40 protein-coding genes (1 of these 40 running past the window's edge) are annotated in these 57,671 nt (G+C 37.5%); 19 read left to right on the top strand and 21 right to left on the bottom strand.

The window, feature by feature from the left end:
- Positions 1-149, bottom strand: the 5' end (the start) of a protein-coding gene (locus ACZOVS_RS06770; RefSeq protein WP_483996477.1) for a thymidine kinase. Its footprint begins 436 nt before the window's first position; only the first 149 of its 585 coding nucleotides appear in the window; it begins with the start codon at positions 147-149; its stop codon lies beyond the left edge, outside the window.
- Positions 150-209: 60 nt separating this feature from the next.
- Between ACZOVS_RS06770 and ACZOVS_RS06765 the strand changes: the two genes are divergently transcribed.
- The 3 genes from ACZOVS_RS06765 to ACZOVS_RS06755 all read left to right on the top strand — a co-directional run bounded on the left by ACZOVS_RS06765 (position 210) and on the right by ACZOVS_RS06755 (position 7,937).
- On the top strand, positions 210-1,130 hold the full coding sequence (locus ACZOVS_RS06765; RefSeq protein ID WP_483996476.1) for a hypothetical protein: 921 nt from the start codon (positions 210-212) through the stop codon (positions 1,128-1,130).
- An 11-nt stretch (positions 1,131-1,141) separates the two neighbouring features.
- Entirely contained in the window at positions 1,142-1,816 is a 675-nt protein-coding gene (gene rsmI / locus ACZOVS_RS06760) for a 16S rRNA (cytidine(1402)-2'-O)-methyltransferase (RefSeq protein WP_483996475.1), read from the top strand.
- A 322-nt stretch (positions 1,817-2,138) separates the two neighbouring features.
- On the top strand, positions 2,139-7,937 hold the full coding sequence (locus tag ACZOVS_RS06755; protein WP_483996474.1) for an alpha-2-macroglobulin family protein: 5,799 nt from the start codon (positions 2,139-2,141) through the stop codon (positions 7,935-7,937).
- A 70-nt stretch (positions 7,938-8,007) separates the two neighbouring features.
- Here ACZOVS_RS06755 and ACZOVS_RS06750 read toward each other — a convergent pair whose 3' ends face one another.
- From ACZOVS_RS06750 to ACZOVS_RS06735, 4 genes are all read right to left on the bottom strand, one after another.
- Positions 8,008-8,574: a sugar O-acetyltransferase gene (locus ACZOVS_RS06750; protein ID WP_483996473.1), complete on the bottom strand. Its 567-nt coding sequence runs from the start codon at positions 8,572-8,574 to the stop codon at positions 8,008-8,010.
- A gap of 315 nt (positions 8,575-8,889) precedes the next feature.
- On the bottom strand, positions 8,890-11,361 hold the full coding sequence (locus ACZOVS_RS06745; protein WP_483996472.1) for a polysaccharide biosynthesis tyrosine autokinase: 2,472 nt from the start codon (positions 11,359-11,361) through the stop codon (positions 8,890-8,892).
- 17 nt (positions 11,362-11,378) lie between these two features.
- On the bottom strand, positions 11,379-12,200 hold the full coding sequence (locus tag ACZOVS_RS06740; RefSeq protein ID WP_483996471.1) for a polysaccharide biosynthesis/export family protein: 822 nt from the start codon (positions 12,198-12,200) through the stop codon (positions 11,379-11,381).
- A 21-nt stretch (positions 12,201-12,221) separates the two neighbouring features.
- Positions 12,222-12,737, bottom strand: coding sequence for a gliding motility lipoprotein GldH family protein (locus ACZOVS_RS06735; RefSeq protein ID WP_483996470.1), 516 nt, complete (start codon positions 12,735-12,737; stop codon positions 12,222-12,224).
- Between the two features lie 119 nt (positions 12,738-12,856).
- Between ACZOVS_RS06735 and mrdA the strand changes: the two genes are divergently transcribed.
- Entirely contained in the window at positions 12,857-14,662 is a 1,806-nt protein-coding gene (gene mrdA, locus ACZOVS_RS06730; RefSeq protein WP_483996469.1) for a penicillin-binding protein 2, read from the top strand.
- The gene (rodA, locus tag ACZOVS_RS06725; RefSeq protein WP_483996468.1) at positions 14,662-15,918 is read left to right on the top strand and encodes a rod shape-determining protein RodA; all 1,257 of its coding nucleotides are present in this window, start codon (positions 14,662-14,664) and stop codon (positions 15,916-15,918) included. Before mrdA ends, rodA begins: the two co-directional genes overlap by 1 nt.
- Before the next feature lie 94 nt (positions 15,919-16,012).
- On the opposite strand, the gene ACZOVS_RS06720 is transcribed toward rodA, so the two are convergent.
- The 3 genes from ACZOVS_RS06720 to ACZOVS_RS06710 form a co-directional block, all read right to left on the bottom strand.
- A complete protein-coding gene (locus ACZOVS_RS06720; RefSeq protein WP_483996467.1) occupies positions 16,013-17,119 on the bottom strand; it encodes a 6-phosphofructokinase in 1,107 nt (368 codons plus the stop codon).
- 34 nt (positions 17,120-17,153) lie between these two features.
- Positions 17,154-18,914, bottom strand: coding sequence for an aspartate--tRNA ligase (gene aspS / locus ACZOVS_RS06715; protein WP_483996466.1), 1,761 nt, complete (start codon positions 18,912-18,914; stop codon positions 17,154-17,156).
- A 119-nt stretch (positions 18,915-19,033) separates the two neighbouring features.
- Entirely contained in the window at positions 19,034-20,866 is a 1,833-nt protein-coding gene (locus ACZOVS_RS06710; protein ID WP_483996465.1) for a peptidase U32 family protein, read from the bottom strand.
- A gap of 316 nt (positions 20,867-21,182) precedes the next feature.
- Between ACZOVS_RS06710 and ACZOVS_RS06705 the strand changes: the two genes are divergently transcribed.
- Both ACZOVS_RS06705 and ACZOVS_RS06700 read left to right on the top strand, forming a co-directional pair.
- Complete coding sequence (locus ACZOVS_RS06705; protein WP_483996464.1) at positions 21,183-22,235, top strand: alpha/beta hydrolase; 1,053 nt, start codon at positions 21,183-21,185, stop codon at positions 22,233-22,235.
- Between the two features lie 154 nt (positions 22,236-22,389).
- Positions 22,390-24,108 (top strand): T9SS type A sorting domain-containing protein, encoded by a 1,719-nt coding sequence (locus ACZOVS_RS06700; protein WP_483996463.1) that lies wholly within the window; start codon positions 22,390-22,392, stop codon positions 24,106-24,108.
- 180 nt (positions 24,109-24,288) lie between these two features.
- Here the strand turns inward: ACZOVS_RS06700 and trkA are convergent, their stop codons facing one another.
- A complete protein-coding gene (gene trkA, locus ACZOVS_RS06695) occupies positions 24,289-25,629 on the bottom strand; it encodes a Trk system potassium transporter TrkA (RefSeq protein WP_483996462.1) in 1,341 nt (446 codons plus the stop codon).
- Between the two features lie 19 nt (positions 25,630-25,648).
- A complete protein-coding gene (locus tag ACZOVS_RS06690) occupies positions 25,649-26,434 on the bottom strand; it encodes a nitrilase-related carbon-nitrogen hydrolase (protein ID WP_483996461.1) in 786 nt (261 codons plus the stop codon).
- 306 nt (positions 26,435-26,740) lie between these two features.
- On the opposite strand from ACZOVS_RS06690, the gene ACZOVS_RS06685 reads away from it, so the two are divergent.
- A complete protein-coding gene (locus ACZOVS_RS06685) occupies positions 26,741-27,427 on the top strand; it encodes an outer membrane beta-barrel protein (RefSeq protein ID WP_483996460.1) in 687 nt (228 codons plus the stop codon).
- 152 nt (positions 27,428-27,579) lie between these two features.
- Here the strand turns inward: ACZOVS_RS06685 and ACZOVS_RS06680 are convergent, their stop codons facing one another.
- The 3 genes from ACZOVS_RS06680 to ACZOVS_RS06670 are packed head-to-tail and all read right to left on the bottom strand — an operon-like array spanning position 27,580 to position 31,044.
- Positions 27,580-28,680 (bottom strand): ROK family protein, encoded by a 1,101-nt coding sequence (locus tag ACZOVS_RS06680; RefSeq protein ID WP_483996459.1) that lies wholly within the window; start codon positions 28,678-28,680, stop codon positions 27,580-27,582.
- A 5-nt stretch (positions 28,681-28,685) separates the two neighbouring features.
- Positions 28,686-29,288 carry an exosortase/archaeosortase family protein gene (locus ACZOVS_RS06675; protein ID WP_483996458.1) on the bottom strand — a complete coding sequence of 201 codons (603 nt, stop codon included), beginning with the start codon at positions 29,286-29,288 and terminating at the stop codon, positions 28,686-28,688.
- Entirely contained in the window at positions 29,281-31,044 is a 1,764-nt protein-coding gene (locus tag ACZOVS_RS06670; RefSeq protein WP_483996457.1) for a chloride channel protein, read from the bottom strand. The genes ACZOVS_RS06675 and ACZOVS_RS06670 overlap by 8 nt, the downstream gene beginning before the upstream one ends.
- Before the next feature lie 315 nt (positions 31,045-31,359).
- Between ACZOVS_RS06670 and ACZOVS_RS06665 the strand changes: the two genes are divergently transcribed.
- The 4 genes from ACZOVS_RS06665 to ACZOVS_RS06650 all read left to right on the top strand — a co-directional run bounded on the left by ACZOVS_RS06665 (position 31,360) and on the right by ACZOVS_RS06650 (position 34,803).
- Positions 31,360-32,121, top strand: a complete 762-nt coding sequence (locus ACZOVS_RS06665) for an exodeoxyribonuclease III (protein ID WP_483996456.1) — start codon at positions 31,360-31,362, stop codon at positions 32,119-32,121.
- Positions 32,122-32,129: 8 nt separating this feature from the next.
- Positions 32,130-33,017, top strand: a complete 888-nt coding sequence (locus tag ACZOVS_RS06660) for a M15 family metallopeptidase (RefSeq protein ID WP_483996455.1) — start codon at positions 32,130-32,132, stop codon at positions 33,015-33,017.
- A 12-nt stretch (positions 33,018-33,029) separates the two neighbouring features.
- A complete protein-coding gene (gene mnmA / locus ACZOVS_RS06655; RefSeq protein WP_483996454.1) occupies positions 33,030-34,091 on the top strand; it encodes a tRNA 2-thiouridine(34) synthase MnmA in 1,062 nt (353 codons plus the stop codon).
- A gap of 118 nt (positions 34,092-34,209) precedes the next feature.
- On the top strand, positions 34,210-34,803 hold the full coding sequence (locus tag ACZOVS_RS06650; RefSeq protein WP_483996453.1) for a MarC family protein: 594 nt from the start codon (positions 34,210-34,212) through the stop codon (positions 34,801-34,803).
- Between the two features lie 204 nt (positions 34,804-35,007).
- Here the strand turns inward: ACZOVS_RS06650 and ACZOVS_RS06645 are convergent, their stop codons facing one another.
- From ACZOVS_RS06645 to panB, 6 genes are all read right to left on the bottom strand, one after another.
- Positions 35,008-37,446, bottom strand: a complete 2,439-nt coding sequence (locus ACZOVS_RS06645) for a TonB-dependent receptor (RefSeq protein ID WP_483996452.1) — start codon at positions 37,444-37,446, stop codon at positions 35,008-35,010.
- A gap of 1,026 nt (positions 37,447-38,472) precedes the next feature.
- Complete coding sequence (locus ACZOVS_RS06640; RefSeq protein ID WP_483996451.1) at positions 38,473-39,597, bottom strand: DUF4340 domain-containing protein; 1,125 nt, start codon at positions 39,595-39,597, stop codon at positions 38,473-38,475.
- 14 nt (positions 39,598-39,611) lie between these two features.
- Entirely contained in the window at positions 39,612-41,351 is a 1,740-nt protein-coding gene (gene gldG / locus ACZOVS_RS06635; protein WP_483996450.1) for a gliding motility-associated ABC transporter substrate-binding protein GldG, read from the bottom strand.
- 9 nt (positions 41,352-41,360) lie between these two features.
- Positions 41,361-42,092: a gliding motility-associated ABC transporter permease subunit GldF gene (gldF, locus tag ACZOVS_RS06630; RefSeq protein WP_483996449.1), complete on the bottom strand. Its 732-nt coding sequence runs from the start codon at positions 42,090-42,092 to the stop codon at positions 41,361-41,363.
- Positions 42,093-42,173: 81 nt separating this feature from the next.
- Positions 42,174-42,857, bottom strand: coding sequence for an RluA family pseudouridine synthase (locus ACZOVS_RS06625; protein ID WP_483996448.1), 684 nt, complete (start codon positions 42,855-42,857; stop codon positions 42,174-42,176).
- A gap of 14 nt (positions 42,858-42,871) precedes the next feature.
- Entirely contained in the window at positions 42,872-43,687 is an 816-nt protein-coding gene (gene panB, locus ACZOVS_RS06620) for a 3-methyl-2-oxobutanoate hydroxymethyltransferase (protein ID WP_483996447.1), read from the bottom strand.
- 123 nt (positions 43,688-43,810) lie between these two features.
- Between panB and ACZOVS_RS06615 the strand changes: the two genes are divergently transcribed.
- The 7 genes from ACZOVS_RS06615 (at position 43,811) to ACZOVS_RS06585 (ending at position 55,775) form a co-directional block, all read left to right on the top strand.
- Complete coding sequence (locus ACZOVS_RS06615) at positions 43,811-44,815, top strand: DUF4249 family protein (protein ID WP_483996446.1); 1,005 nt, start codon at positions 43,811-43,813, stop codon at positions 44,813-44,815.
- A 236-nt stretch (positions 44,816-45,051) separates the two neighbouring features.
- Entirely contained in the window at positions 45,052-46,971 is a 1,920-nt protein-coding gene (gene dnaK / locus ACZOVS_RS06610) for a molecular chaperone DnaK (RefSeq protein ID WP_483996445.1), read from the top strand.
- 760 nt (positions 46,972-47,731) lie between these two features.
- Positions 47,732-48,403, top strand: coding sequence for a GIY-YIG nuclease family protein (locus ACZOVS_RS06605; protein WP_483996444.1), 672 nt, complete (start codon positions 47,732-47,734; stop codon positions 48,401-48,403).
- Between the two features lie 8 nt (positions 48,404-48,411).
- Positions 48,412-50,334, top strand: coding sequence for a class I SAM-dependent DNA methyltransferase (locus ACZOVS_RS06600; protein ID WP_483996443.1), 1,923 nt, complete (start codon positions 48,412-48,414; stop codon positions 50,332-50,334).
- Positions 50,316-51,386: a Fic family protein gene (locus ACZOVS_RS06595; protein WP_483996442.1), complete on the top strand. Its 1,071-nt coding sequence runs from the start codon at positions 50,316-50,318 to the stop codon at positions 51,384-51,386. The genes ACZOVS_RS06600 and ACZOVS_RS06595 overlap by 19 nt, the downstream gene beginning before the upstream one ends.
- A complete protein-coding gene (locus tag ACZOVS_RS06590) occupies positions 51,383-52,606 on the top strand; it encodes a restriction endonuclease subunit S (protein ID WP_483996441.1) in 1,224 nt (407 codons plus the stop codon). Before ACZOVS_RS06595 ends, ACZOVS_RS06590 begins: the two co-directional genes overlap by 4 nt.
- Positions 52,607-52,622: 16 nt before the next feature.
- Positions 52,623-55,775: a type I restriction endonuclease subunit R gene (locus ACZOVS_RS06585; RefSeq protein ID WP_483996440.1), complete on the top strand. Its 3,153-nt coding sequence runs from the start codon at positions 52,623-52,625 to the stop codon at positions 55,773-55,775.
- 531 nt (positions 55,776-56,306) lie between these two features.
- On the opposite strand, the gene ACZOVS_RS06580 is transcribed toward ACZOVS_RS06585, so the two are convergent.
- Together ACZOVS_RS06580 and ACZOVS_RS06575 are read right to left on the bottom strand one after the other, a co-directional pair.
- On the bottom strand, positions 56,307-56,816 hold the full coding sequence (locus tag ACZOVS_RS06580; protein ID WP_483996439.1) for a hypothetical protein: 510 nt from the start codon (positions 56,814-56,816) through the stop codon (positions 56,307-56,309).
- 464 nt (positions 56,817-57,280) lie between these two features.
- Entirely contained in the window at positions 57,281-57,559 is a 279-nt protein-coding gene (locus ACZOVS_RS06575) for a hypothetical protein (RefSeq protein ID WP_483996438.1), read from the bottom strand.
- Between the last annotated feature and the right edge of the window lie 112 nt (positions 57,560-57,671).

Raw genomic sequence — 57,671 nt, 5'->3', positions numbered from 1 at the left:
CTCGGCTTAAAAGTCTCAACTTTCAATTTGGCAATACGGGCACGATTCAGCCTGCGAATCAACTCTTCGGTCTTGCCTGAAAACATCGATCCACACACCACTTCTATCCAACCTTGTGTCCTGTTACGATAATCTTTTTCAAGAAACATGATTACGTATCCGTTTTTTTTATAATTTTGTTCAGTCCACAAAATTAAAAAAATATTTCAATGAACAACACAAGCATGCAGGAAAATAATGGTTTGCCACAACTGAAATCTCTGCTCAGCCGCATGATGGCACAAGTTGACTTTATGATACGTAACGACAGACCTATCAGTCAGTTAGACATAGACGTCATGATGGAAAAGACTAGAGAGTTTTATGATGTCTTATGTTGTATAAACGGCAATAAATGGAATACCCCCGGAGCTGTTTGGTCGGTAAAAAAAGACAATGATGCTTCCACTAATAATGAACATGACAATGATGAAATCTCGCAAAACGAGAAAGGGGAAAGCCATTATTATTCTCTTGACGACATTGACGAAGATGAGTCGGTTGAAGACGAAAAAGAACCGGATGAGAAAGATAATGATATCATCTTCGAATGGAATGAAGAGAAGGAAGAACCAGAGGAAAACAACAACGTATCGTTGAAAACTGAAGAAGAAGCAGGGAATAATGATACGGAAAAGACGACTAATACGATGGTGGATGAGCTTGGGATGAAGGAAGAGAGCAAGAATACGACAGAGGCGTGGGGCGAGGAAAACCAAAATCCCATCATCGAAGAGCATGAGATAAAAATAGAGATATCAACAGAAAATCCCACTGTCGAGGCAACACAACATGTAACAATTGGCGATATATTAGAAAAACAACCGGACAACAGCATTGCATCACAACTACAACGCAAGACCATCAATGACTTACGTACTGCAATAGGCATTAACGAGAGATTCCTGTTCCTCAACGACCTGTTCAAAGGAAGTATGGAGAAATACAACAAATCTCTAAGTGTCTTGAATGAGATCAACAATCTCGATGGAGCTATAATTTACATGCATGAGTTACAGGTTGAGCTGCAATGGGATGAAAACTCATTGGCATACAAGAAGTTAATGAATTTAGTAGAAAGAAGGTTTTAAAAGACTGACAGATGAAACTGTATCTTGTACCTACTCCTATCGGAAATCTTGAAGATATCACATTAAGAGCATTGCGCATCTTGCGTGACGAGGTAGATACTATATTAGCCGAAGACACGAGGACAAGTGGAAATTTGTTGAAGCACTATAACATAAGCAAAAGGATGCAGGCATTTCATCTCAACAACGAGCATCAACAGGTAGGAGCACTTGCCGAACGCATAGCTGCAGGCGAGAGAATGGCACTTGTCACCGATGCCGGCACTCCAGCCATCTCAGATCCAGGCTTTCTCCTTGTACGCGAATGTCTGCGTCTCGGTGTCGAAGTAGAGTGCCTGCCCGGTGCTACGGCATTCGTGCCGGCTCTTGTCAACTCCGGTCTTGCAGCAGACCATTTTATTTTTGAAGGCTTCCTCCCACATAAAAAAGGAAGACAGACTAAAATAAACGAAATAGTAAAATACCATTATACCACTATATTGTACGAATCACCTTTCAGACTGTTGAAAACTTTGCAGCAGCTTGCAGAAACGGCAGGACCGGACCGCCATGTCGCCGTGGCACGAGAACTTACCAAGATACATGAAGAAAATGTCAGAGGCACATTGTCAGAAGTCATAGAGTATTTTTCCAAAAAAGAAATAAAAGGTGAAATCGTCATCGTTCTTGAAGGAGCCAATCAATAAATAACGACTTTATTAAAACCGAAAATACCAAGTATTGATTCTCAAAGTTTTTAGCTGTCATCTATTTCACTTTGTACGGTTATTTTCAATAATTTCATCGCTTTCACAGCGACAAAAGCAGAGTTTAAAAATTCATGTTTTAAACATTGAAAAGTCATAAACTACATTGTAAAAACAACAATTGATAACTGTCTGTCAACATAATTTGAGAAACAAAACTTTTTTTAGTCAAATACAAACTATAATTTAACCTGTTATTATTATCTCTACTCAATTTCATTAAACATTTTACGTTAATTTTGCAGTAAAAAACACATTAGTCATGAAATTTAAAATATTGTCATTATTTATTTTTATGTGCATAATAAGTACTTCCAATGCTCAATCTTATAATGATTTATGGAAGGAGATAGACAGTTGTCTTAATAACAATCTTCCAAAATCCGCTGAAAAATATTTAGATGAGATACAAAACAGTGCATCAAAAGAAAACGACTATCATCAACTGTTGAAATGTATGCTGAAACGTTTTAAGGTTTTCGAACTGAATGATGAACAACCCATCATAACGTCCATCAACTATGCAAAAAACTACTCGAAATCATTAAATGCAATCTCCAAAGCGCTGTCAGATATCACCATTGCCGAGATGTACAACAGTTATCTCATGCGTAATCAATATATTATCGATGGCAACAAGACAACCGGCAATTCAGACGACATCAGATTTTGGGACAAAAAAACTTTTCATAAAGAGATATTGAAAGAATATGAAAATGCTTTGAAAGAATCCGATGTTTTGAAAACTACGAACATAGACTTTCTCGACGGCATTTTAGATACCGTCATCAACAACACATTAGAGCCGACTCTGTACGACTATGTAATGCACAAATATATAAATTATTTAAAAAATAATATAAACAATATTGACAATCAATATATTATCGACATATTAAAATCAAATGACATAACAACAGCACTTCTGGATAATAATGACAATGAAATAAATACCATAATACACAATTATCAGGAATTAATAACACTTAACCGCAGTAATGACCATTACGATGCTGCCATATTCAATGAAACAGAATGTTTGAATTTTCTTTATAACCTTCTCGATGAAAGTCATTCAGATGAACATCTTGCAGCATTACAATCTTTAACAGACCGTTATTCCAAAAACAATATTGCCCCAATAATCAAAGAACAAATCAATATACTTATAAAACAAATCAACAGCAACTCTGAAAAAAACGGTAATAATTACATTAAAATAATGTCATTATGTAAAGAATTAAAAGAAAAATATCCTGACAGTGAAGAAACAAAAGGTATCGATGATTTAATTGAAAACATAACAAGACCTGAACTTGGCATCGACATAGACAACATTTTGCTTCCCGGTAAAGATATAGCATTAGGATTGAACTACAGAAATATCGACAATATTCAATACAAGATTTATAAAATTAACGTAGAAGAATACTTCGAGATACCCAATCCTTCATTACTTGTCGAAAAATATAATTACTTCAATGAAAGGAAACCATATAAAGAAGGTACTATAAATCTTGTTAAAGAAGATGATTTCCGCGAACATTCGACATTAGAAGCTCTTCCTCCACTTGAAACAGGATTTTACTATATTGTCTTCCTCCCCAATGGCAACTTCGACAAAAACAACATAAACAGTACTGTTCTGCAAGTCAGCAGATTAAGTTCCTATTATTACAATGAAAACAATGGCACAGTTTTCCGTGTCGTTGACAGATTGACAGGCAAGGCAATACAAGACACTGATATACAATTATATACACAAGAATACGACTATAAGAAAAAGTCTTATGAAAAAAAATATATCGGTAATACGAAAACCGACAAAGAGGGTATTTTCAGAACTGACAAGAATTGTTATGTCATCATGTCATTAAAGGGAGACACTCTTATTTCAGAAAATTTGATTTACAATCGTCCCGTATATAAAAACAATCCTACGGAAAAGACATATTTTTTCAGTGACAGGAGAGCGTTCAGACCTGGACAGACCATTAAATTCAAAGGAGTGATGATTGAAAATAATGGTTCTGAAAAAGAACTCATAACCGGACGAGAAACAACAGTTGCAATGATTGGAGCTAATGGCGAAGTGATAACACGACAATCATATATAACAGACAGTTACGGAGCTTTCAACGGCAGTTTTGTCATTCCGGACAACATCATGAACGGTATGTTTATCATCAACAATGAGAGCGGAAACCTCTCATTTACCGTAGCAGAATACAAAAGACCTACTTTTGAGGTGACTTTCAACGACTTAACAAGTCAATATTCATTAAACGATGAAGTCAGTATTGAAGGAAAAGTCATGACATATTCCGGGAGAGCCTGTGACGGCGCCAAAATATCATACACTGTTATCAGAGAAGTTATTTTACCATACAAATTTGGAAGAATAATGTCTTTACCGGAAGAAGAACAGATAGCATTCGGTGAGACAACGACTGACAAAAATGGAACTTTCAAAATAGACTTCAAACTCATTCCACAAACGACAGCCATGCCTCAAATGATGCCACAATTCATATACAAGATTAATGTCAACGCCACCGACAAAGCCGGCGAGACACAATCGGCAATAACCCAAATATCAGCATCATACAGCAAAATAAGAATATTGTGTGACGTAAAAGAAAACATAGAAAAACACAATCTGAAAAATTATGAGATTGAGATTCTTAATAACGACGGAAAGAAAACAAATGCCACTCTTTATCGTAAGATTTACCATATAAAAGACGGAAACAAGATACGTATTGACAATAAATATGACAGAAAGACATTAAGCGAAGAACAGCTTGAAAAGATGTTTCCTTTATATGATTATTATCCTGACAAGGAAGAAGAAACCCTTGTATATGAAGATGTCATACAAGTCGATGGAAGTATGGAAGCTTTGCCGGAAGCACTCGAAAACATGCAAGACGGACGTTATGTCATGAAATTGACTTCTGTAGAAGACAGTATAGCCTCCATAAATGTTGACTTCATCCTTTACGACGAAGACAGCAGAAAGATGCCTTGTCATACTATTTTATGGGCTGAAAATGATGTAGTTACTGCGAAACCGGGACAGAAATTACAGTTTCTAATAGGTAGCTCATTTGAAAACAGCACCGTTTATATAATGATACATCATGGTGAAGAATCGAGAATTAACAAAAGTGTCAAAGTCAGCAATTCAGTAGCGGCAATAGATTATGAAGTGACAGAAAAAGACCGTGGCAGTTTAAGATTCGATGCCATCATAATACGTCACAACGAATATCGCTGTTATACACACATCATTGCCGTGCCTTACGACAACCTTGATTTAGACATTCAAATAGATGTCAACAGAGAAGTTTTGCTGCCGGGTACTTTAGAAACTTGGAACATCAGTGTCAAAGACTTTCAAGGCAAAGGCGTAAGTGCATCAATATTAGCTGATATGTATGATGCCTCGTTGGACAAAATAGAGTCAAATAATTGGAACTTCAACATAAGACCATATTTACGTAGTTTCAGCGGAATTAATTGTTCTCCATTTTTCAGGTCAACCATAAATCCTCTATTCAGTAATTTATACATATATCCTTCATGGACTTCTCTCACATCCGGAATATCATTGACACCGTTCTCAAATTATTATCTCAGAACAGCACCTATGCTGCTTTCAAAAACAACAATTGCAAAAAATAATCGTTTAAATGCTGATGAAACACAATCGGAATATGTCATTTCCGACAGTAGTATGTCTGTCGAAGAAGAAAAATCTTATAATGAGGTTTCAAGTAATGTAAGAGACAATTTCGAAGAGACAGCATTTTTCTATCCTTCCATCATCAGTGATGCCGACGGTAATGCATCTATCAGTTTCACAATGCCGGATGCTTTGACACGGTGGAGACTCATGATGATGGCATATACCAAAGATCTGAAATCAGGTATTATAAATCAATATTTTACCACCTCCAAACCTGTGACTATCAAAGCCAACATGCCACGTTTCTGTCGTCATGGCGACACTTTGAAGATATCTGCCATAGTTGCCAACAACAGTGAGGAAACCATCAAGCCATCAGTAAAACTTGATATTTACGATGCTTTGAATATGAAACCGTTATCATTATTGACGTCAGTATCTAATCCGGACATACCCGAGATAGAAGCAGGTGGGAGTCAGGCTGCCGAATGGGAAATTGCAATTGATGACAAACACAGTCTCCTTGTTCTGCGTTTCACTGTCAGCACTGAAGGATTTTCCGATGCCGAACAGCATCTTTTGCCGGTACTTGACTCCAAAGTACTTCTCACTCAAACACTTCCCATTACTGTCATGCCTAACAGCCAAAGTACCATCAACCTTGAAAAAATGAAACGACGCAAAGATGAACAAAACATCTCTGCCACATTGAATTTCAGTGCCAATCCGGTATGGTATGCCGTCCTTGCACTGCCTTATCTCCACGACATCAACGACCAATATACCGAAACTACATTTTACAAGTTATATACCAACAGCTTATCCGTATTCCTCGCAAGCAAGACACCAAATCTTGTCAATTATATCAAGACATGGAAGGTAGATTCCCCTGAAACGCTGTTGTCACAACTTGAAAAAGACAAAGAGCTGAAAAACATAATGTTACAAGAGACACCATGGGTTATTGATGCTAAAAACGAGAGTGCACAACGTGCCCGCATCGCTGCCCTGTTCGACATCAACACCATAAACAATGAACTTAATGTCTCTATAAACAAACTGCTTGAAACACAAACGGTTAATGGCGGTTGGGCATGGATAGAAGGCATGCCGGAGAACAAATATGTTACCTCTTATATATTGTCAGGTCTCGGCAAGATGAAAAATATTGGTGTCATTGACAGTTTTAACGAAAACGACAAAAATAAAATAAATAAAATATGTGAAAATGCATGCAGATACCTGTATAACGAGTTGGTTTACGCCTACAACAAACTCAGTGAAAAGGAGAAGAATAACCTTCATGTAAGGGACAACACGCTGTCACAACTGTATGCCCTCAGTTTCTTTGACGACGGGACAGCTGGCATAGAAGCCAGGACAGTGAGAGACAATTACATCACTGCATTAAAGAAAGATTGGAAAGACCTTGACATAACATCACAGGCACAAGCTGCCTTAATATTGTGGCGTAATGGAGACAAAAACACGGCAGGGTTGATTGTCAAATCATTGAGCGAGCGTGCACAACATAATGAACTCGGCATGTATTGGCGTAACAGTAATACTTCCACACAGGCACAAATCATGGAGGCTTATAACGAGATTGGATATAATGCTGAAGAGATGGAACAGATGAAACTGTGGCTTCTGACACAAAAAAGGAGCAACATGTGGGAAAACAACCGGTCAACAGTGGATGCCATATATGCATTGTTGATGAATGGTGAAGATATGTTCAACGATGGAAATGTAAGCCTGAGCGGGGGCAATATTAATGTTGAGGGCAGCGAAGGGGAGGCGGGGACAGGATTCATAACAAAAACATGGACAGGTAACGAGATCGACAATTTAAACACGATAACGGTAAACAACGACAGTCCACATATAGCATGGGGCGGTATGTTCCGTCAATATCTGGTCCCTGCAGACAAAGTCAAAGCGGCAGACAATAGTCTCACTATAAATCGCAAATATTATATAGAACGCTACTCTGTCGATGGGACAAAGCTTATTCCTGCAGAACAAGAAACAGTGAAAGAAGGCGATATTCTCGTCGTTCAGCTTACGGTCAAATGCAAACAAGACATGGAATTTGTAGTACTTAATGACATGTATGCTGCCTGCTTTGAACCTGAAGAACAGATATCTTCTTATAAATACAACAATGGACTGTATTATTATTTCTCTCCTTCAGACAGTAATGTCACTATGTATTTCAATACATTACCCAAGGGTGAATATCAACTGTATTACAAGGTTTATATAACAAGAGAAGGTTATTTCAATGCAGGTTTTGCCGACATTCAGTGTCTCTATGCACCGGAATTCAGAGCCTATTCAAAAGGCGAAAACATAATCGTAAAATGATAAGCATTAACAAAAAAGTTAGTAATGTGTGAAGCGAACACCCCAAAAGTAAGACAAAAAACTTTTGGGGTCAACTTATATTTATATTTCTGACAAAACGTGCAGGATTGCCTACAACAATGGCATTGTCGGGAACATCTTTAGTCACTACGGAACCGGCACCTACAATTGCATTCTCTCCAATAGTCACTCCGGGCAATATAATTGCACCACCGCCTATCCAAGCATTACGTCTTATCAATATGGGTGATGCCATTACATTATGCCTTGTTATCGGGTCTTCAGGATGATTCTCCGTCAGTACCTTTACACCAGGACCAATAAAAACATCATCTTCAACGGTAATACCTCCTCTGTCAAGGAAAGTACAGCCAAAATTGATAAAAACACCCTTCCCAACTTTGGTAAATTTGCCAAAAGCAGTATAAAAAGGAGGAAACATACGTACAGAAGAATCTAACTTAATACCCCATATCTGTTCAAGCAAATGACGTACTTTTTCGGCAGTATGAGAACCTGTGTTCAACTCGCTAACAAGAGAAAGTGTTTTCTCAAATTCATAATAAAGACTATGATAATCAGGGTCATCCTCGAATATCAACTCACCACGTCTCATTCTTTCAATAATATCGCTCATCAATATGTTTTTTTGCAAAAATAAACCCTGACAAAGGCTCATAATGTATATACATTATTGAAAAAACAACCATTTTTACAGATTTACACTATAAATAGTCAATAATTTAAGATATACTCATGATAGTTGAAGAAAAAACAAAATGAAAACAACTTATAAATATTTGAATTACAAAAATTATTCTGATATAACCATATATAATATCACAAAAAATGGAATATCTGAAAAACAATGGAGTTGCCGATGTCAAAAAAACGCTGTCTAAATTTCAAAATTTTTCGACAGCGTTTTTCATCATCTTATTCAGTCAGCAAATCATTTACGAAACCAACGTTTCTTTTTATCGTGTTCATTATCATAATAACCAGAACCGTAGCCATATCCGTAACCGTAGCCATATCCATAACCATAACTGTAAGTACCATAACCATAACGATACCCATAATGTCCTTGGTAACGAATACCATTGATAACAACAGAAAGATTGACACCTCTGTTTTCAAGGTTATTGACAATTGCCTTGAAAGCATTTTTATTTGTTACTCCTTGTCTTACAACAAAAGTCGTTACATCGACACGTTTAGTCAACAAGATAGCGTCGGTTACCAAAGCAAGAGGGGCTGTATCGACAATGATATAGTCATATCTTTCTCTTAATTCTTTAAACAGTTGGTCTGTACGTTCTGATGCAATAAGTTCTGCCGGATTAGGCGGAATAGGACCGGCAACAGCAATATCCAAACTTTGCAACTTACCGGAAGGCTGAATGATATCATCTAATGATGCTCTATTAGCAAGATATGATGATACACCAACCTTATTGCTTAAACCAAACTCTTGATATAGTTTTGGTTTTCTCAAATCCAACCCTATCAAAATAGTTTTCTTCCCATAAAGAGCATAAATCGAAGCCAAATTAATAGAAATGAATGTCTTACCTACGCCGGACATGTCGCCGGTAACAAGAACTACATTTTTATCCTTACTCTTCACCATATACTCAAGATTTGTTCTCATTGCTCTAAATGTTTCTGATATTGGTGAATTGGGCTTATCAATAACAAAAGTTTCAGAAACAGCATCTACCACAGGTACCTGACCGATAATAGGAGCATCAGTTGCATTTTCGACATCTTTTCTCTCCATAAGTTTCACATTGAAAAATTCTTTCAAAATGATAAAAAGAGCCGGAATCAAAAGTCCTAAAACCAAGCCGATAAGATAATTAATTTTTGTATTGGGAGATACTATTGTAGTCAATGCAACTCTTGCAAAATCAACTATTTCGCTGTCAGCAGTATTACTTGCCATAACGATCTGTGCTTCAGAACGTTTTTGCATGAGGAAATTATACAAATTATCATTATATGCAAATTTTCTCTCATATCCAAGTAATAAACGTTGTGAATTAGGAAGTTCCTTAACTTTAACTGAGGCCTCATTGACTTTGACATCTATTTCTTCCATTGTCATTTGGGCATTGGATATCATATTATTGATATTTTCCAACAATGCAGTTTTTGTTTGAGTTATCTGTTCATCAATAGATTGAACAGCAGGACTTTTCTCTGTAGAAGTAAGTAGTTGTATGGATTTTTCGGCAGATAATTCCACAAGAGTACTTACCAACTTATTCAACAAAGGGTCCTGAATACCCATGGCACTCGGAGCAATAAGTTTATCTACATCATTAATATTATCTTCAACATATTTTTTAAGATTCATATAATATTTCAAGTTGAGGTCCACTTCTCCTCGCTGTTGTTCGAGTGCTTTAAGATGATTGAACAACTGAGTTGCTTGGGCGTCAAGATTCATGAAATCGTTACCTTTCTGGAAATTCTGCAAATCGAACTCTGCTTTACTCAAAGAGTCTTGAATACCCATCAATTGTTCATCAATAAACAAGATAGTATTTTCAGATACTCTGTTTTTAAGTTCGAGTTCTCTATTGACAAATTCTCTAAGCAGCTGATTCAGATAATTTGTAATTTTCTGCGGATGATTGCCGCGAGCAACCACATTTACAACAGTTGCATTTTTAGTAGATGGAGTAACCGTAATATTTCCCATACTTTTAATAAGTGAAAGATAATCATTTATACGAAAACTCAAATCAACTTCACTTATTTCATCTGTATTATAATTGCCATTAAGAACTATTCTGAATTTATTATACCCGTTATCAACAGTATCACCAAAGAAAACTGTATCTACGAATTTCATCTCCGGTTGTTTTATCTTCACCACATATTCATCGGCAGTAAAATTATAGTATTTCTGGTTCTTCCCTATGTCAGCCGTCAAGACATATCTTGAATTATCCAAGAATTTAACGCCATATTCTACACCTACCAACTGATAAACATTATCGTCAAATTCCACTGTAAACGGATTATCCATATACAACTCTGCTTTAGCGACTCTGCCTTTGACATAATAAGACACCTCGAAATCAAGATTTTTAATAGCCCTTTCTTTCAAAAGAAACGATTGAAGAATGGCAATTTGATTATCAACATTACCGGCATTTCTAAAACTCATGCCTGTTATCATGGCTGTAGGGTCTATACCAACAGTTTGTTCTTTAATATACAAATATGCCTGAGTCTGATACACACGACTTGTATATCTGTTATAAACATAACTAACAGCCAATCCGGCACAACCGAATATAACAAACAAATACCAATAACTCAAAAATTTGATAATCCAATTTTTAAGATCTATGCTGTCATTATCATTTTGGGCATACATTCCATTATTTTGTTTATTTATTTCTTCCATATACTACTTTTATTTAATTATTTTTTAACATAAACAAAAATGAATGTCAAGCATGTCAGGAGAAGTGATGTTGCAGAAATGAGAGTAGAATATGGCATGCTCGTAAAACCGTATCTCTTTATCTTCAAAGGCTCGACATAAATCACATCGTTAGGTTTCAAATAATAATTAGGTGATGACAGCACATCAGCATCATTTAGATTTATACGCTCTATTTGCGAACCGTCCGGTGTCTGATGAATAATTTTAATATTCTTCTTATTTGCATAATCAGTAGCATTACCTGCCATTGCAATAGCCTGAAAAATATTTATATCAGACTGATATACTTGATATTGACCCGGTCTGTTTACTTCACCAAGAACAGTAAGGTTAAAAACACCCAATTTGACATATACAGTAGTTTCTTTAAGATATTCCCCTATTATTTCCTGTATCTTAGCTTGAATCTCATCAACTGTCAGATCTTTAACGAATACTTTGCCGGCAAACGGAAATTCAATATTGCCATCATCACTTACAGTATAAGCATTAAGATAAATAGCAGGGTTGCCACTTGAATACTGTGTTGAAGAAGTAGCTGACATCGCCTGGTTGGCCCCTGTAAACAACTTTGCAAAGTTTTCATCGACACTCGCCACTCTGATAAAAAGATTATCTCCGGGTTGAACCTTATAATCAAAGGTTCTTTCATTTTGATAAACGATTGACACTCCCGTACTGTCATTCAACATCTGTTCATGTTGCAGATACAGTATTTTATCTTGTGAGACACAAGATGTCATTAACGATGCTATCACCGTGAGAACCAAAAATAATAATGTAATATACTTTCTCATATTTAACTGTTTTTCTTATTTTTAATCATTATTGTCTGATGCCTTAATCTTAAGGCTGATAATACCGCAAAGAGGATCTTTGGGATATTTGTTTTCTATTTTAAATTGATAATCTCCTTTTTCTCCAAAAGTCATTTTACTGATAAGAGGCAAATTGAAAGTATAGCAACCATTTATCTTCTCAGATTTCCAATTGCCATCTTTATCTTTCAAATTAAAAGAATAATCTCTTGAACGTGAACCGCCTTCCGGAGTCTTTATTGTCATATTGATTTTAAAAGAACCATCATCTTGATGATTGGGATATTTACTCGGATAATCATCATTAACTACAACTTCAAGGATCACATCAGCCGTCATGGGTGCTTTTCTAACTTCATAAAATGCTGTTAGATAATCAAATCTGCCCCATGTCTCACCCTGAAATTTAGTACTTATAATAATATCATCTTGCTTTTTTGAACAAGACATCATTAGAATCATAAACACTAATATCGACAATGATTTAACACAACGAACCATAGCTTTAAAATACAATTATACAATTTTTTGCAAAAGTATTACTTTTTTACCAACTAAACAAACAAATAACGATATTTTTTCTATTTTTGTGTTTTTATTTATGAAACTTTTGTAAAAGCATAAATTCATGCAAGATGATTAGAAAGAACCCCAACTATTCTTCACGTCAATATGTTGTTATAGGCATATTTTCTATTATAACAACAATTTTACTTGCAAGATTGTTTTACATACAGATTATCAGTCAAGATTACAAAAAGGACAATACTGTAAGGCACATCACTTTATATCCTTCGAGAGGCAGAATAATAGATCGTAACGGCAAGGTTTTGGTATATAACGATGCTATTTACGATTTAATGGTTGTTCCAAGAGCTGTTAAAAAAATCGACACCGTTTCTTTTTGTAACTTACTCAATATCGACAAGGATACATATATCAATGAGCTTAAAAAAGCAAGACGTTATTCCTCTTTCAAGCCTTCTGTTTTCATATCGCAATTGACAAAAGAAGAATACGGCAAAATTGCCGCTGTACTCTATAAATATCCAGGTTTTTACTTTCAGATACGTTCAATAAGAAGTTACAACTATCCAATTGCTGCTCACACTGTCGGAAACATTGGAGAAGTAAGCCGTCAGGACCTTGAAAATGACAGTTATTACAGCATTGGCGACTTCATTGGTAAATCCGGCATCGAAAGTTACTATGAAAAAGAATTGAGAGGAAAAAAAGGCGTACGGCTTATCGTCGTTGACGTTCATAATAGAGAGAAAGAGAGTTTCATGGATGGCAGATATGACACTCTACCTGTTGCCGGCAAAGACATTATCTTAGGTTTAGATGCTGATTTACAAAAATATGGTGAATATCTTATGAATAATAAGAGCGGTTCTATCGTAGCTATTGAACCTTCTACAGGTGAGGTATTAGCTATGATATCCGCCCCTACATATAACCCGACAGACTTGGTTGGACGTAAAAGAAGCGACAGTTATCAGAGACTTCTTGATGACAGTTTGCGCCCATTGATAAACAGAGCTGTCAACGGCACTTATCCTCCGGGGTCAACCTTCAAAACAATCAACGCTTTGATAGGTCTGCAAAGCAAAGCCGTCAACACCACAACAAAATATATATGCAACGGTCCGGAAAGTTCACCAATAAAATGTACTCATTATCATCATTCTCCCGTCGGACTTATCGACGGCTTAGAAAATTCGTGCAACCCGTATTTTTGGAATGTCTATCAAGATATGTTGAACTCATATCGTTTCAAGAATGTAAAACAAGGATATCAATTTTGGTACGATTTGGTACTTCAATTCGGGTTGGGTACATCTTTCAAAACCGATATCGCTTCCAACTCTTCAGGAAATATTCCCGACACCAATTATTTCAACAAGTTATACCGTGGTGTATGGAATGCCATGACGGTCAGATCATTAAGCATTGGACAAGGTGAATTGCTTGTTACTCCGCTGCAATTGGCAAATATGGCAGCTGCCATAGGCAACGAAGGGTTTTATTATCCGCCTCATTATATTAAAAGATTTGAAGACGGCAGCATGAACGACAGTATCTATCATAAAGTGACAATAGATATCGACAAGGCATATTTTAAAAATGTCAAAGAAGGCATGCGAAATGTTTTTGAAGGCAACAGAGGAACTGCGAGGTTTTATCGCATCGACAGCATCACTGTAGCCGGCAAGACCGGCACTGCAGAAAACCCTCATGGATTAGACCATTCCATAATAATGGCTTTCGCTCCTATTGACAACCCTCGTATTGCCATTGCCGTGATAGTTGAAAATGCAGGATTCGGTTCTTCTTGGGCAGCTCCTATAGCAAGTCTTATGATAGAAAAATACATCAAAGGTTATGTAACAAGACCTGAAATAGAAGAAAGAGTTGTTAAATTTGAAGATATAAAATAATGAGTATAAAAAACACCATAGGAAAAATAGATTGGATGTTGCTGTTATTGTATTTGATCTTACTTGTAGTGGGTCTTATAAGTATCTATGCTGCAGCTTTCAATGAGAATCACACCGATATATACGACCTCACACAAAACTATGGCAAACAACTTTTATTCATAGGAATAAGTTTATTTACCGGATTCGTCATTTTAATGATCGATGCAAAATTTTTCAACACTTTTGCTTATTTGTTTTACGGATTGTCTATATTTTTACTGTTATTCGTATTAGTTTCAGGAACAACTATTGCAGGTTCAAAATCATGGATACAACTCGGAATTTTTTCTTTTCAGCCGTCTGAACTTGCCAAATTTACCACTGCTTTGGCTGTAGCTCATTATCTCGGCAAAAATGACACTGACTTTTCAAAAATAAAAACAAAACTCATAGCTTTCGGATTAGTATTATTGCCAATGTCATTAGTACTTTTACAAGGAGATGCCGGTTCTGCATTAGTTTTCCTTGTATTCCTATTGGTATTTTATAGAGAAGGAATGACAGGACTTATATTAGTAATCGGACTTGTGGCAATAATATTATTCTTATTGACAATTTTCTTTTCCAAATGGTATGTCATTATCGGTGTTTCTGTTATCACAATAGCAGTATCTTTTATTATTGGCAATTTAAAGAAAAACATATTAAAAATAATAGGTGTTTACTCTTTAATAGTAATTTTTGTTTTAGGAGTCAATTTTGCATTCAATAATATATTGAAACCGCATCAAAGAAACCGTATCAATGTTATCTTGGGAATAGAGAAAGACACTAAAAATGTAGGATACAATTTAAATCAGTCATTGACAGCCATTGGGTCAGGCGGATTGACCGGTAAAGGTTTTCTACAGGGAACCATGACGAGATACAAATATGTACCTGAACAACATACCGATTTCATATTTTGTACCATTGGGGAGGAAGGCGGATTTTTAGGAGTGACTATAGTCCTTTTATTATACTTGGCATTTTTCATCAGGATAATAGTATTGGCAGAACGGCAAAGGTCGGTATTCAGTAGAATATATGGATACGGAATAGTGTCAATTTTATTTTTCCATTTTACCGTCAATATTGCCATGACAATAGGATTAATGCCTGTAATAGGGATACCATTGCCTTTTCTCAGTTACGGAGGTTCCAGTTTATTGATATTCAGTATTATGATATTCGTTTTCCTAAAACAGGATGCCAACAGAATGAATATTCTGTAATTATTTCATAATAATTAAAAATGATAAATCCCCGTCAATTGACTATCAGGGGATATTAAAACTAAAAATATCTTTTTTATTATGTAAGAATATACTATCTTGCAACATTTATTCCGAGTGAGATATTCAATCCCAATGCTGTATTGACAAGTGCGCTATCCAATTGAACTAAATTAGGCTTAGCAATAGCATCTTTAAGAGGTACGGAAATGAAATTCGGATGACGATAAGACACCATATTGCCATACTCCTTATTAAGAACCATTTCAAAAGCCTTGACGCCAAACTGTGAGGCGAGGACACGGTCGTATGCTATCGGGACGCCTCCACGTTGAAGATGTCCTAATGTCGTTTCACGCATATCATGTTTAAAACCAGCAGCTTTCATCTGGCGGACAAACTCCTGACCTATGCCTCCGAGTTTCACGTTCTCATAACCTATTTCATTACTCACCTCGAAAATCTGCTGTCCATCCTTAGGTCTTGCACCCTCTGATATCACCACAACAGCGAATCCCCTGTCAAATTTGAAACGTTCTTCGAGACGAGCCTTTACAATATCAATGTCATAAGGAAATTCCGGGATAAGACATACCTCCGCACCTCCTGCCACTGCCGCATTAAGAGCTATCCATCCTGCATCGCGCCCCATGACTTCCAAAACAAAAACTCTATTATGACTTGCTGCGGTAGTGACAAGCTTATCGACAGCCTCTGTAGCCACCTGCACTGCAGTCTGAAAACCGAAAGTGCTGTCAGTCATCGACAAATCATTATCTATTGTTTTGGGTACACCGATAATGTTAAGACCTTTTTCATAAAGACGTTGTGAAATACGTTGTGAGCCGTCGCCACCTATGTTTATCACACAGTCGATACCCATATACTGCAATTTACGTATCATCTCATCGGATCTGTCAACTACAGACCATGTACCATCATTATTTTTCACCGGCCATGAGAACGGACCTCCTTTGTTGGTAGTTTCCAATATTGTACCACCACGAAAATGAATACCACGTACTGTCTCCGGAGTCAGTCGTACCACTTCGGTAGGTTCCCAAAGGACTCCGTTAAAAGCCTGAATACTTCCAAGGACTTCCCAATCAGACTCTTGAGAAGCTCTTTTGACGATAGCCCTGATAACAGCATTAAGTCCCGGACAATCGCCACCACCTGTTAATACAAGTACTCGTTTCATAATACATCTTTTTTATGTTAACGATTACCAACGTTTATTGTTTCAAATCCAATTTAATTTGAAGTTCCTCCAACTGTTCTTCGGAAATGGGAGACGGAGATTCAGCCATCATATCGCGCCCCATATTGTTTTTTGGGAAAGCTATAAAATCGCGTATGCTGTCCTGCCCTCCGAACAAAGCACAAAGACGGTCGAAGCCGAAAGCCAATCCGGCATGCGGAGGTGCTCCATATTCAAAAGCATTCATGAGAAAACCAAACTGTTCTTTTGCTTTCTCCTCAGTAAATCCAAGAGTACGGAACATTTTACCTTGAAGATTACTGTCGTGGATACGTATGGAACCGCCGCCAACCTCTACTCCATTAAGCACTATGTCATAGGCATTGGCTCTTATCTTACCCCATTGTGTCTCATCTTCCAAAAGATATTCATCTTCCGGCTTTGGCGCAGTAAACGGGTGATGCATGGCATAATAACGCTGTGTTTCTTCGTCCCATTCCAAAAGAGGAAAGTCCACCACCCAAAGAGGCTTGTAATTTTCAGGGTTCCTAAGCCCTAATTGATTGCCCATCTCAAGACGAAGAACATTGAGTTGTGTCCTTGTCTCCATTGCTTTACCTGAGAGTATCAAAAGCATATCGCCCGGTTTTGCCTCAAAACGGTCCAACCATATTTTAAGGTCATCGGAAGTATAAAACTTATCTACAGAAGATTTTACTGTTTCATCCTCATTATATTTTACATAAACAAGACCTTTTGCTCCTACCTGAGGACGTTTGACAAAATCAGTGAGAGCATCTATTTGTTTACGTGTATAACCGGCACAGCCTTGTGCATTGATACCTACCACCAATTCAGCATCATCGAAGACAGGAAAGTTTTTGCCTTTGACAAGATCTGTCAATTCGACAAATCTCATTCCAAAGCGTATGTCAGGTTTATCACTACCATAATATTTCATGGCATCGTGCCAGGTAATACGCGGAAACTGTTCAAACTCAATGCCTTTTACCTCTTTGAAAAGATGTTTTACAAGACCTTCGAACATATTCAGAACATCATCTTGTTCCACAAACGACATCTCGCAATCTATTTGTGTAAACTCCGGTTGACGGTCAGCACGCAGGTCCTCATCACGGAAGCATCGCACTATCTGGAAATAACGGTCAAAACCAGCCACCATGAGAAGTTGTTTAAATTGTTGAGGCGACTGTGGAAGTGCATAAAACTCACCGGGATTCATTCTTGAAGGCACGACAAAATCCCTCGCCCCTTCAGGTGTCGATTTTATCAGACAAGGTGTCTCTATCTCCAAAAATCCATTGGAAGAGAGATAATTACGAGTCTCTATTGCCATGTTATGGCGAAGAATTATATTATTTTTCAGAGGATTACGTCTCAAGTCAAGATAACGGTACTTCATACGCAATTCATCTCCTCCATCAGACTTGTCTTCTATAGTAAAAGGAGGTATTTTACTTACTGTTAAGATATTTATCATCTGTACTTTAATCTCAATATCACCTGTTGGCATATTGGGATTTTTACTCTCACGTTCTATTACCACACCTTTAACCTGAATGACATATTCACGTCCGAGACTACGTGCTTTCTCTATCACTTCCGAAGATGTTACACCTTCCTGCATGAAAAGTTGTGTTATGCCATATCTATCTCTTAAATCTATCCATAACAAGGTTCCCTTGTCGCGGACACGTTGCACCCAACCGCTCAATGTCACTTCTTTACCGACATCGGCAAGTCTAAGTTCTCCGCATGTATGTGTTCTATACATAATTCAATATTATTTCCTGCAAAAATAACGTTTTTTTAAAAACAAGATAATAAAAGTTGATAATTTTTAAGGACTATGAGCATAGAAAAAGCCGTTAAACACTCGAGTTCTTCAATACTTTATTTGGAGACATCTGCAAAGATATTCATCACACAGTTTTTACAGTCGAACTCTATTCTGAAACTGCCGACATCATTTTTCAATATTAAAGGTGTTGCAGGTTTTCCTGTCTCTCGACAACACATTCCGTTGGCATAACGAATACAATGTTTAGTAGTCATTACTTTCAACAGTGAAGAAGGCATTCGTTTTTCCACACCGTATTGAATATCTTTAACACCATGATTCTCATAAAATTTTAGTGCCTCATCATTTATAATGTTAGATAAATAGTCAACATGATCACAAGAATAAGGATAATCATTATCGTATGAATTTCTTAAAATCCTGTTTTCAATATGATTACTGACAAGATAACTTTTAACTGCATCAACAAGAACACGTTTCATATTACCAAGTACAGAAGCAGGTATAAAATACGTCTCGGACATGTCAAGGACAAATTCCTTAATGTTAAAAGGAGTATCTCCCCATTGTGTTGCCTTACGGCGTATATTATCTGTCGCAGCACTTTTATTGTCTGCAATTATCTTTTTTGTAGGGAAAGACATCGTAATATCATGTAAATCACCATAATAAAATCCGACACTCATAGAATAACCGTTGTCTGTATCGAAAAGTCGTAGTTTAATATCTATCTTACGACAATTCTTAGACTGTTCCAAAGATTTCATCCGGACAGGATCTGAGTTTCTATATATATCCGTACCTTTGGTGACAGGTCTCATCTGATTAGGTATAACTGTTTTACCATCAACGCCATTGACAAGGAAACCTTGAATCTGACGGTCTTTATCTATAAAACACAAACCATCGCCATTATGAAGAGTCTTGGATGTCATAACTGTCAATGAGTTACGTCCCACATTCGTTACTTTACCAATATATTCTCCCATAGACTTGGGACTATATGGAGAATCTATATCTTTTTGACGACCGTTCAAAAAATAGTCTGAAAAACCACGTGAAAAAGATTTTTCCAAAGAAGGAATGAATGTGAAAAAAGAGTTGCCTCGTGAACTGCGTACATATTCCGAATCAGAATCCAAAACATCATCAATGGCTTTACGATAATATGCGGTGGTATTCTTGACATAATCTATATCTTTCAACCTGCCTTCTATCTTGAACGACGATATTCCGGCATCCATAAGAGACCTTATATTTTTACTGTTGTTAAGGTCTTTTAATGAAAGAAGATGTTTGTTTTTTATCAATAAAGAATCATTTTCATCAACAAGGTCCCATGAGAGACGACAAGGCTGAGCACAAGCTCCTCTGTTGGCACTACGGCCACCTATATAATAACTCATATAACACTGACCACTGTAACAAACACATAATGCACCATGAACAAAAAACTCAAGAGACACATCGGTATTGTCGCTAATTTCTTTTATTTCATTGATTGTCAATTCACGAGCCAAAACAACCTGAGAAAAACCCATTTTTTCAAGAAATTTTACTTTCTCAACAGTATTGTTATGACATTGTGTGCTTGCATGCAATGCTATTGGAGGCAAATCCATCTGCAACAATGCCATATCTTGAATTATCATCGCATCCACACCTATATTCCAACAATCGCAAACTATTTTGCGAGCCTGTTCCAACTCATTGTCAAACAAAAGAGTATTTAATGTTACATATACCTTGGCATCATACAATGCAGCATATTTGCAAAGTTTTTCAATATCGGCAATTGAATTGACAGCCTTTTCACGAGCTCCGAAAACCGGACCTCCTATATAAACGGCATCGGCTCCATGGTCGATAGCGGCTATACCTGTTTCTACATTCTTTGCCGGTGACAACAATTCTATTTTTTTCATAACCTGCTGCATTAAAACGGCAAATATCAGTAATTTTTCATTTCTGTCAAACCAAAAAACAATAATTTACTTTCTTCCAATATAAAATGACTCTATCTTTGTCTGTTAAACTTATTTTAATCCGTGTTAATAAATTTTATAACGAAGTGATAAAAAATTAACAGATTGAAAAGTGACAACATATCTTAATGTCATTACAAATAGACATCATAAAAATTTCTTCCTGCGAAATTGGTCATCATATCACGAAAACGGGTAAGTCGTATCTTAACAAGTAGAATTATTTTTGTATTATAGAAACCAATAATTACATGTCATGAAAAAAATCGTAATTACATTGATGGCAGTAGCATTATCAGCTGTCATTATCATACTGATAATCATTAATAAAAACAATAATATGGAGACAATAACAATGACAGAAGAATGGGACAAGGTATTTCCCGAGAGCGATAAAGTCGAACATTCGAAAGTAACTTTCAAGAATCGTTACGGCATCACATTAGTCGCCGATATGTATATTCCCAAAGATGCGACTGGCAAATTGGCGGCTATCGCCGTGTGTGGTCCTTTTGGAGCTGTCAAGGAGCAAGTATCGGGACTTTATGCACAGACATTGGCAGAACGCGGATTTCTCACCATAGCCTTCGACCCGTCATTCACCGGTGAGAGCGGTGGAGAACCACGTTATGTGGCATCGCCAGACATCAACACCGAAGATTTCTGTGCAGCAATCGACTTTCTTTCGACATACGACAAAGCAGACAGTGAACGTATCGGCATCATAGGTATATGCGGATGGGGTGGATTTGCACTTAATGCTGCCGCCATTGACACCCGTATCAAAGCCACTGTAACATCTACCATGTATGACATGAGCCGCGTAAATGCCATGGGTTATTTTGACTCGGTAAATGAAGAACAGCGTTATGAAATGCGTAAACAACTTAACAATCAACGTACGGAAGATTATAGAAACGGATTCTTCAAACGTGCAGGCGGGGTCGTTGACCCACTGCCGGATGATGCTCCGCAATTTGTGAAAGACTACCACCTATATTACAAAACACCACGCGGATATCATCAACGTTCGCTAAACTCCAACGACGGCTGGAATGTCACATCATCGTTGTCTTTCATGAATATGCCAATTCTTTCATATAGTGACGAGATACGCAGTGCGGTACTTATGTTACATGGCGAGAAAGCTCATTCACGCTATTTCAGTGAAGATGCCTTCAAGAAACTAAAAGGCGACAACAAAGAACTTATGATAATTCCTGGTGCATCACATGTTGACCTTTATGACAACATCGACGTCATTCCTTTTGACAAGATAGAAAACTTTTTCAATGTCTATCTGAAATAAGAACTTATCATCAATTTATGTGTTGCGCCCGCCATCTTGTAATATTAAAAAGGTGGCGGGCGCAACAGTATCATATTTTAAAATCGACACTTCATACACTGACAATGTCATTTTAATATTATCTTTGCAACAATTTTAACTAAAATTCACAATGATGAAAAGAGTATTTTTAGCAATAGCGACAATTCTAATGATGTGTTCAACATCATCAGCACAATGGGTAAGCCCCGGTGACGGCAGTGTCTTTACCATGTCAACACTCGTCGAACAAAGCAACGGCGCAGTGACACAAGAAGGGAACAATTCTTTTACAGTGTCTCAGGATATCACCATCTCTGCCAACGACAAACTCGTCATTGACAATGAGTTGTCAGAAATAAACATTGGCGAAGTGCTTGTGACTATTGCAGGCTCTTTGCAATGCAATAACAACAACATCGTAAATGTAAAACCTGTTGATGGTTGTCATTATAGTTTTCGTTTTGAAAATGCCGCCGACAATATTTTGAATAAAATATCATTCACCGGAGGTGACGGCATACAAATCCTCGAAAGCGATATTGTCATCAGCTACTGCGAATTTTCCGGATTTAGTACCGGATATACCTCTTCTGCCATCAACATACACAAATGCGACCCTCTAATAGAGAATTGCTATTTCCACGACAACGAAGGAGCTGCCATAGGTTCCGGAGCCAATATCAACGGCTCTCCCGTTATCATAAACAATACGTTTTACAACAACGTCACCGCCAATACCAATCATCCTCAAATCAATCTCGGACCGGGCGGCAATGATACTATCTTCATTATCAACAACATCATTGAAGGACTCAACAGCAACATGTCGGGCGGCATCTCCATAGCAGACCTTACCAACAGCGGGACCACCAAAGTACGCATGAGCGGCAACACCATTATTAACAACAGATACGGATATAATCAACAAGGTTTCAATATCTCATCTGTAATCGACAACAACATTTTCACAAACAACAATCTGGAAACCAACCCTCAACAAGGTGGCAGCGGCATAAGCATCTACGGCATGGATAACAACTGCAAAGCCAAGATACGCAACAACATCATCAGTGGTAACCTGTGGGGTATCACTTCAATATATTACAATGAGATAGACCTCGGCACTGAAAACGACCCGGGTAACAACATCTTCTACGGTAATGGTAATAACGATACTCTTTATGCCTTGTATAACAACAGTTTCAGTGATATCAACGCCATTGGCAACTATTGGGGAGACAACGACCCGGATTTTGCTGCTTTGGTGATTATCGACAATGACGACAACTCGGGTCTCGGGAAGGTCAACTATTTGCCAATCAAAGAACTATATCCAAAATTTTTATCTTTCAATGTCATGAAAGACAATAACAACGGATTGTCTCAGGATTATTACGGCGTAATTGACGAGGAAACACATACTGTGACTTTAAACCTTGTCAACGAAACAATTTCCATGAACAATGTCATCGTCGATTTTGAAGTAAGTCTTGGTGTTACAAGTGACATAGAATCCGGTACTGCCATGGATTTCTCAAACACCACCCAGACAATAATATTAAATACTCCTCACAACGAAAGTCAGGAATGGACAATAATACTCAACAATACTCTCGGTGTTGAGGAATCTGTCACTAAATCTTTCAATATCTATCCCAATCCATCTAACGGGAAATTTATCATAGAAAATATTGATGAATCTTCAACAGTAAGTATCATTTCGTTGGAGGGCAAAGTGTTACATGTATCCAAAAACAATGGTATGATAAATTGTGACTTACCTGCGGGACTGTACTTTATTAAGATAAATGACAACAAAAACGAAAAAATACAGAAACTTATAATTATCTGATTATAAAGACATTATCACTACAAATATAAAAAGGATATCACTTCATTTTAGAAATGATATCCTTTTTATTCATAAATCATTAATTCTGCAATTCAGATATGCCAAACAGGAAAATACAATAACAAAACTTTTGACATTCAACAATTAATAATAATTATCCAAAAACATAACCTATAACTTTTACCTGAACAGTTTTTCAACATCCTGGACAGCATCCGGCAATGCCAACACCACCACTCTGTCTTCCGGTTCTATCTGGAAATTTCCTGTAGCAATGAAACTATCCTCACCTCTTATAATACCACCTATAATAGCACCTTCCGGCATTTTAAGTCTGTTGATTGGTCTGTTTGTCACCGATGAACCGTCGCGTACCACAAATTCCATCATGTCGGCATCAATACCACTCAGGCATTTAAGAGAAGAGACATTATCATCAAGAGTATAACGTACCATATAACTCGCCGCAATAAGTTTTTTGTTGATAATAGTATCTATGCCTATGTTCTGCGATATATCGATATAATCGATATTCTCGACAAGAGCAATTGTTTTCTTTACACCGAAAGCCTTGGCTTGTAAGCAAGTCAAAATATTAGTTTCCGTATTCTCCGTAACAGCAATAAAGGCATCCATATCCTTGATACCTTCTTCTTCAAGAAGGTCAACATCGCGAGCATCAGCATTGACAACCAAAGAATCAGACAGATAATTCGTCAATTCAAGACATCGGTTTTTATCGAGTTCTATGATTTTTATATTGGTATCTTTTTCAAGACGTTTAGCAGCGATACGTCCTACTCTCCCACCGCCAATTATCATTACATTCTTTATGTTAAATCTCTGTTTACCACTAAGTTGTATCAAATCTTTAAAAGCATGCGGTTTGGACACCACATAAATCATATCACCTTCTTTAAGAACATCTTCGGCATGAGGTATAAAAGTATTCTGACGTCTGTGTATGGCTACAGGACGAAAGTCGAGATGCTTATAACGGTTTGCTATCTCTTCAAAGCTATGATTTATCACCATGGCAGAAGAATCGAGTTTAAGCATGTACATCTCAAGTTTGCCGCCTGCAAAATCGTATGCCTCAGTAGCTGCAGACTGTTTCAACAGGGTGATAATCTCTTGTGCTGCAATATCTTCAGGCGACACTATGCCGTCAATGCCGAGGTCCTGATAGATACGCCATGATTCTGTACTGAGGTTCTCCATGGTGTTGACACGTACAATTACTTTCTTGGCACCCAATTTCTTGGCAAGTATTCCGGTCAACAAATTGATATGCTCATCATGCAACACTGCTATGACAAGATCAGCTTTTTTGACATTTGCCTGTTGTAACACCTTTATAGAAGTAGAGTCACCGGCTATTGTCATAAGATCGGAATGCGACGCCATCATTTTCAACAATTCCTCATGAGGGTCAACTATGGTAATATTGTGATGACTGCGTTCCAAGGCTTCTGCAAGATGCATTCCCACTTCGCCATCTCCGGCTATTATTATGTCCATATATCAAATTTTACTTGTGTTATAAATTCTTGAACGTAAATCTGTCCCAATCCTCAGATACCGTAAAATAATCTCTGAACGATTCCATATCCTCTTTATCCAACACGGCACTAATAATTTCCTCTTTATCACCGGCTTTGACGACAGGACGACCTTTAGCATTAAGTATCATAGACTCCCCAATATATGGTATATCGTTATGATCTACACCCACTCTGTTGACTCCAATGACATACGCCACATTTTCAATAGCTCTCGCTGTCAACAAGGTATTCCATACCAACGACTTCTGAGCCGGCCAATTGGCAGTAAACATGGCAATATCATACTCATAACTGCTGCCGTCGTATTTATTGCGATTCCAAACGGGAAACCTTAAATCATAACAGACAAAAGGTCTTATTTTCCATCCCTTCAATTCAAATGTGATAAGAGCATCGCCTTCATCGAGGTCCTTCTCTCCTCCCATTTTAAAAGTATGATGTTTATGATATTTCATGCAATTGCCGTCAGGAAACATTATGACAAAAGTGTTATAATGCATCTTTCCTTCTTTGGTTATAAAAGTACCAGCCATAACACAATGACAATCAGCAGATTTTTCGCGAAGCCAACAAAAAGTATCACCGTTTTCATCTTCTGCAAATATTTCCGCATCAGCAGGAAACCCCGTAGTGAAAGTCTCAGGCAACACTATCAAATCCGTCTCTTCTATACCATACAACAATTCATCAATATGTCTTCTGTTAGCCTCAGGATTCTGAGCCACAATATCGGTTTGTAAACACGTAATTCTTAATTTCATCTTAATTATGTTCAAAATCAACAAAAAACATGTTTCACACATCATTTTATGATGTAAAAAAACGTGTAAAGATACAACTATTCTGAATTTTTTATAACTTTGCCATGAAAATTTGAAAAATTAAGATTGAAAACGACATGTTTTTTCCTTTTAACAAAAAGAAATTCTTGATGTAATACTACGTTGACATTGTTCAGAGATGTGAATTTTTATTTATTTCAAGATAATATCCAACAAGTCAAAAAGACAATTATATGTGAAATAGATACTTTAAAAATTTAGGTATAACAATTAAAAATGAAAAGGATGAAAAGATATTTACTGTTTTTTGCCATTATATTTATTGTTTGTCAAGGAATAAAAGCACAAGAATTTCATTATGGCATCATTGCCGGTCCTACATTTAACAGAATGACATTAGATACCGAATATCATATTAATCTCGATGAAGAAAGAAATCCTCTGTATCTTGGTTTCAAAATCGGTATTTTCGGTGAAAACAAATTCAAAATGTTAGGTGTGCAATATGAATTGTCATACGACCAACTCGGTTCGCGTATGCAGTGGGATGAAGAAATATTCAATACTCCTATCATGCAAACAAAAGAATTTTTCTTCCAACGCATAAGTCTCGACCTCTTGGGTAAGATTTATATCTTAAATGATTATCTGTCAATAGACTTTGGAGTAGAACCCACATATATCATCTCTGCCACGAAAGATGAAGATATTACAATAGACAATCGCAGCGACAAAAACAAAACAACTCTTAAAAAAGGCAATGACTATTCTCCGTTCAATATTGCTGTAGGAGGAGGTATATGTACTTACATTAGTCAGAATATCACCTTGTCATTGAGATATATGTTGGAATTGACAAATACCTTGCAAAAAGAAACCATATCTATAACAGATACAGGCATTGTCAATAACACGATAAAGACATTATCGAAAAACAGAACGTTTTACATCATGTTGGGTTGGAGATTTTAAAAAACAAAATATAAAAGACATGCAGTGACGATTTGTCAATAAATCAAAAACGAGAAAACACCGGTCATTTCAATATTATGGTAATAATGACGAAATTTTTTCTGAATAAAAGCGCATATCGAAATGCCACTGCATGATTATAACTCAACACCTTATATTACAAATCCGAGTTGTTTTACAGCGTAAGCATAAGCGCCCACTGCGACAGCCGATGAAGTACCGAGTCGAGTAATACCTACACCTATCTTCTTTATTGGATCATACCACACCTCTTTATTAGAGAACGGCACTCTTATCATTTTGCCTGTTTTGGCAGTAAACGCCACCATTTCGTTGGCGTCTTGCAAATTATAAGCCTGAATTTCCATTCTTGAGAAAGTGTTGCCATTGAAATCGACAAAAGGTTCATTGAGTTTTTTCAATAATGTAGGCATAAACACCGGCCAAGCACCGGACAATCCTCCGCCTATCACCACTATACCATCCACCAATGTCACGGCATTGGCAATGGCATCGGCAAGAACTATGGCAAACTCTTCCCAAGAGGCAAGAGCAGCAGCCTTATTGCCTTCTTTGCGTCCCATGGCTATCTCATATATGTCAAAAGGCTGAGGTGCATCTTCAAACACAAGCCCTGCCTCTTTGGCATAAACACGACGCACGGCACGTATAGTCACAGAATCTTCTATACTCGTATTGTAATATATGGAATTGCGCATTCTGTTTATCTCGCCGCCGGCAGAGTTGTCCCCTCCGAGCAAGACTCCATCAATGACAATACCTCCGCCAAAACCTGTACCCAACGTAACTCCAAGAAGATTTTTATATCTCTTTGGATTGCCTTGTTGTTCCAACAACTTGTTTATCTCAGGCAAGATACCGTCAAGAGCTTCTCCGTATGCAAACAAGTCTCCGTCATTGTTAATGAACACAGGACATTGAAACTCATTCTCAAGCATATCTTTCAATGCTACACCGCCACGAAAAAGCGGGAGATTTTCCAAATCGCCAATAATACCATTGGGATAATCTGCAGGACCCGGAAAACAGAAACTTATAGCCGTCGGTTTGCAACCACACAACGTCTCCGTCTCATGAAATCCTGATATTATCTTACGTAACTGTTCTTCAAGTGTCACTGAAGCAGAAGGTATGGTAAATGATTTTATTATCTCACGCGAGTCTTGTACAGCTGAAAATTTAAATCCTGTGCCTCCGGCATCAAGGATGAAAATGGTATTTTTAGAGTTCATAACATTTATTTTTTATTCTTTTTATGTAAAAAACATTCTGTCCAAAGCATCCACATCAGGAATATCACAAAATAAAAAAATGTCTTGAATAAATAGTCATGAGAGAAAGAAAAACTGTTAGGAAAAGGTATCATCAGCAATAAAATACCGGTTACCCTGACTACGTTAATCCATTCTATAATGACAAGTCCTAACGGGATATACCACAATTTGTGTTTCCATGGTCCGGGAAAAATCAACATCAAAAACAACCAATGCAGCCACTGCTTCAAACTTGTACACTCCGGTGCTACAGTAATAAACGAATATCTGCCTTCGTTGTTCATGGTACCTATTGTCCTGTCAATAGTTATTATGTCAAGACCAAAAACATTTTCCAAAACATTACAACTTTGGTCGAACAACAAAGATGATGCAGATTCAAACAAATCATCAACAAGAGACTTAACAGGCCAAAAGTTTATCGCTTGCCATCCAAGATATATAAAATGAAAACTGAATATCAGGACAATGAACAATCCCACGTCAAAAAATGTCTGATACTTGGGATTGTCTCTCAATTCCTTAATATCTGAAATCTTAAAATTCTTTAACTTGAAATCACTCATCTGAAATCTCCTTTAACGTAGCCTGATAAGTAGTAAACACCCTTGCACGTGATACATAACCCAGATATTTACCATTTTGAATTACCGGAATATTATATTTATGGGATTCCTCGAATTTATGCACTATACTCTCCATACTTTCCTGAGGACTGATGGTATAACTCGGATAAACCATAAGATTTTCTATGGGAGTGTTATATAAAGAAGTGTCAAACATTATCGGACGAATGTCATCCAACAAAATATGGCCTTCAAAGTCTCCATTTTTATTCACGACAGGGAAAATATTTCTTGTAGATGAAGCTATTACAGGGATGAGGTCTTTAAATGTCTGATTAGAATTGATAGTACTGAAGTTGTTTTCAATCAATCTATTTACTGTCATCATATTCAAAATGCTTATATCTTTGTTATGCGTCACCTTGACACCTTTCTCGACCACAGCATGAGTATAAATGGAATCTTTAAAGAAAATTCTATTGACTGCATACGACAAGGCTGAGACTATCATGAGAGGTACCATAAGAGCATATCCATTGGCAATCTCTGCTATTAGAAACACTCCTGTAAGAGGAGCATGCAACATACCGGCAATGACTCCGCCCATACCGACAAGAGCAAAATTGGAAACATTAAGATTACCAATCCCAAGATAATTGACAGTCAAAGCAAACAATAAACCTAAAAATGCTCCGAGAAACAGAGCCGGGGCAAAAGTACCTCCAACGCCTCCGGCGGCAAATGTGAAAGATGTGGCAAAAGCCTTAAGCAATATCAATACTGCCAATAAAACTATCACAACCCATTTAATATCTTTGTAAGGTTCAAAAAAACTATTCTGAAACACCGGTGACACATCACCATGTAATGCAGAGTTGATAGCTTCATAACCCTCTCCATAAAGAGCAGGAAAAACAAAAATCAGAAGTCCAAGGCAAAGAGCACCAATAATAAAACGCGCCCAAAGAGAATTAATCTTCTTAAATCTCTTGTCAATATTAAAAGACACTCGCATGAAATAAGCTGAAACAAGCCCCGCCATTATTCCTAAACCTATATAATACAATGAGTTGGAAGGTATAAACAATTCTGTTGTGGTAACCGTATATTCAAAAGCTCTTCCAAGAATATAATATGATGTCAATATTGCCACGAAAGAAGATACTATTATAGGAACAAGTGCCATCATGGAAATATCTATCATAAATACTTCCATGGCAAAAATCACGCCCGTGATCGGAGCCTGAAAGATTGCTGCCAACGCTGCCGCCGCGCCCATGCCTATCAATACTATTATCTGTTTGTGATTTAACCTCAACAACTGCCCAATATTGGACCCAATGGACGCTCCCGTAGAAACAGACGGTCCTTCCAATCCCACAGAACCTCCGAAACCAACCGTCAGCGAACTCGTGATTATCGAAGCATAAGTGTTATATGACTTTACTATACCTTTGTTACGTGAAATGGCATATAATATACCCGGTATTCCATGTCCTACATCACGCCGCAATACAAAACGTACAACGATGATAGTCAATAAAATACCTATGGCAGGCATAATGATGAACAACAAATTCAGATTGTTGGAATATTCTAAAATACCGAAAAAGAAATCCCTGATGCCATGTGCCAACTTCTTGATGACAATGGCAGCAAGACCGGCTAAAAAACCGGTGGGCAGACTCAACAACAACATGAACTGCCTTTCGGAGATATGTGTCACTCTCCATTTGTTGAACTTGTTTATCGCCAATTTAATACGCGACTTTACCCGTAATTTCGTAATATTAATCTTTAAAATTTTGCCAAAATTAAACATTATTTCTTAAAATCAAACCTTTTTTACCATTTTTATTAATGCTGAAACAATATCATACTCATATTTATTTAACTTACAACAACTTATTTAACATTTTCCTTGTTCTTCCAACAATGCAAAAAATCAATTCTTTTTACATCTTTCAAATTTGTGTTTTGAATTTTTTAAATATTTTTTTACATAATATATTTTAATAAAATATTGTCTCTCTCAAAAAATATCTTACCTTTGCAGCGTAATGTGAACAACATGCGAATTATAAGTTACAACGTAAACGGAATACGTGCTGCCATCGCCAAAGGCTTATTGGAATGGCTCGCCTACAATAAACCGGACGTCGTTTGTTTTCAAGAAATTAAAGCGACACAAGACCAAATTCCTTTATTGGAAATAGAGGCATTGGGATATCATGACTATTGGTTCCCTGCTCAGAAAAAAGGTTACAGTGGCGTAGCTATTCTGTCTAAAATTCAACCTGACAACGTCGTTTACGGCATGAATAACAAACTATATGACGACGAAGGCAGATTTTTACGAGCAGATTTCGGCAATATCAGCATAATTAGCGTATATCACCCCTCCGGAACAAGCGGAGATGAGCGTCAGGATTTTAAAATGCAATGGCTTTCTTTTTTTAGAAATTACGTCAATACCCTGAGAAAAGAGCGTCCTAATCTCATATTATCAGGTGATTATAATATTTGCCATGAAGCTATTGATATCCATGACCCTGTCCGTAATGCCAAATCTTCCGGTTTTCTCCCGGAAGAAAGACAGTGGTTTTCCGACTTCCTCAACGACGGCTATATCGATAGTTTCAGAACTTTATGTAAAGAGGGAGGACATTATAGCTGGTGGAGCTTTAGAGGCAACGCACGTAATAACAACAAAGGCTGGAGAATTGATTACCACATACTTACAAATAATATTAGAGATAAACTTATTGATGCGGCAATATATCCAGATGTCAAACATTCGGATCATTGTCCTATAATGGTGGAAATCAAATAATTACAGATATGGACGAAAACAGACATTTTAGCGATTATCTCGACCCTTCTTTAATACAAACAGACAACGGTATTTTCCTGAGTTGGAAGTTGTTGTTCGCTTTCGTATTTCTGATGGTGATAGTTTTTTTTATCTGGTATCTTTCATCAAGCAAAAGAAGAAGACATCTATATTTTTATTTTAATTATTTTATTTATAAATTAGGTTTCAGACCTTTTATTTCCCGTAAACAGATTAGTAGAGTGCATGTCAATGAAGACTATACTCCTTTGGTTGAGCTTATCCCTCACCCAAGAATCATTTATAATGACGAGACTATGGAAAAACCTTATCTCTTGCGGAAAAGTGTTGCCAAAAGATTATTTTCTGTAGCTGATAATTTGCCCGACGGTCTCTCTTTGAAAGTTTACAGCACTTTCCGATCTAAAGAAAAGCAAAATATATTGTGGAAAGAAACAGTAAATGAGATAAGAAAAGAAAATCCCAACCTCGGCACCGCTGAGATTATCAACATGGCTCAATATAAAACCAACGACCCTAAACATACTATGGGAGGGCATGAGACCGGTGCTGCTGTTGACGTTGCCTTATGTACAAGTAATGGCGAAGATTTGGATTTCGGTACATCTTATCATGAACGCAACAGTTTAACAAAAACTTTCAGCAAAAACATTAAAAAAGAACAACTTGATAATCGTAAATTGCTGATTAAACTGATGGCAAAAGAAGGATTTATCAATTTCCCTGGAGAATGGTGGCATTTCTCATATGGTGATCGTGTATGGTCGGCTTATAAAGGAAAACGCAATGGAGCAATCTTCGACACTGCCGAAAAGGAACTCGACGGCGTCTATTCCTTCGTTGTAAAAACAATATATTTTAGCAATGAACACTAAGATCGCCTTTCTATGGAGATAGCAGCATTAGTATCAGGCGGCGTGGATAGCTCCGTGATAGTGCCTCTTCTTAAAGAACTGGGTTATAACCCTCATATTTTCTATATCAAAATAGGTATTGAAGGTCGAGAAGACATTTCAGACTGCCTTTCAGAAGAAGATATGGAAATAACAACTTTTATTGCAAAGAAATATGGCTGTTCATTCGACGTCGTCGATTTACAAAAAGAGTATTTCGACAATGTGGCGCGATATACCATGGAATCAGTTAAAAAAGGCTTGACTCCCAATCCGGATGTCATGTGTAACAGAATGATAAAATTCGGTGCTTTTAACGACAAGATGGGCTTTCAATTCGACCGTATCGCTACAGGACATTATGCTTGCTCATGGGAAGACGAAAACGGAGTGTCTTGGCTCGGTACTGCAACAGACACCTTGAAAGACCAAACCGATTTTCTCTCACGATTGACTTATCCCCAACTTCGTAAGGCTATGTTTCCAATAGGAAAATATTTGAAATCAGAGGTGCGCAAAATGGCTGCCGAGATGAAATTGCCAAGCGCAGAACGTCGCGACAGTCAGGGAATATGTTTCCTCGGAAAAATCAACTATAACGACTATATCAGAGAATATGTAGGTGAGAAAGAAGGCGACATCATTGAGTTAGAAAGTGGCAATCTGCTCGGTCATCATAAGGGTTTCTGGTTCCATACAATAGGACAGCGCCGTGGACTCGGATTAGGAGGCGGTCCATGGTTCGTGGTGAAAAAAGATACGAAAAATAATATAATTTATGTGTCACAAGGATATGACCCGGCAGCTCAATATACAGACATCATAAAATTATCGGACGTCATGACAATGAATCCTGCCATCGTATTAAACGACGGACAGAAGATACGTTTCAAGATAAGACACCAGCCGGAATTCAATACCGGCGTCTTGAGAATCAACAATGACTGCATTGACATAATATCTGATGTTAAAGTTTCAGGCGTGGCAGCCGGACAATTCGGAACTATCTATCATGAAAAAGAATCGGTGGTTTTGGGAAGTGGCATCATTTGCTGACTTTTTTTATCTTTATTCTCTTCTGTTACACTTTATTGTATAATTTTGCATCACAAAACACATTCTTTATAGCATTTTCATAACGACTCAAACATTAAAACGTCAAAATAATAGTTATATGTTACAACAAATCAATTTTGTAGAGATTGTCAGTGCTTTTGTGGTATTGTTCGCCATCATAGACATTACCGGATCAATACCGATATTTCTCAACTTTCAGAAACAGAACAAGAAAATTAAAGCAGGACAAGCCTGCCTTGTGTCCTTGGCGTTGTTCATTGCCTTCTTTTTCGCCGGTAACGGACTATTAAGACTTTTCAACGTTGACGTGGAGTCCTTTGCCGTAGCCGGAGCCTTCGTGATATTCATATTAGCTTTGGAAATGATATTGGGAGTAGAAATAATAAAAACAGAAAATACCGGCTCAGGTGTCTCTATCGTCCCGATAGCATTCCCTCTTATCGCCGGTCCGGGTGCTTTGACCGCTCTGCTGTCATTACGTGCCGAATATGCCGTTATCAACATCATGATAGGACTGTTGATCAACATAATTTTTGCTTTCATAGTCTTGTCTTCCATTACCAAAATAGAAAAAATATTGGGTAAAGAGATAATATTCATAATTCGTAAATTCTTCGGTGTCATATTGTTGGCAATAGCCGTGAAGCTTTTCGCAAGCAACCTCGCCATTGTAATACAAAACTTGTCTTGACATTGATAGATAATCGTAATATTTCGAATGACAGAATTTTTACACGATGTGATATAAATCTCTTAAGAAGACTTTAAAATCACGTCACTTATGATTTCTATACTTGAAATTCAAAACTTTGACAGCAAAATGCATGTGAATTTCTGTATATGAGATATTTATATTCCACTCGGCTCATAATGCTGTCTCAGCTGTATTGTCGAATTAATACAAACCGAATTTTATACTGAAAGTAACAGTTCTCGGCAAAGAAGGACCGTAGATATATGCCGGATCTCTGAATTCGCTTACATCAAAATCATTTTGATACGAATTGAAAATATTTCTTATACCCATTGATGTTTCAATATTAATGTCATTAATAATAAAAGTATAACTGACTTTGGCACCGGCATCAAAGAAAGGATAAGAAATTCTCAATTCTCCATCCGGATTCTCCGTACCATAATACGGAACTATCATCTTGCCAATATAATTACCTGTCAATGAAACACACAGATATTTAGCAACATCCCAATCAAAAGTGAAATATCCATAATTGTCAGGTGTTCTGAAAAAACGTCTTTCATTGAACTCATCTTGTGGCTCTTCGTATTCGCTCGATTGAACAGTAAAACCTGAAATAAATGTTATGTTATTCAAAAGATTCATCTTGATTTCCAAATTAACACCTTTTACTACAGCATTTCCTTTGGAATTGATTCTGGTATAAACAACAGTGCCATTTTCATCCGGTTCACTGTATTCGTTGGAAAAAGCATCCCTAAGTGTAGTGTGAAATGCCTCAACAAGTATTCCTGTATTGACTTTACCAATATGAATGTTCAAATCTCCTGATAACATGAAACTGTGACTTGTTTCCTGTTTAAGGTCAGGAGAATTGACATGAATGACTTTACGTGACCCTGATGTTTCTATATGCAAATCTTCATCGAATATCTGCGGTGCTCTGTAGCCTTGCGAATAACTCGCTCTTAATTGCAAAAAGCGTAAAACATCATACATTATGCCCAATCTTGGACTTAACACATTACCTGTCTTGCTGCCATTACCTTCTTTAGTGAAATCTTTTACTTCATAATGATCGTACCTCAACCCACCTGATAACCTAAATTTATTGAGATTTACCTCATATTGTGCAAATGCCCCTGTCGTTATTAAAGCCTGATTAGATACTATTGAGTTTTCTGTATGGTTGATTATCAAAGTACTATCCTCCAAATTTATTTCATAATTTTCCAAGTCGGGATAACCGAGTTTTTTGTCGATAAGAAAACTGCAAGTGTTGTCCACTCCTACCGTGAGCGAAGAAATGTCAAACAACGACATGTAATACTGTATCCCGGCATTAACAGTATTGTCTATCGTATTTCCATAATCTTTCAATGACTTACCGGCTCCATAATATGAATCTCTGTTGAGAAACTGTCCTGAAACATAAAATGACAACATGTCATTGGAACGTAAAAACCTGTCGTATGTTATTCCTGCGACTTTAAGGTCATGCGAAACGCTCTCAGCAATATTTCTCTCATGCAGTGGATAATCTTGCTTGTTCCCACCATTGCGATTTTCATTGATGACAAAAAAATCTATAGCCAACTTATCTCTATGACTGAAACGATGATATGCACGTCCGCCGAAAGTCAGATTCTTGAGTGGAGCAATCTCAGAATATCCGTCGCCATTGGCATCAAACATCTGTCTGTCACGAGTAAAACCATAAAGCGAAAGACCTGATTGAAAACTGTACGATACCAAGGAAGTGTTGAAATTTATGGAATAATCCAAAGCACTTCCGGAATATCCTGTTCCTATCATAGATAAGGACGATCCTCCTTCAAACGTATTGGTTTTAGGATCTTTAAGCAAGATGTTGACTGTACCTGCTATTGCATTGCCACCATAAAGTGCCGAACCTCCTCCTCTTACTACTTCTACCCTCTCTATCATATTCGCAGGAATAAGTTCAAGACCATAAACTCCTGCCAGATTACTGAAAACAGGACGACTGTTGATGAGAATTTGAGAATAAGGACCATCCAGACCATTCATCCTTACCTGAGAAAATCCGCAGTTTTGACAGTTGTTTTCAAGTCTTAAACCGGGCGTATAATTTAACCCTTCACTTAAAGTGACAGACTGTGTGGTCTCAAACAATTTAGGTGTCAAAGTATTTACAATAACAGGTACCTCTGCACGTTTTTGCTCTGTTCGTGAAGCCGTAACAACAACTTCATCTAACCCAAGATGATCTTTTTCCAATGAAAAATTTATAATCTTGGTTTCGTTCTTTATAATTTCCACCTCTATCTCCCTGTCTTTATATCCAATATAACCGGCTTTTAATATATGTTTACCTTCATTTATATTAATAAGTTGAAAATGCCCCGTTTCATCGGTGACTACTCCGATAGTCGTACCTTTAATCTGTACTGTGGCGTATGGAAGATGTTCTCCGTTTTCTGCATCTACAACATGTCCCACAATATTGGCATCCGTGGGCTTATTTTGAGCATAACCCGCACTTGCAAATAATATCATTGATATCATTATCAATAACTTGATTTTACTTATAAAAGTATTGTTGACAATAATGAACGATTTTATTGAAATCCTCACTGTGGTAATGGCATCTCTCATAACAAACAATTGAATTTTTTGCAAAATTATAACTTGACTAATTTGCAGGAAATACCAAAATATTGTGAGTTTTAATACCACTATACCATATAATAGCTACAAAAACTTTAAATAAAATAAATAATTGTGCCATCACTTGTTTTGACTAACAAAACTCTATCGACATTGTTTCATAAAAAATGTGTGGGAGAATTGTTTACAAGAACGATGGCTGTGGCGACCATTAAACAGGTAAGCAATACCCCACACTTGAATTTATGATTACGAAAATCATCTCAAATGAAGACATATCACCTGACTCTGTTTAAGAAAACCACCACATTTTCGTTCTTAGGCAGGCTATTATTAAATCACGATCTTCTTTTCAACCGCAAAGATAAAAATATTTTATATGTCTTGCCGGGGTATTGCATGTTTTTTTATGTCTTTTGGATTTTTTGCGTAAAAAAAAGCGTGGAGCTATTTGCCTATTTACAAGAGGTCCTGACAAAACCCTGCACAAACAGACAATGCCCCACACTCGAATTTATGATTAATACAATCATTCAATACAAGTGAATCGCGTAAGTCTCGTCCTTGTGCAAATGAAAATTTGTCAGGTTTCCTTGTAAGGACCAAGCAAACACATATCTTACCCATAAGGACGCAACATCCGGCGTCCTTTAAACAGTGCAAAAATAATAATGTTTTTCTTAATACGCATCATAGGGGCATTGTTTTTTTGTTTAATTATCGCAAAATTACAAATAAATCAATAAATTCAAAGTTAATTTTTTATTACACTATCATAATTTTTATTAATATTTAATACAATGGTTTTTAACATATATATGATGAATATTTGATAATTGTTCCTTTTTGGCATGTTAATTTAGTTTTTGTTCTCCAAAAACAAAGTTATTAACTATATTTTGATAATAAACAATATAATATATTTGCAAGATGATTTTCTATTTTAAATTATAAAAACAAAAAGATGTGCCTTAATTTTGACACATCTTTTGCAAATATTATGAAAGTTTATTATTATAATTGCGGCAATTCCATTGATGGAATGCTTTCAAGTTCTTCATAATAAATCTCTTTTACAGGTTCCACATAACCTCGTTTATAATATTCTGCAGGTTTCAGCAATTTACCGAAAACGAAATCCTGTATCATGACAAATTCATTGCCTGGATTAACCAGTGCATACTTATGGTCCGGATCTTCATCCCAATCTTCTTCTATGAGACCGAAAGAATCTGCATTGATTTTCATAGTATAGGTCTGTACTGATATTTCTTTGCCATCTTTCGTTTTCAAAGTAAGCCGTTCTTGATATGGCGACTTGATGATGGAATCACGACGTTCCGGTGCAACATCGCTAAGAAATGACTCAAAACGTACATCACTGAACGAAGTCAATAAATTCAACACTTTAAGTGTATCGTATTCTATATTGGATCCATCAGCAAGACTTTTCATTGTGTATTGATAACGGTCATTTTCTTCAAGAATAAAACTTTTTTCCGGTCTTTTATTGAATTCCAACTTAAGCGATGCTATGTCATTAATCTTCTGATTAAAAATCTGATGACCTCTCCAATCTTGCGGTTTGGCAGAAAAACGTGCACTAATGATACCTCTAAAACCATGTAAATGAACTATATAGGCTTTGTCGGCTCCTTCTTTGAGAACATAAGTGCCGTTATTGTCCTGCGTAACATCACCTATATAAAATGTCTTTGTACATTTCTCATGAGGAAATAACTTTACCTTGTTAAATAAATTAATTCGCGGGACGATCTGATATATCTCTACCTTGGTGTTGGTACCTGCCATGCGTGTAATAACATTATCACTATTTGACAATGCTACAGGCATTCTGATTCTCAATCTGTTAATGGTATATAATATCTCATTTATCTGGCGTTGTTCGGCAGGAAACTCATTATTTACAGTCCAATATTCCGGATGTCTCTCCAACAAAACCTGATTGCCGCTTTTATCGGCGAAAAACATCTTTGTCACCGAAGCAGTATCCATTACCACGAAATCGGCAGCATCACCGCGCAATGTGGTAAGATAACTCTTATTCCATACCAAAATACCGGCAACTACAATTAAAATTATAGCGACTACAATAGATAAAGTGTTCTTTTTCTTCATTTTAACAATTTTAGTTATTTTGTATATTTCCTTTTTCTCACAAAAGCAAAAACAAGTCCGAAAATTATCACAATGACACTCGGCACAACAACATTGAGTATCTGCCATAACATCGTATTATTGTTGACTTTGTTCATGTCAAGCAGACGTATTTTCAGTTCTCGAGAACGTATGCTGATAAGGCCTTCGCCGTCAACAAGATAACTGATGGCATTCTCTATAAAGTCTTTATTACCGTATGTCACTTGTGTATATTGATCGAATCCCAATGGAAGTGGATACCCTTGTGGAATATGAAACTGATTGCGGATGATATCACCATCAGCTACAACAATCATGCTTGTCGGCACGCTTTCTTCTTTAAAACCTATTTCATCAGACTCCACAATGGCAGTGGCCATCCTGTTGGCATATAATGACTCAAATCGTCCCTTGAGAAGATAAGCCACCATCTGGCCTTTTTGAGAAAACATCCTCTGGTCTGCAGGCTGTTTCAAAATACCCAAAGTGATGAATACGGGAACTCCCGATATCTTGGTGTAATCCGAAGTCCTCAACAAAGGTATCTTCTGAATGCCGGGACTCGATGTAGTGGCTTCCATAGAACTTATAAAATCAGCTTTTAACAAGTTTATATTGTTGACTATGGGATTCTTGGAAGCGGCATTGAGCAAAGGGAAATAATACCATCTATAATATTCTATCTGTGCCTGTCCTCCTATCTGTCCTGTTCTTAATGCTATGGCAGCACAATTATAGTCCAAAAGCAAATTTTTATTTAACTTGACACCATATTTAAACAACTGGTCATCGAGATTAAGATCAAGAGCTGTACCCATTGTAGATTCAGAGTTCATCAAACTGTCCATGGTAGCAGAGACAGGGTCGATTAGCCATAACACTTTACCGCCATACATCACATACTGATCTATAATAAATTTATCCTTTTCAGAAAATGGTTGTGTAGGTTTCGCTATCACAATGGCATCATAAATCGGTTCTATCACCGTTGTGCTGTCAGCTCTTTTTGTACGACGATTCAAAGCACTTATCTGCTCGTCTATAGTAATACGTTTAACCGAGTATTTTTTAGATAATGTCTTCGTTATGTCGAACACCTCATTTTCATTAAGTTCCCCATGTCCCTCAATAAAAGCTATTGAAGGCTTGTTTTGAACGGATATGTCTTTTATGGCACTGATGAACTTGTATTCTAAATTTTGAATAGAATTGTTAAGTACTGCTTCCGAAGACTTCCCAAGTTGGGTGTCAAGCAAATCAATGGGCATTTCTTTCTCACGATAACTTAACAGAACGCAAGGCCAAATAACAATTTGTTGTGAACCCTCTTTGGTTTGTATAGCCAATTCTGTAGGATTCAAACCACTTTGATATAACAACTTGTAAGTCTCGCTACGTTCTGCGGCATCATTGCTTTCCGACGGGTTGATAAATTCATAATCTATAAATTTGCTATAAGCCCTGAACTCATCGAGCATCTCTTTTGTCTCCTTACGCAGTTTTTTAAATCCGGCAGGAAAGTCTCCTTCCAAATACACACGGAAATACACATAATCATCGAGATTGCGCAATATGTCTTTTGAAGTCTCCGACAAGGTATAACGTTTCTCGCTTGTAAGGTCAAAACGAGTATAAACCACAGAACTTATGACATTGACTACTATTATCAACACTAATAATACCAATATTGATATTATATCATTTCTTTTGACATTTTTTCTTTTACTGTCCATATTCCCCTCCTACCATTTACGTATTGACAAAGTAAGTTTTGTCAAACTCAAAAACAACACAATGACACTGAGAAAATATATAAGGTCACGAGTATCGATGACGCCCCTGCTCATAGAACTGTAGTGATTTGCCATTCCAAGTTGCTGAATGAAAAGGTCAACCTTGCCGAAAAGAGCCATGGAATAAATCAAATCGAAACCGAGATAAAGGAATCCGCATAAAAACACAGACAAGATAAAAGCGAGTATTTGATTGTTTGTCACAGAACTACAAAACAAGCCTATCGACACAAATGTGGCACTTAAGAAAAACAATCCTATATAAGATCCCCAAAAACCACCGTTATCGACATTACCAACAGGCAGACTTAATTGATATATAGATATATAATATATCAATGTCGGTAAAAGAGCTATTATCACGAGAACCACACCCGCAAAATATTTGCCTGTTACTATCTGCCAATCCGACAACGGTTTGGTAAGAAGCATTTCTATTGTACCGGTACGCCGTTCTTCAGCAAAACTGCGCATTGTAACGGCAGGTACCAAAAACAGAAATACCCATGGAGCAAGTATAAACAAACTGTCGAGATTGGCATAGCCAAACGTCATAACATTAAAATCACTTTGGAACACCCATAAAAACAAACCGGTTATGAGTAAAAACACAACAACAACCATTATTCCTATCAAGGAGCCTAAAAAATTGCTGATTTCTTTCTTAAACAGTGCATACATACATTGTTCACCTATTAATTATCTTACAAAGATACGATTTTTTATTTAATTTATTGTGATATCATAAAAAAAGCTCTTTTGTCATTCTATATCAAAAGCTTTCCATGGCATGACATCAGGTAATGGAGCCTTGACGCACAACTCTGTTTTCAATGTAGGGTGCTCAAATACAACCTTATAAGCATGAAGACCTATAGACCCATCCGGATTGGAACGTGGAAAACCATATTTCAGGTCTCCTTTTATAGGACATCCGATATGAGCAAGTTGCGCCCTTATCTGATGATGCCGACCGGTCATGAGGTCTATTTCCAACAGATAATAATTATCACAATCAGCCACCACACGATAACGCAGTTGTGCCAACTTAGCCCCTTTGGTGCCCGGCTTTACTATATAAGATTTGTTTTGCTGTTCGTTTTTTATCATATAATCCGACAGTTCATCTTCTGTTTTTGGCGGGCAATTTTTCACCAACGCATAATAAGTCTTATGAAAATCTCTGTTCTTCACTTTCTCCGTCATTCTGCTAAGAGCCTTACTTGTACGAGCAAATACCACAACACCGCTGACCGGACGGTCCACTCTATGTACCAAACCGGCAAATACCTCTCCTGGTTTGTGATATTTCTCTTTGATATAAGCTTTTACCTTATCAAGAAGACATATATCGCCTGTTTTGTCCCCTTGTACTATCTCCGACGATAACTTATTTACAATCAGCAGATGATTGTCTTCATACAAAATACGGTCTTTGATATCCATGACAAATCCGTAAATTAATATTGTTCCTTTTCATTAGGAAAAGTAACATCCTTAACATCTCTTATGTAGGAATGTACGGAATCCTTGATAATATTGTATAGATTATTATATCTACGCAAAAAACGAGGAGTGAAATCGGTATTTATTCCCAACATGTCGTGAAGCACCAACACTTGTCCGTCGCAACCGGAGCCGGCACCTATGCCAATGGTAGGTATCTTCAGTGATGCCGTCACCTCTGATGCAAGTTGTGCCGGAATCTTTTCAAACACTATGCTGAAACAACCTTTTTCCTGTAACAACAAGGCGTCTTTACGCAGTTTTTGAGCCTCGTCAACATCTTTGGCTCGCACCACGTAAGTACCAAACTTGTTGATACTCTGAGGAGTAAGTCCAAGATGCCCCATCACAGGTATGCCTGCGCTTACAATACGTTCCACCGACTCTATGATTTCGCGACCTCCTTCCATCTTAACCGCATTGGCACCGGATTCTTTCATGATACGTATTGCAGAATTCAATGCTTCTTTGGAATTGCCCTGATAAGTACCGAAAGGCAAGTCAACAACGACAAAAGCACGAGACACTGCTCGTACCACCGATGAAGCATGATATATCATCTCGTTAAGAGTGATGGGTAAAGTAGTCTTATACCCGGCCATGACATTGGAAGCACTGTCACCGACCAAAATAACATCAATATTGGACTCATCGAGTATCTTGGCCATAGAATAATCATAGGCAGTAAGAACAGCTATCTTCTCTCCCTTGTTCTTCATCTCCTGAAGCACATGGGTTGTAATAAGCGATACATTATGCGATAAATACATCTTCAATTTATTTAATTACGCCACAAAAATATAAAAAATTTATTCAATGTCACTTTTTTTGTACCAGGAATCATAATAATGATGTATCTTTGCACGTTTTGACATTCATAATTGAACATAAAGATGAAGAGGTTACATATCATATTTCTATTTTTTATAACTGCCTTGGTTTTTCAATCTTGCAGTACAGATGTCGATTTATTTGCTGATGGTGAAGAATATACCATAGTTTATGCCATGCTGAACCCGGGTTTGGATACCAATTATGTAAAAATAACCAAATCATTCACCGGCAATGCCAACGAAAATGCTCTCAATTACGACCTTAGCAATTACGATTATAAACTTGATGTACGTTTGGTTAATAAACGTCATAACGACACCATAATACTCGACACTGTTTCCGTTTATAAACCATACGACCCTAATACTCCATTTTACAGCGACTGTCAACAACTTTATTACTATACGACACATAAATTACAGGATGGAGATACATATCAATTGATTATAAAGAAAAGAGATGGTACCATTATTTCTTCAGAAGTAAAAATAATAAGTGAATTTGTTTTTGCTTCATATATCAATAATACTATATCATTCGAATCTAACGTATCCAATCAATCCAATCAGATACGTTGGAGATATGATGATATTTCTGCCACACACGCAGCATATTATGAGGCTATTGGCTATTTCCACTATAAACAGCTTAATCCCGGAAGTACAGATACTATGTACTATTCAATGAAATGGAACATGGGTACCGGAACATACGAAGAGTTGATCACCGATATGTATCTACATACAACTCATATACCTTCAGATTTTTATAGTCAACTCAACTCAGATGTAAATATTATCAACAACAGTCCTCAAGGCGTAAAACGTTATTTCGGCAATTTCGAAGTTGTCATTACTGCCGTCGGCGAAGAATTATACGATTACATGTTAGCAAACAACAGCAGTAGTGCAATACAGGATACTCCTGAATATTCCAACATAGAAAACGGCATAGGTCTTATGTCGTCTCGTTTCATTCTTTCAAAGAATTTCACCATTAATCAGTTGACAAGAAAGAATTTATCAAATAATTATCCTGAATGGGGATTTGTTTATGAACCATGATAAAGACATGTTTTTCTGTCGTTTTGTCACTGTTTTTTAAAGTTTGTCAGTAATAAAAAAGCAGTTTGTCAGTAATAACAACAACGTTTAATATGATATAAGTCATTAAGAATCACTAAAATAGTGGTTCTTTTTGATTTTATTGACCAAATATTTGCCAAGAATTTCATTTTGGCACAAAGATTGACAAAATGATGACAAAAAAGAACAACAAATAATAAATAGGAGATAAAAACATGTCAAAAATTATCGGTATAGACTTAGGAACAACAAATTCATGTGTTGCAGTGATGGAAGGCAATGAACCGGTTGTCATTCCGAATAGTGAAGGACACCGCACCACACCATCAGTAGTGGCATTCACAGATAATGGTGAACGTAAAGTGGGAGAACCTGCCAAACGTCAGGCTATCACCAACCCGTTAAGAACAATATATTCCATCAAACGTTTTATGGGCGAGACTTACGACAAAGTCCAAAGCGAGATTGGAAGAGTACCTTATAAAGTAATAAAAGGACCCAACAACACTCCGCGTATAGACATAGATGGAAAGACATATACACCACAGGAAATCTCGGCAATGATACTTCAAAAAATGAAGAAGACAGCCGAAGATTACTTGGGACAGACAGTATCGGAAGCTGTCATCACAGTGCCGGCTTATTTCAGCGACTCACAACGTCAGGCTACTAAAGAAGCCGGTGAGATAGCTGGTCTTAAAGTCCGTCGTATCATAAACGAACCTACTGCAGCAGCTTTGGCTTACGGTCTCGACAAGAAGAAAAACGATGTCAAAGTAGCTGTTTATGACCTCGGAGGCGGAACATTCGATATCTCTATCCTTGAATTGGGAGACGGAGTATTCGAAGTGAAGTCCACCAACGGTAATACTCACCTCGGTGGTGATGACTTCGATGAGAAGATTATCAACTGGCTGGCAGAAGAATTTATGAAAGAAGAAGGTTTAGACCTCCGCAAAGACCCTATGTCATTGCAACGTCTGAAAGAAGCAGCAGAGAAAGCCAAGATAGAATTGTCTTCATCGACCGAAACTGAGATCAACCTGCCGTACATCACAGCTACCGCAACAGGTCCTAAACACCTTGTACGTAAGTTGTCACGTGCTAAGTTCGAGCAGTTGTGCGACGACCTTATCCGTGCTACCATAGAGCCTTGCCGTAAGGCATTGCAAGATGCCGGAATGAGCACAAGCGACATTGACGACGTCATCCTGGTGGGCGGTTCTACACGTATCCCTGCTATTCAAAACATAGTCAGAGACTTCTTTGGCAAAGAACCTTCAAAAGGTGTCAACCCAGACGAGGTGGTGGCTATTGGTGCTTCAATACAAGGTGGCGTGTTGACTGGTGAAGTCAAAGACGTGCTGTTGCTCGATGTTACCCCGTTGTCACTCGGTATAGAGACATTAGGCGGCGTGATGACAAAACTGATAGAGGCAAATACCACTATCCCGACCAAGAAATCAGAGGTGTTCTCTACAGCTGTGGATAACCAACCTTCTGTTGAGATACATGTGTTGCAAGGTGAAAGACCTATGGCAAATCAAAATAAGACCATAGGAAGATTCCACCTCGACAGCATACCTCCGGCGCCACGTGGAGTGCCTCAGATAGAGGTTACTTTCGATATTGACTCCAACGGTATCTTGAACGTATCGGCAAAAGACAAGGCTACAGGCAAATCACAAAGCATACGTATCGAGGCTTCTTCAGGCTTGAGCGAAGAGGAAATCAAGAGAATGAAAGCCGAAGCGGAAGCCAATGCCGAAGCCGACAAGAAAGAACGTGAGAAAGTGGATAAACTGAATGCTGCCGACGCCATGATATTCCAAACGGAAAAACAGATGAAGGAATATGGCGACAAATTGCCTGCCGACAAGAAAGCCGAGATAGAAAATATTTTGGGCAAGCTCAAGACTGCACATCAGGCGCAGGATATAGCAGGTGTTGACGCTGCAATGGCTGAGATGAACGCTATATGGCAAAAGGCAAGCGAAGAGATGTACAAGAACGCCGGCGGTCCTCAGGGCGGCGCACAAAGCGGTCCTCAGGGCGGTTACCAGAACCCTAACAGCGGTCAAAGCGGTAACAGCGACGACGATGTAACAGATGTTGACTTTGAGGAAGTCAAGTAAGTTCAAAAATTATTATAGATAACAGCGTGTGACTCTGTAAGTTACACGCTGTTTTTTTATTTCCAGATTTCAATCTAACACTTTGTGTTATCATGATAAAATATCATTTGTGTATTAAATAAGGATACATCTAATATTTAGATGCCATAAAACAATTTTTACCGGACGGCATGATTTTTTATATTGGTTTTTAAATATCCATGATTTTTTATACAACAATAAATATGTTGACAAAATTAAAATAATGTTCGTTCAACTTTATCAACTATATTTCAGTTTCATCAATATAAGTTTAAAGAACCTTTTGTTTGTATTCTTTTTAAATAATAAAGTCAACTCATTTTATATTCATTAAATGGTTGTTTTCATAGTTACAAAATAATATATTATACTCTTCCCAATTAAAAAACAGACTTCATAAAATAAAACTTTACCTATCAGTTGGAAAACAAATAACATATTCCTGAATATCATTAGGCAAAATGATTTTGCAAATTGATTATAAATTATATTGTTATGTTTTTTGAATCTTATGGTTATAAGTTATTAATATTTCATATCTTTGTATCCATGTTTTTTTGAGTGATTATGAAACAAAAATTTATCATTTGCATAAAAATTTTCCTGTTGAAGAGAAATAACAAACAAAATTTTTTTCGGAAAATCGTTCAAGATATTATATTTAAGCAGTGTGGAGTTGCTTTTACGGAAAGTAAAATTTATGAGATATAATATAGATAATTTATAAAAACAGATTAATATGGAGAATGAAGTCGGTTATGTTTATATATTGACAAACCCGAGTTTCAGAGAAGATTGGGTCAAGATTGGTAAAAGTTCACGTCCTGTAGATGTCAGAAGCAAAGAACTTGATAATACTGCTGTGCCTTTACCTTTTGAGATTTATGCAACTCTCAAAACAACCAAATATGCTAAAGTTGAGAGACAGATACATAAACAGATTGATCGTCTGACGGATTTGCGTATAAGACAGAATCGTGAGTTTTTCAATATAGCTCCATCTGTCGCTTTGGATATTATGCGTGATATTGCAGATTTATTAGATGACGCCGAGCTATATGTATATGTTGATGGGAAGCCTGTTGTCAGCAAAAGTAAAGATGAAGATAAGAAGATAGAGGCAGAATCTAAAGAAAAACAACGCAAGACCCAAAAGCCTCCGTTTAAGTTTCATATGATTGGCTTGAATGTAGGGGATACGATTGTTTTTGATCCACTTCGAATGCCTGTCAGAATTGCCAGTGATGATAAAATTGAGTATGATGGCCGTCTGTATAGCCTCTCTGCATTTACAGCTAATTTCCTGCCGGAAGAAAAGCAGAACACATCGGGAGCATACCAAGATCCTAAATATTTCAGTTATAATGGTAAGGTGTTAAGTGAATTGAGAAAGGAAAAGGAACAATATTAAAATTATATATGATAAATATACGAAAACTTGAAGCAGAACTTTGGGAATCGGCTGACCTGTTGAGACAAGGCAGCAAACTGACAAGTAATCAGTATTGCATGCCGGTTTTAGCTTTGCTGTTTCTCCGTTATGCTTATAGCAGATATAAATTGGTGGAAGCAGAGATATTGAAAGATCGTCCTTCACGTGGCGGAAGAGTAATGCCTGTTGAACCAAGCGATTTTGAGGCCAAAAGCGCACTTTATCTCCCTCGGGAAGCTCAGTTTGATTTTCTTGTCAATTTGCCGGACAATATCACTTCTGCCGGTTTGAAAAACAAGGACGGCCAACCGGTGAATTCGTTGGGCGAAGCCGTAAACAACGCCATGCAACTGGTGGAGGAGCAAAGCGAACAGCTTACAGGCGTATTGCCCAAAACATATACGATGTTTGCCGATGATTTGCTCCGCGAACTGCTGCGCATTTTCAATAATAAGACCATTGATGAAGTGGGCGGCGACATTATAGGCCGAATCTATGAATATTTTCTTTCGAAATTCGCCAAGGCTGTAGCCAGCGACGATGGGGTGTTCTTTACTCCAAAGTCTTTGGTGAAAATGCTGGTCAATGTGCTGGAGCCGGAACAGGGCGTGATGCTTGACCCGGCATGCGGCTCGGGAGGCATGTTTGTGCAGACCGGTGATTTCGTAAATGCGGCAGGAATGAACGCCAATACGCAGATGACATTCTTTGGTCAGGAAAAAGTGGAATATAACGCCCAGCTCTGTCTGATGAATATGGCTGTTCATGGTCTTAACGGACGTATTGTGTCTGGTGATGAAGCCAATTCGTTCTATCATGATGCGTTCAATCTCGCAGGCAAATGCGATTATGTGATAGCCAATCCTCCATTCAATGTGGATAAGGTAAAATCGGAGTCGGCTTTCAGTGCGGGACGCCTTCCTTTCGGACTGCCTGGTGTCAATGCCAAAACCAAGGAGGTGGGCAATGCCAATTATCTTTGGATTAATTATTTTTACGCTTATCTTAATGAACGTGGACGTGCCGGCTTCGTCATGGCAAGTTCAGCTACCGACAGTTCCAACAAAGACCGCGACATCAGGGAACAGTTGGTAAAGACCGGACATGTGGATGTGATGGTCAGCGTGGGGAACAACTTTTTCTACACATTGTCATTGCCTTGTTCACTGTGGTTTTTCGACAAGGCTAAACGGGAAGAAAACCGCGACAAGGTGCTTTTTATAGATGCCCGTAAATATTATACAGTTGTTGACCGCACGCTGAACGAATGGACTGAATGGCAGCTGCTCAATTTGCAGGCAATCGTCCATCTTTATCGTGGAGAAACAGACAAATATCAGGCATTGTTGGAAAAATATAATCATGATATAAGCGAGGCAGTAAGTTCCGTTTCGGAAGAAGCACTTTCATTTGTGTCTTTCCTTGATGGAGACACTGCCGGTCAGTTCAACGGTTCATTGGCATGGCTTGGCCGTCCGTGGAACAGCTATGATGAATTATCCAAGAACCTGAACGGACAGATAGAGCGGACGAAAAGCTGCGTCAAGCTGGCGGAAGAAAGGCTGAAAAAGCGTGAGCTGAAATCCATGAGGCTGGCAGGAGATAAATTCTGCAAAGTGCTTGAGGAAATTCTGATGATTATAGAAGAACACGAATGGTTGACCGAGAAATTCGGCAACGGAGAGTATCAGAATATTGCCGGACTCTGCAAGATTGCCACTCTGGACGAAATCGGGGAAAAGAACTATTCGCTCACACCGGGCGCCTACGTTGGTGTTCCGGAAGCAGAAGACGACGGTGTGGATTTTCACGAACGTATGAACGAAATCCATGCGGAACTGGCAAAACTGCACGAAGAAGCAAACGTGCTTATGAAGGAAATATTAAACGATTGGGAGACGCTGAAATGAGCATGAACCATAAGATAGAAACATTGCTTTCCCTGCTGGATGAATATAAGGCATTGGGCATTGCGGAACAGATAGACTACAACAAGTTTTATCTGTATTCCCTTATTACCCATTCCACAGCCATTGAAGGCAGCACGGTCACTGAAATAGAAAACCAGTTGCTTTTTGATGAAGGTATCACGGCAAAAGGACGCAGCCTGCAGGAGCAGATGATGAATCTGGATTTGAAAGCGGCATACGAACAGTCAATGAAGCTTGCCAAGGCGCATGCTGATTTTTCTGTCGATATGTTAAAAGGCTTGTCTGCTTTGGTGATGAAAAACACGGGTGGAGAATATAACACTGCAAGCGGTAGTTTTGACTCGTCGAGGGGTGAGTTGCGTTTGCTTGGTGTTACAGCCGGCGCGGGAGGAAGCTCCTACATGAACTTTCGGAAAGTTCCCGCCAAGCTGGAAGAGTTTTGCCGATATATAAACAGTCAGCGAAAGGAATTGCTGAGTACAGACGATGTAATCTCCAAATATCAGCTCAGTTTTAACGCTCATTTCCAACTTGTCACCATTCATCCATGGGTTGACGGTAACGGACGCATGTCAAGATTAGTGATGAACCATTTGCAATATGAATTCGGTCTGATTCCTTCGAAAGTGGTCAAGGATGATAAGGCAGAATATATCCAGTCGCTTATTGATGCACGCGAACAGGAAACGCTTCTTCCTTTCTATGAATTTATGTTCGACGAACATATACGAAACATCACTAAAGAGATAGAAGCATACAAAAAGTCACAGGCTGCTGACCTGATAAAACCGGTATCTGACCCGATAAATAATATATCTGACCCGATAACAGAACGCTTGTATCAGGCTATTCTAAAGAATAATAAACTGAATTATGCTGAATATGGAGCGTTATTGGGTGTATCGGAAGCAACTATCAAACGCCGTTTGGGCGAGTTGAGAAAAGCCGGGATGATTGTGCGTATGGGTAGTAATAAGAGAGGATATTGGAAAGTGGTAAGTTTGAAGGATAGAAAGGAGGGGAAGGTATGAGTGAATGGAAGAAAGTGAAGTTGGGAGAAATTTCTCTAAATATTCAAACTGGTCCTTTTGGGTCTCAATTACATCAGTCTGATTATGTGGATACAGGAGTACCTGTTATTATGCCTAAAGATATAATAAATGGAAAGATATGTGACGATACTATAGCAAGAATTTCTTCTGACCTAAGTTGTAAATTACTTAAATATCAGGTGGAATTTGAAGATATTATTTATCCTCGTAGAGGTGATATTTCTAAATGTGCTATTGTTGATAAAAGTCAAATAGGATGGCTTTGTGGTACTGGTTGTTTAAAAATTAGTATTGATAAAAGTCTAGCAAAATCAAAATTTATATATTATGAACTACAATTACCAAAACAGATTGGCTGGATAATTAATCATGCTATTGGAGCTACAATGTTGAATTTGAATACCAATATTCTTCAAAATGTACCAATAGATTTGCCATCAATTAATACACAAAATCGTATAGCAGAAATCCTTTCTCGTTACGATTCCTTGATAGAAAACTACCAAAAACAGATTAAGTTATTGGAAGAGTTAGCACAGCGTCTTTATAAAGAATGGTTTGTTGATTTACGTTTTCCAGGGCATGAGAATACGAAGATTGTGGATGGGGTGCCGGAAGGATGGGAAAAGAAAAAAGCTCAAGATTTTTTCAAAATGTCAATAGGTAAAACACCTCCTAGAGTTGAGAAAAAATGGTTTACTGAAAATGAAGATAGTATTCCTTGGGTATCAATATCCGATATGAAGGACAAAATATTTATTTCATATACAAGTGAAAAATTGACAAAGGAGGCTTGTGATAAATTCAATGTTAAGATAATACCTGTAGGAACAGTGATTTTAAGTTTCAAATTAACAGTTGGTAGAGTTGCTATTACAAGTATCCCTATGTGTACAAATGAAGCAATAGCTCATTTTTCAAAAGAAGGAAATAATTGGAGAGCATATACTTTCTATTATTTAAAGAACTACAATTATGATTCGCTTGGTAATACTTCAGGTATATCTAAAGCTGTTAATTCTACAATAATAAAAAATATGCCATTTCTTGTGCCAAGTAAAAATATCCTATATTCTTTTGAAGAACATGTAAATTCATATTTTGCTAGAATTAATAATATCTCTACTCAAATTGAAAAACTCATCGAAGCCCGCGACCGCTTGCTTCCCAAACTGATGAGTGGAGAAATAGAAGTATAACTAAAATACAAAGGATATGTCAACCGACTACAGCGAAGACAGACTCATACAAAAAAGTGCCGCCGAGTTAATGGAGAAAGAACTTGGCTGGACCTCCGTTTATGCATACGACAAAGAGGTGCTGGGCGAAAATGGCACATTGGGTCGTAGCAGTTACCATGAAGTATTGCTTACACGCCGATTCCGACAAGCCTTGAAAAAGCTGAATCCGTGGATAAACGACAAACAAATAGCAGAGGCAATAGAACGAATGACAGAACGAATGAGCAGCCAAACACTGATGCAGATAAATGAGCAGAAATATCAGTATATCCGCGACGGCGTACCCGTAACACGTATAAAACCGGACGGCACATCGGAAGAAATAAAAGCTGTAGTCATAGATTTCGAAAATGCCGACAATAATGACTTTCTATGCGTCAGGGAACTTTGGGTTTATGGTATTCTATATAGGCGCAGAGCGGATATTGTGGGATTTGTAAACGGCATACCATTACTGTTTGTCGAGCTGAAGAACCATAACGTGGAGGTGGAGGATGCTTTTAACCAGAATTACCGGGATTATTTAGACACCATACCGCAGCTGTTTTACCACAACGCCTTCATCATGTTCAGCAACGGACTGGAAGCCCGTGTGGGTACGATTGATTCGAAGTGGAAATTTTTCCATGAATGGAAACGATTGACAGAATCAGACAACGGAAATATCGAACTACCAACCATGTTGCGCGGTATCTGTAAAAAAGAAAATTTCCTTGACCTTCTGGAAAACTATATACTCTACGACCACTCCGACGGAAAAACGGTGAAAATCATGGCGCGAAACCACCAGTATCTGGGAGTGAACCAGGCAGTGGAAATGTACAGGAACCGGGAATATGTGAACGGAAAATTAGGTGTTTTCTGGCATACACAAGGAAGCGGAAAGAGCTATTCCATGCTGTTCTTGGCATGTAAAATCAGACGGAAATTCGAGGGCTCGCCGACAATAGTGGTACTGACCGACCGGGAAGAGTTGAACAAGCAAATAAGCGACACGTTTGAGAACTGCGGTGTACTTGGAAACGTGGAGGCTAAAAGTTTCATTGCAACCAGCGGGGATGACCTGATAACGAAGCTGAAAGGCAATCCTTCTTTCATATTCTCCCTGATTCAGAAATTCAACAAGCCTGATGCCGAACCGATTTATCCTGACCATAATATTATTGTGATCAGTGATGAGGCGCATCGCACACAAAACGGTGTGTTTGCCGAAAACCTCATGCACCTGTTGCCTACCGCCAACCGTATCGGATTCACCGGTACACCTTTGCTACGTGATGACAATATAACTGCCCGAACTTTTGGTGGATATGTCAGTATCTATGACTTCAAACGTGCCGTTGACGATAAGGCTACCGTGCCATTATACTACGAGAACCGTGGCGAACGGCTGAAGGATCTGAAGAACCCGGAAATCAACGAGGAGATTGCAGCCGTTCTGGAACAGGCGGGCGAAATCGACGCTTCGCAACAGACGAAACTGGAACGAGAATTTGCCAAAGAAGTGCATTTGCTGACGGCACCGAAACGCCTGAGAATTGTCGCTAAGGATTTTGTGCGTCATTACAGTGATTTGTGGACTTCGGGAAAGGCGATGGTGGTGTGTTATAACAAGGTGACTTGCGTGCGCATGTACAATTATGCCCAGGAGTATTGGCAGAAAGAAATAGAGGCATTGGAAAAGCAGATATCCAAATGTTCGTATCAGCAGAAGGTACAGGAGCTAAAGCGCAAACTGGAATGGATGCAACAAACGGAAATGGCTGTAGTCGTTTCGCAAGAGCAGAACGAAATACAGACATTCAGAAAATGGGGACTCGACATTCTGCCGCATCGCAAAAAGATGGAAGATCGCGAATTAGACAAAGAGTTCAAGGATGCGGAAAATCCGTTGCGTGTGGTATTTGTCTGTGCCATGTGGCTGACCGGATTTGATGTGAAGTCGCTTTCGTGCCTTTATATCGACAAACCGATGAAAGCTCATACACTGATGCAGACCATTGCACGTGCCAACCGTGTGGATGACGGTAAAGACAATGGTCTGATTATTGACTATATAGGCATTGTCAAGGCCCTTCGGCAAGCTTTGGCTGAATATACCATCAGCCCGAAAGACAGTGCATACAGGAATGATCCGACAATAGACAAACGGGAATTGATCAATCATGTTATGGAAACTGTTTCTGCTGCAACAGCTTTTCTTAAAGAACATGATTTTGAATTGCAAGAACTGATTGATGCCGATACATTCCTGAAACTGTCGTTGCTGAAAACGGCGGCAAATGCAATGTGTGAAACGGCAGAAATACAAAAGACTTACAGCACTTATGTCACGACATTACTGAAATTATGGAAATTCCTTAATCGTGACGATGTTTCCCATGAAACGAAACAGCAGAAGGATGCACTCGAGGCCATCTACAAAGAATTGCAGAAAAAACGCAAACATGCTGACATCACTAATCTAAGTGTAGCGATTAATGCTATTGTTGATGAACATTTGGAACCGGATTCTGACAATATGGTATCAGAAAATGGTTCGAACCATCGTTTTGATATCAGTAAGATTGATTTTGATTTGCTTAGAAGAGAATTTGCAAAAAGACATGACAAAAACCTTGTGATGAAAGATATCCAAGACTTGCTGCAGGAACGTATTGCCCGAATGGTGTCTGCCAATCCTTCGAGAATCAATTTCTATGAAAAATATCAGGAGATCATTCACAATTATAATGCTGAACAGAACAGGGCAAGCATTGAAAAGACTTTTGAAGACCTGATGCACCTTACAGAGGAGTTGTCGGAAGAAGAAAAACGTTATATTAAAGAAGGTTTCGAGAATGACGAACAACTTTCACTGTATGACATATTGTTTAAGGACGATTTGTCAAAAGAGGATATCAAAAAGCTGAAGAATGTAGCCAAAGACTTATTAGGTAAAATAAAGTCTATGTTGAAAACAATGGATCATCCATTTGACAAACAGGAAACAAAAGCTTCTATCGCTATTACAATAAGGGATTTACTATGGCAAGAATTACCTGAAAGTTATTCAGATGAAAGCATTACTTACTATCGTGATGCTGTGTTTAATTATATTAGTCAACAGTACGGAAAAGTTGCATAATCAAAATAAATAATAATATCCTGCAAAAAATCAGTTGATAATCTTGTCCGAAAATTAGTATTCAGTTGATACGTGTATACTTTTTAATGTAAGCCGCAATCGGTCGAACTATATTATTCCTTCTCCATATATGTCTATGTACAATCATTTCACGCTTCTTTTCGTACTGTCTGACACAACATATATTCCACAAACAAGGATACATTCAGGATACATATCACTGATTTAAGGATACATTTAGGATACATTTGCCTGTTTTTTCAACATTTCATACATCTTATCAAAAAAAACAGGATATTATTCTTTCCATTTCTTACAGAATTTTTTCCATCTTTTCATTCCTGCAGGGATGCATTTAGCTTCGCAGAATTGCATTATAACCTGACTGATGAAAAGCTGCTTCAGACCATAGAAATGATATGTACCTTAAAATCGATGAAACGGTACTATTTAGGAAATTTCTCTTTCTTCAAGACACCCATCACCAATACCAAGCCCTACAACTGTTTCATAAAGACTTGCAGTCTCTACCTATTGGTTTACAGGTATAAAATAAGACTGTCGATGAAAATCCGAACCTCCTTCTGCTCCCATATCAACACCTTTAGTATCTGTAATTACAAGACACTCCGTGATATTGCCAATAGTTGCAGTGTTGCTGATACTGATATAACCGTTAGCAACAATATAGTTGCCAAGGGGTTCATCACATTTTTCTATTTTATCAAGAACATGTTTTGGCAGTTCAATGAGGTATTCACCATACTGGCTGTCTTTTGATTTGAAAATATCATAATTTTCTTCTGATACTATAACCTCCCCATTATGAATAATGCTGATTTTGTCTTCGTAACTAAAAACAAAAACCACATTATCATCCGGATAATGAGAAGTATTCACCATGCCAATAACGCCTCCTACGGATGAATTATACCACTGCCATGAACCATATACCGATTCGACATTTTCCAACTTAACTTTTTTACATGAACCTAATGTAATTAAGATAACTGTTATTATTAATAATCTTAAAAGTTTCATAATAAGTGTTTTTTAGAGATTACAATTCGTGATTTACAATTATTTTCGTGTTTTTTGTTACTTCACCATTCTTATGAGATATAATCCATAAAAAATTTATGTTGAATATAACCTAAATTCTTCTATTATTAAGTATTAACAATTTGTGCTTATTACCGTCTCCGCATGAAGTACTACGGAGACTTTACTTAATGAGTTTCAAGACGTGTTTCATGGCTTAAATTTTTTCGCTTCAAAGTTAATTATGTTTTTTCTTTTATCCAAAAAAATGTCATGTTTCTTTATTTGTAGGGATACTATATTGTGGTTTTTCTAAAATAATAAATATGTATCCCTGTTTGTAAAGACGTCATAATGTTACATTCCTATCTTGACATTTCGATTTCAAATCTGTTAATTGTCATCAATATGAGATTACATTACATCATTCTGTTTTTTAATTATTTAACTGTGATTTAGAGATGCTATTGATTGAAAAAATATTGATATAAGATAATAATTGCAACAATAGTAATCAGTGCACCACCAATAAGAGAAACCTTCAGAATAAGCTTATTTTTGCCATTCAATTCTTCCACTTTTTTTTGCATGCCGGTTCTTTTGCCTATATAATCTCCTATCGTTACCAATACCATCACTATACCCAAAGAAATTATAATGTCTAATCTAAAACCAAGTATAAAATACACCACCAAGTTGATTATTACAAAAACTATAAGTGAAACTATAATATTCTTTTTCATTTCATTATATTTAACAATAGTTCGTTAAAAATTAGCCAAGCCTAAGCGGCTCTGGCAGTAAATAAAATGAGTTCTTTGAAAAGTCTGTCAATTAACTGCGTGTCCGGTTCAA

The sequence above is a fragment of the Candidatus Limimorpha avicola genome, assembly GCF_056978975.1.
Note: the sequence above shows the minus strand (reverse complement) of the source record. Positions and strands in the feature narration are given on the sequence as shown.

Coding starts and splice junctions, on each gene's coding strand:
- ACZOVS_RS06690 (WP_483996461.1), bottom strand. CDS start 26,434: ATGAAATTAAGAATTACGTGTTTACAAACCGATATTGTGGCTCAGAAT.
- ACZOVS_RS06665 (WP_483996456.1), top strand. CDS start 31,360: ATGCGAATTATAAGTTACAACGTAAACGGAATACGTGCTGCCATCGCC.
- ACZOVS_RS06675 (WP_483996458.1), bottom strand. CDS start 29,288: ATGAGTGATTTCAAGTTAAAGAATTTTAAGATTTCAGATATTAAGGAA.
- ACZOVS_RS06600 (WP_483996443.1), top strand. CDS start 48,412: ATGATAAATATACGAAAACTTGAAGCAGAACTTTGGGAATCGGCTGAC.
- ACZOVS_RS06740 (WP_483996471.1), bottom strand. CDS start 12,200: ATGAGAAAGTATATTACATTATTATTTTTGGTTCTCACGGTGATAGCA.
- ACZOVS_RS06700 (WP_483996463.1), top strand. CDS start 22,390: ATGAAAAGAGTATTTTTAGCAATAGCGACAATTCTAATGATGTGTTCA.
- gldF (WP_483996449.1), bottom strand. CDS start 42,092: ATGTATGCACTGTTTAAGAAAGAAATCAGCAATTTTTTAGGCTCCTTG.
- ACZOVS_RS06575 (WP_483996438.1), bottom strand. CDS start 57,559: ATGAAAAAGAATATTATAGTTTCACTTATAGTTTTTGTAATAATCAAC.
- ACZOVS_RS06765 (WP_483996476.1), top strand. CDS start 210: ATGAACAACACAAGCATGCAGGAAAATAATGGTTTGCCACAACTGAAA.
- gldG (WP_483996450.1), bottom strand. CDS start 41,351: ATGGACAGTAAAAGAAAAAATGTCAAAAGAAATGATATAATATCAATA.
- ACZOVS_RS06640 (WP_483996451.1), bottom strand. CDS start 39,597: ATGAAGAAAAAGAACACTTTATCTATTGTAGTCGCTATAATTTTAATT.
- dnaK (WP_483996445.1), top strand. CDS start 45,052: ATGTCAAAAATTATCGGTATAGACTTAGGAACAACAAATTCATGTGTT.
- rsmI (WP_483996475.1), top strand. CDS start 1,142: ATGAAACTGTATCTTGTACCTACTCCTATCGGAAATCTTGAAGATATC.
- ACZOVS_RS06645 (WP_483996452.1), bottom strand. CDS start 37,446: ATGAGAGATGCCATTACCACAGTGAGGATTTCAATAAAATCGTTCATT.
- ACZOVS_RS06650 (WP_483996453.1), top strand. CDS start 34,210: ATGTTACAACAAATCAATTTTGTAGAGATTGTCAGTGCTTTTGTGGTA.
- ACZOVS_RS06615 (WP_483996446.1), top strand. CDS start 43,811: ATGAAGAGGTTACATATCATATTTCTATTTTTTATAACTGCCTTGGTT.
- ACZOVS_RS06720 (WP_483996467.1), bottom strand. CDS start 17,119: ATGAAACGAGTACTTGTATTAACAGGTGGTGGCGATTGTCCGGGACTT.
- mrdA (WP_483996469.1), top strand. CDS start 12,857: ATGATTAGAAAGAACCCCAACTATTCTTCACGTCAATATGTTGTTATA.
- ACZOVS_RS06585 (WP_483996440.1), top strand. CDS start 52,623: ATGTCAACCGACTACAGCGAAGACAGACTCATACAAAAAAGTGCCGCC.
- trkA (WP_483996462.1), bottom strand. CDS start 25,629: ATGGACATAATAATAGCCGGAGATGGCGAAGTGGGAATGCATCTTGCA.
- aspS (WP_483996466.1), bottom strand. CDS start 18,914: ATGTATAGAACACATACATGCGGAGAACTTAGACTTGCCGATGTCGGT.
- ACZOVS_RS06590 (WP_483996441.1), top strand. CDS start 51,383: ATGAGTGAATGGAAGAAAGTGAAGTTGGGAGAAATTTCTCTAAATATT.
- ACZOVS_RS06755 (WP_483996474.1), top strand. CDS start 2,139: ATGAAATTTAAAATATTGTCATTATTTATTTTTATGTGCATAATAAGT.
- ACZOVS_RS06685 (WP_483996460.1), top strand. CDS start 26,741: ATGAAAAGATATTTACTGTTTTTTGCCATTATATTTATTGTTTGTCAA.
- ACZOVS_RS06580 (WP_483996439.1), bottom strand. CDS start 56,816: ATGAAACTTTTAAGATTATTAATAATAACAGTTATCTTAATTACATTA.
- ACZOVS_RS06625 (WP_483996448.1), bottom strand. CDS start 42,857: ATGGATATCAAAGACCGTATTTTGTATGAAGACAATCATCTGCTGATT.
- ACZOVS_RS06605 (WP_483996444.1), top strand. CDS start 47,732: ATGGAGAATGAAGTCGGTTATGTTTATATATTGACAAACCCGAGTTTC.
- ACZOVS_RS06710 (WP_483996465.1), bottom strand. CDS start 20,866: ATGAAAAAAATAGAATTGTTGTCACCGGCAAAGAATGTAGAAACAGGT.
- mnmA (WP_483996454.1), top strand. CDS start 33,030: ATGGAGATAGCAGCATTAGTATCAGGCGGCGTGGATAGCTCCGTGATA.
- ACZOVS_RS06680 (WP_483996459.1), bottom strand. CDS start 28,680: ATGAACTCTAAAAATACCATTTTCATCCTTGATGCCGGAGGCACAGGA.
- ACZOVS_RS06745 (WP_483996472.1), bottom strand. CDS start 11,361: ATGGAAGAAATAAATAAACAAAATAATGGAATGTATGCCCAAAATGAT.
- rodA (WP_483996468.1), top strand. CDS start 14,662: ATGAGTATAAAAAACACCATAGGAAAAATAGATTGGATGTTGCTGTTA.
- ACZOVS_RS06660 (WP_483996455.1), top strand. CDS start 32,130: ATGGACGAAAACAGACATTTTAGCGATTATCTCGACCCTTCTTTAATA.
- ACZOVS_RS06750 (WP_483996473.1), bottom strand. CDS start 8,574: ATGAGCGATATTATTGAAAGAATGAGACGTGGTGAGTTGATATTCGAG.
- panB (WP_483996447.1), bottom strand. CDS start 43,687: ATGTATTTATCGCATAATGTATCGCTTATTACAACCCATGTGCTTCAG.
- ACZOVS_RS06705 (WP_483996464.1), top strand. CDS start 21,183: ATGAAAAAAATCGTAATTACATTGATGGCAGTAGCATTATCAGCTGTC.